General features: G+C 69.2%; 49 protein-coding genes (1 of these 49 running past the window's edge). 23 read left to right on the top strand and 26 right to left on the bottom strand.

What is annotated here, in order from left to right; genetic code table 11:
• From BQ8420_RS18115 to BQ8420_RS18090, 6 genes are all read right to left on the bottom strand, one after another.
• Positions 1–292, bottom strand: the 5' portion of a protein-coding gene (locus BQ8420_RS18115; protein WP_067601466.1) for an anti-sigma factor. It extends 134 nt beyond the left edge of the window; the window shows 292 of its 426 coding nt (coding positions 1–292); the start codon lies at positions 290–292; its stop codon lies off the left edge, out of view.
• A 125-nt stretch (positions 293–417) separates the two neighbouring features.
• The gene (locus BQ8420_RS18110; protein ID WP_087100317.1) at positions 418–909 is read right to left on the bottom strand and encodes a GNAT family N-acetyltransferase; all 492 of its coding nucleotides are present in this window, start codon (positions 907–909) and stop codon (positions 418–420) included.
• A gap of 114 nt (positions 910–1,023) precedes the next feature.
• Positions 1,024–1,614, bottom strand: coding sequence for a class I SAM-dependent methyltransferase (locus BQ8420_RS18105; RefSeq protein ID WP_087100316.1), 591 nt, complete (start codon positions 1,612–1,614; stop codon positions 1,024–1,026).
• 269 nt (positions 1,615–1,883) lie between these two features.
• Complete coding sequence (locus tag BQ8420_RS18100) at positions 1,884–2,708, bottom strand: amino acid ABC transporter ATP-binding protein (protein WP_087100315.1); 825 nt, start codon at positions 2,706–2,708, stop codon at positions 1,884–1,886.
• On the bottom strand, positions 2,708–3,667 hold the full coding sequence (locus BQ8420_RS18095) for an amino acid ABC transporter permease (protein ID WP_087100314.1): 960 nt from the start codon (positions 3,665–3,667) through the stop codon (positions 2,708–2,710). The genes BQ8420_RS18100 and BQ8420_RS18095 overlap by 1 nt, the downstream gene beginning before the upstream one ends.
• A gap of 147 nt (positions 3,668–3,814) precedes the next feature.
• Positions 3,815–4,729, bottom strand: coding sequence for an ABC transporter substrate-binding protein (locus BQ8420_RS18090; RefSeq protein WP_087100313.1), 915 nt, complete (start codon positions 4,727–4,729; stop codon positions 3,815–3,817).
• 377 nt (positions 4,730–5,106) lie between these two features.
• Between BQ8420_RS18090 and BQ8420_RS18085 the strand changes: the two genes are divergently transcribed.
• Positions 5,107–6,300, top strand: coding sequence for an NADP-dependent malic enzyme (locus tag BQ8420_RS18085; protein WP_087100312.1), 1,194 nt, complete (start codon positions 5,107–5,109; stop codon positions 6,298–6,300).
• 205 nt (positions 6,301–6,505) lie between these two features.
• Positions 6,506–8,044 carry a serine hydrolase gene (locus tag BQ8420_RS18080; RefSeq protein WP_087100311.1) on the top strand — a complete coding sequence of 513 codons (1,539 nt, stop codon included), beginning with the start codon at positions 6,506–6,508 and terminating at the stop codon, positions 8,042–8,044.
• A 21-nt stretch (positions 8,045–8,065) separates the two neighbouring features.
• Here BQ8420_RS18080 and BQ8420_RS18075 read toward each other — a convergent pair whose 3' ends face one another.
• The 5 genes from BQ8420_RS18075 to BQ8420_RS18055 all read right to left on the bottom strand — a co-directional run bounded on the left by BQ8420_RS18075 (position 8,066) and on the right by BQ8420_RS18055 (position 14,189).
• Entirely contained in the window at positions 8,066–8,245 is a 180-nt protein-coding gene (locus BQ8420_RS18075) for a hypothetical protein (RefSeq protein WP_087100310.1), read from the bottom strand.
• Between the two features lie 89 nt (positions 8,246–8,334).
• Positions 8,335–9,303, bottom strand: coding sequence for a PadR family transcriptional regulator (locus tag BQ8420_RS18070; protein ID WP_087100309.1), 969 nt, complete (start codon positions 9,301–9,303; stop codon positions 8,335–8,337).
• Positions 9,303–10,154 (bottom strand): DUF4097 family beta strand repeat-containing protein, encoded by an 852-nt coding sequence (locus BQ8420_RS18065; RefSeq protein WP_087100308.1) that lies wholly within the window; start codon positions 10,152–10,154, stop codon positions 9,303–9,305. The genes BQ8420_RS18070 and BQ8420_RS18065 overlap by 1 nt, the downstream gene beginning before the upstream one ends.
• A gap of 211 nt (positions 10,155–10,365) precedes the next feature.
• Positions 10,366–10,545 (bottom strand): DUF6104 family protein, encoded by a 180-nt coding sequence (locus BQ8420_RS18060; RefSeq protein ID WP_087100307.1) that lies wholly within the window; start codon positions 10,543–10,545, stop codon positions 10,366–10,368.
• Between the two features lie 14 nt (positions 10,546–10,559).
• Positions 10,560–14,189, bottom strand: a complete 3,630-nt coding sequence (locus BQ8420_RS18055; protein WP_087100306.1) for a multifunctional oxoglutarate decarboxylase/oxoglutarate dehydrogenase thiamine pyrophosphate-binding subunit/dihydrolipoyllysine-residue succinyltransferase subunit — start codon at positions 14,187–14,189, stop codon at positions 10,560–10,562.
• Between the two features lie 534 nt (positions 14,190–14,723).
• Here BQ8420_RS18055 and BQ8420_RS18050 point away from each other — a divergent pair.
• Complete coding sequence (locus BQ8420_RS18050) at positions 14,724–15,125, top strand: BlaI/MecI/CopY family transcriptional regulator (RefSeq protein WP_087100305.1); 402 nt, start codon at positions 14,724–14,726, stop codon at positions 15,123–15,125.
• Here the strand turns inward: BQ8420_RS18050 and BQ8420_RS18045 are convergent.
• Positions 15,108–16,346: an MFS transporter gene (locus BQ8420_RS18045; RefSeq protein WP_087100304.1), complete on the bottom strand. Its 1,239-nt coding sequence runs from the start codon at positions 16,344–16,346 to the stop codon at positions 15,108–15,110. The two genes, BQ8420_RS18050 and BQ8420_RS18045, sit on opposite strands and share 18 nt — an antisense overlap.
• Before the next feature lie 98 nt (positions 16,347–16,444).
• A complete protein-coding gene (locus BQ8420_RS18040; RefSeq protein WP_087100303.1) occupies positions 16,445–17,530 on the bottom strand; it encodes a suppressor of fused domain protein in 1,086 nt (361 codons plus the stop codon).
• A gap of 222 nt (positions 17,531–17,752) precedes the next feature.
• Between BQ8420_RS18040 and rlmN the strand changes: the two genes are divergently transcribed.
• Together rlmN and BQ8420_RS18030 are read left to right on the top strand one after the other, a co-directional pair.
• Positions 17,753–18,850 carry a 23S rRNA (adenine(2503)-C(2))-methyltransferase RlmN gene (rlmN, locus tag BQ8420_RS18035; RefSeq protein WP_087100302.1) on the top strand — a complete coding sequence of 366 codons (1,098 nt, stop codon included), beginning with the start codon at positions 17,753–17,755 and terminating at the stop codon, positions 18,848–18,850.
• 7 nt (positions 18,851–18,857) lie between these two features.
• Positions 18,858–19,331, top strand: a complete 474-nt coding sequence (locus BQ8420_RS18030) for a hypothetical protein (RefSeq protein ID WP_087100301.1) — start codon at positions 18,858–18,860, stop codon at positions 19,329–19,331.
• Between the two features lie 19 nt (positions 19,332–19,350).
• On the opposite strand, the gene BQ8420_RS18025 is transcribed toward BQ8420_RS18030, so the two are convergent.
• Positions 19,351–20,151 (bottom strand): alpha/beta hydrolase, encoded by an 801-nt coding sequence (locus BQ8420_RS18025; RefSeq protein ID WP_235006344.1) that lies wholly within the window; start codon positions 20,149–20,151, stop codon positions 19,351–19,353.
• 197 nt (positions 20,152–20,348) lie between these two features.
• On the opposite strand from BQ8420_RS18025, the gene BQ8420_RS18020 reads away from it, so the two are divergent.
• Positions 20,349–20,972 carry a hypothetical protein gene (locus BQ8420_RS18020; protein ID WP_087100300.1) on the top strand — a complete coding sequence of 208 codons (624 nt, stop codon included), beginning with the start codon at positions 20,349–20,351 and terminating at the stop codon, positions 20,970–20,972.
• A 2-nt stretch (positions 20,973–20,974) separates the two neighbouring features.
• Positions 20,975–21,301, top strand: coding sequence for a transcriptional regulator (locus tag BQ8420_RS18015; RefSeq protein WP_087100299.1), 327 nt, complete (start codon positions 20,975–20,977; stop codon positions 21,299–21,301).
• A 29-nt stretch (positions 21,302–21,330) separates the two neighbouring features.
• Here BQ8420_RS18015 and BQ8420_RS18010 read toward each other — a convergent pair whose 3' ends face one another.
• From BQ8420_RS18010 to BQ8420_RS18000, 3 genes are read right to left on the bottom strand one after another with little or no spacing between them, the layout of a single operon-like run.
• Positions 21,331–22,929 carry an ABC transporter permease gene (locus BQ8420_RS18010; protein WP_087100298.1) on the bottom strand — a complete coding sequence of 533 codons (1,599 nt, stop codon included), beginning with the start codon at positions 22,927–22,929 and terminating at the stop codon, positions 21,331–21,333.
• On the bottom strand, positions 22,926–23,858 hold the full coding sequence (locus BQ8420_RS18005; RefSeq protein ID WP_087100297.1) for an ABC transporter ATP-binding protein: 933 nt from the start codon (positions 23,856–23,858) through the stop codon (positions 22,926–22,928). The genes BQ8420_RS18010 and BQ8420_RS18005 overlap by 4 nt, the downstream gene beginning before the upstream one ends.
• 32 nt (positions 23,859–23,890) lie before the next feature.
• On the bottom strand, positions 23,891–24,580 hold the full coding sequence (locus tag BQ8420_RS18000) for a TetR/AcrR family transcriptional regulator (RefSeq protein ID WP_087100296.1): 690 nt from the start codon (positions 24,578–24,580) through the stop codon (positions 23,891–23,893).
• Between the two features lie 123 nt (positions 24,581–24,703).
• Between BQ8420_RS18000 and BQ8420_RS17995 the strand changes: the two genes are divergently transcribed.
• On the top strand, positions 24,704–25,516 hold the full coding sequence (locus BQ8420_RS17995; protein WP_087100295.1) for a carbon-nitrogen hydrolase family protein: 813 nt from the start codon (positions 24,704–24,706) through the stop codon (positions 25,514–25,516).
• 239 nt (positions 25,517–25,755) lie between these two features.
• Positions 25,756–25,998 carry a hypothetical protein gene (locus tag BQ8420_RS17990; protein ID WP_087100294.1) on the top strand — a complete coding sequence of 81 codons (243 nt, stop codon included), beginning with the start codon at positions 25,756–25,758 and terminating at the stop codon, positions 25,996–25,998.
• 259 nt (positions 25,999–26,257) lie between these two features.
• On the opposite strand, the gene BQ8420_RS17985 is transcribed toward BQ8420_RS17990, so the two are convergent.
• The gene (locus BQ8420_RS17985) at positions 26,258–27,766 is read right to left on the bottom strand and encodes a CoA-acylating methylmalonate-semialdehyde dehydrogenase (RefSeq protein WP_087100293.1); all 1,509 of its coding nucleotides are present in this window, start codon (positions 27,764–27,766) and stop codon (positions 26,258–26,260) included.
• A 24-nt stretch (positions 27,767–27,790) separates the two neighbouring features.
• Positions 27,791–29,077 carry an aspartate aminotransferase family protein gene (locus BQ8420_RS17980; protein ID WP_087100292.1) on the bottom strand — a complete coding sequence of 429 codons (1,287 nt, stop codon included), beginning with the start codon at positions 29,075–29,077 and terminating at the stop codon, positions 27,791–27,793.
• Between the two features lie 118 nt (positions 29,078–29,195).
• Here BQ8420_RS17980 and BQ8420_RS17975 point away from each other — a divergent pair, with 118 nt between their 5' ends.
• On the top strand, positions 29,196–30,800 hold the full coding sequence (locus tag BQ8420_RS17975; RefSeq protein ID WP_087100291.1) for a PucR family transcriptional regulator: 1,605 nt from the start codon (positions 29,196–29,198) through the stop codon (positions 30,798–30,800).
• Positions 30,801–30,960: 160 nt separating this feature from the next.
• Positions 30,961–31,449 carry an Lrp/AsnC family transcriptional regulator gene (locus BQ8420_RS17970; protein WP_087100344.1) on the top strand — a complete coding sequence of 163 codons (489 nt, stop codon included), beginning with the start codon at positions 30,961–30,963 and terminating at the stop codon, positions 31,447–31,449.
• A gap of 46 nt (positions 31,450–31,495) precedes the next feature.
• On the opposite strand, the gene gabT is transcribed toward BQ8420_RS17970, so the two are convergent.
• Positions 31,496–32,830, bottom strand: coding sequence for a 4-aminobutyrate--2-oxoglutarate transaminase (gabT, locus tag BQ8420_RS17965; RefSeq protein WP_087100290.1), 1,335 nt, complete (start codon positions 32,828–32,830; stop codon positions 31,496–31,498).
• Between the two features lie 172 nt (positions 32,831–33,002).
• Here gabT and BQ8420_RS17960 point away from each other — a divergent pair, with 172 nt between their 5' ends.
• The 11 genes from BQ8420_RS17960 (at position 33,003) to BQ8420_RS17910 (ending at position 48,844) form a co-directional block, all read left to right on the top strand.
• On the top strand, positions 33,003–34,487 hold the full coding sequence (locus BQ8420_RS17960; protein WP_087100289.1) for a PucR family transcriptional regulator: 1,485 nt from the start codon (positions 33,003–33,005) through the stop codon (positions 34,485–34,487).
• A gap of 143 nt (positions 34,488–34,630) precedes the next feature.
• A complete protein-coding gene (locus BQ8420_RS17955) occupies positions 34,631–37,768 on the top strand; it encodes a DNA helicase (RefSeq protein ID WP_087100288.1) in 3,138 nt (1,045 codons plus the stop codon).
• A 137-nt stretch (positions 37,769–37,905) separates the two neighbouring features.
• A complete protein-coding gene (locus tag BQ8420_RS17950; RefSeq protein WP_087100287.1) occupies positions 37,906–38,784 on the top strand; it encodes an Fpg/Nei family DNA glycosylase in 879 nt (292 codons plus the stop codon).
• A 151-nt stretch (positions 38,785–38,935) separates the two neighbouring features.
• Complete coding sequence (locus tag BQ8420_RS17945) at positions 38,936–39,955, top strand: LacI family DNA-binding transcriptional regulator (RefSeq protein ID WP_087100286.1); 1,020 nt, start codon at positions 38,936–38,938, stop codon at positions 39,953–39,955.
• A 264-nt stretch (positions 39,956–40,219) separates the two neighbouring features.
• Complete coding sequence (locus BQ8420_RS17940) at positions 40,220–41,920, top strand: ABC transporter substrate-binding protein (RefSeq protein ID WP_087100285.1); 1,701 nt, start codon at positions 40,220–40,222, stop codon at positions 41,918–41,920.
• Positions 41,921–42,033: 113 nt separating this feature from the next.
• Complete coding sequence (locus tag BQ8420_RS17935) at positions 42,034–43,029, top strand: ABC transporter permease (protein WP_087100284.1); 996 nt, start codon at positions 42,034–42,036, stop codon at positions 43,027–43,029.
• A complete protein-coding gene (locus BQ8420_RS17930) occupies positions 43,026–43,937 on the top strand; it encodes an ABC transporter permease (protein ID WP_087100283.1) in 912 nt (303 codons plus the stop codon). Before BQ8420_RS17935 ends, BQ8420_RS17930 begins: the two co-directional genes overlap by 4 nt.
• Positions 43,937–44,890 (top strand): ABC transporter ATP-binding protein, encoded by a 954-nt coding sequence (locus BQ8420_RS17925; protein WP_087100282.1) that lies wholly within the window; start codon positions 43,937–43,939, stop codon positions 44,888–44,890. Before BQ8420_RS17930 ends, BQ8420_RS17925 begins: the two co-directional genes overlap by 1 nt.
• Before the next feature lie 4 nt (positions 44,891–44,894).
• Positions 44,895–45,806: an ABC transporter ATP-binding protein gene (locus tag BQ8420_RS17920; protein WP_087100281.1), complete on the top strand. Its 912-nt coding sequence runs from the start codon at positions 44,895–44,897 to the stop codon at positions 45,804–45,806.
• Between the two features lie 45 nt (positions 45,807–45,851).
• Positions 45,852–48,362: a glycoside hydrolase family 2 protein gene (locus BQ8420_RS17915; RefSeq protein ID WP_087100280.1), complete on the top strand. Its 2,511-nt coding sequence runs from the start codon at positions 45,852–45,854 to the stop codon at positions 48,360–48,362.
• A 278-nt stretch (positions 48,363–48,640) separates the two neighbouring features.
• A complete protein-coding gene (locus BQ8420_RS17910; protein WP_067601566.1) occupies positions 48,641–48,844 on the top strand; it encodes a cold-shock protein in 204 nt (67 codons plus the stop codon).
• 205 nt (positions 48,845–49,049) lie between these two features.
• Here the strand turns inward: BQ8420_RS17910 and BQ8420_RS17905 are convergent, their stop codons facing one another.
• Positions 49,050–50,615, bottom strand: coding sequence for a glycerol-3-phosphate dehydrogenase/oxidase (locus tag BQ8420_RS17905; RefSeq protein WP_087100279.1), 1,566 nt, complete (start codon positions 50,613–50,615; stop codon positions 49,050–49,052).
• A 424-nt stretch (positions 50,616–51,039) separates the two neighbouring features.
• Between BQ8420_RS17905 and BQ8420_RS17900 the strand changes: the two genes are divergently transcribed.
• On the top strand, positions 51,040–51,894 hold the full coding sequence (locus tag BQ8420_RS17900) for a helix-turn-helix transcriptional regulator (RefSeq protein WP_087100278.1): 855 nt from the start codon (positions 51,040–51,042) through the stop codon (positions 51,892–51,894).
• Between the two features lie 65 nt (positions 51,895–51,959).
• On the opposite strand, the gene BQ8420_RS17895 is transcribed toward BQ8420_RS17900, so the two are convergent.
• The 5 genes from BQ8420_RS17895 to BQ8420_RS17875 all read right to left on the bottom strand — a co-directional run bounded on the left by BQ8420_RS17895 (position 51,960) and on the right by BQ8420_RS17875 (position 57,440).
• Positions 51,960–52,715, bottom strand: coding sequence for an MIP/aquaporin family protein (locus tag BQ8420_RS17895; RefSeq protein WP_087100277.1), 756 nt, complete (start codon positions 52,713–52,715; stop codon positions 51,960–51,962).
• Between the two features lie 240 nt (positions 52,716–52,955).
• A complete protein-coding gene (gene glpK / locus BQ8420_RS17890; RefSeq protein ID WP_087100276.1) occupies positions 52,956–54,452 on the bottom strand; it encodes a glycerol kinase GlpK in 1,497 nt (498 codons plus the stop codon).
• Between the two features lie 291 nt (positions 54,453–54,743).
• A complete protein-coding gene (locus BQ8420_RS17885; RefSeq protein ID WP_087100275.1) occupies positions 54,744–55,532 on the bottom strand; it encodes an IclR family transcriptional regulator in 789 nt (262 codons plus the stop codon).
• A 160-nt stretch (positions 55,533–55,692) separates the two neighbouring features.
• Complete coding sequence (locus BQ8420_RS17880) at positions 55,693–56,697, bottom strand: low specificity L-threonine aldolase (protein ID WP_087100274.1); 1,005 nt, start codon at positions 56,695–56,697, stop codon at positions 55,693–55,695.
• Between the two features lie 107 nt (positions 56,698–56,804).
• Positions 56,805–57,440: a DJ-1/PfpI family protein gene (locus tag BQ8420_RS17875; protein WP_087100273.1), complete on the bottom strand. Its 636-nt coding sequence runs from the start codon at positions 57,438–57,440 to the stop codon at positions 56,805–56,807.
• Positions 57,441–57,671: the final 231 nt, after the last annotated feature.

Genomic DNA, 57,671 nt, shown 5'->3' with positions numbered 1-57,671 from the left:
GCCCGTCCGCGGTCAGCACCGAGACGGAGATGCGCATTCCATCGGGGGTGAGTTCGAATTCCGTGGTCAGTTCTGTGCCGGGCAGCGCCTGGGAGAGGAGCATCGCGCAGGCCTCGTCGACACCGATCCTCAGATCCTCGATCTCGTCGAGGGTGAAGTCGAGTCGCGCGGCCAAGCCGGCCGTGGCCGTCCGCAGCACCGACAGATATGCACTGTCGGCGGGCATGTTGACGGTAACGGCGTCGCGTACACCGGTGGCGTCGGCCGTGGGCACAGCGGTTTCTTCGGTCACGTCCCTCCTTCGGGGGGCGAGGTTGCCGCTTGAATGCAATGTATCTCGTTTCACCCTGCCACTGACGCAGGGAAGTGAGATCGTGTCCGGCCGATGGTGGCCGAACCCGAGACGGATGGCCGGGCTCAGGCCTGTGCGGAACCCACTGCGACCAGCGAGTCGCCGTCCAGACGACGGACCGTCCACTCGTCCATGGGTGTGGAGCCCAACGACTCGTAGAACCCGATCGCGGGCGCGTTCCAGTTCAACACGGACCACTCCAGGCGGGTGTAGCCACGTTCCACGCAGATTCCCGCGAGGTTGCGCAGCAGGGCCCCGCCGTACCCGTGTCCGCGCATCTCGGGCCGAACGTACAGGTCTTCCAGGTAGATCCCGTACTTCCCGGTCCAGGTGGAGTAGTTGCGAAACCACAGCGCGAACCCCGCGGGGACGAGGGCACCATCGGTGTCCACGTGCTCCGCGACGTGCGCGTACACCGCCGCGTCAGATCCGAAGAGCGCCTGGTGAAGGTCGTCCTCGGTGGCCAGCACCGCGTCGGGTTCCTTCTCGTACTCGGCGAGTTCCCCGATCATCCGGTGGAGGAGGGGGACGTCGTCGGGACGGGCGGGACGGATCATCGGACCACCTCGGGTCAGGGTCGGTAGCGGCGGATGATCCCAGGGTATGCGCCTGACCGGTGAGGAAAGCGGGGCCCGTGGGCGGTGTGTGGTGATGGGTCGCTCACCTGGTGCTCAGTGTGGTCGGTGCGCCACCACGCGTTCCACCATTCCGAAGAACAGCCGGTCGTGGTGGCCCACCTCGAAACCGACCTCTCGGGCGACTTCCCGGGGAAGTCTGCGCGGGTGTTCGCGCCGGCGCTCCCGTAACCGCAGCGGCAGGCGCGTGTACTCGATGTGGTCGACCAGAAGAAGTCGGCCGCCGGGCACCAGGACGCGGTGCATCTCGCGCAGGGCCCGTTCCTGGTCGGGGATGGTGCACAGGGAGAGCGTGCACACCACGGTCTCGAAGGAACCGTCGGCGAAGGTCAGGCTCTGCGCGTCGCCCTCCACCAGCGTGATCGATCGTCCCAGTTCCTCGGCCTTCTCTCGGGCCTTGGCGAGCATCGCGGGGCTCAGGTCCAGACCGGTGAGTTCCACCTGGGGCGGGTAGTACCGCAGGTTCCGACCGGTCCCCACGGCCACCTCCAGGGTGCGTCCGCGGGCACCGGAGCACAGGAGCTCCCTGGTATCGCGGATGGCCACGTGCTCACAGTGGCCTCCGAGGTCGTATCGGCCCGCACGGTGCTCCCAGAGCCGCCGTGCCTTTTCCGTACGCGAGTCCATGCTTCTCCCCGGGACAGGATCGGGGTGCCCCTGGGCAATGACTCTGGGACCGGGAGGTCGGCTGGTCAAGGGGCGAGACCGGGTGTTTCACGATCACCCGGCGCCCACGTGGGGTTTCGGGCGGGTACGGTCCGGTTCCGGCCATGGCCACACGCGGCCGTATCGAGGGGCCCACGTCGCGGGGCCCGCACACCACCTTGGGTTTCAACGGTGGTGTACGGGCCCCGCCGAGTGGGTTCCGTCTCGTGGACCACGGGGGTCGGGCGTGGTCAGATCACCTTGGACAGGAACGCCCGGGTGCGTTCGTGCCGTGGGTTCGACAGCACCTCGGAGGGCGCCCCCGTCTCCACCACGACACCGTCGTCCATGAAGATCAGGGAGTCGCCCACCTCACGGGCGAACCCCATCTCGTGCGTGACGACCACCATGGTCATGCCGCCCCGGGCCAGATCGCGCATGACGTCCAGGACCTCGCCGACCAGCTCCGGGTCCAGCGCGCTGGTGGGCTCGTCGAAGAGCATCAGTGACGGTTCCATGGCCAGCGCGCGGGCGATCGCCACACGCTGCTGCTGACCGCCGGAGAGCTGTTCGGGGTAGGCGTTCGCCTTGTCCGGCAGACCCACCCGCTCCAGCAGCTCCATGGCGAGCTCGGTGGCCTTGGCCTTCGGGACGCGCTTGACCTGGAGCGGCGCCTCGATGACGTTGCCGAGCACGGTCAGGTGCGGGAACAGGTTGAACTGCTGGAACACCATCCCGATGTCGCTGCGTTGGGCCGAGATCTCGCTGTCCCGCAGTTCGTAGAGGCGTCCGCGCTTTTGCCGGTATCCCATCAGCTCGCCGTTGACCCACAAGCGGCCGGCGGTGAGCTTCTCCAGGTGGTTGATGCAGCGCAGGAAGGTGGACTTGCCCGACCCGGAGGGGCCGACGACGCACATGACCTCGCCGCGCCGGACCTCCAGGTCGATGCCCTTGAGGACCTCCAGGCGACCGAAGTTCTTGCGCACGTCCTCGGCGACGACGAGCGCGTCGGTGGGCGGCGCGTCGGCGGTCTCGACGGCTCCCTCACCAACGGGGATGTGGTTCTCCTCGGTCATCAGTGCCTCCCTCCGACGATGCGGTCCTTGACCCCGCGCTCACTACGGCTGAACCTGCGCTCGATGAAGTACTGGCCGACCATGAGGACGCTGGTGATCGCCAGGTACCAAAGGCAGGCCGCCACCAGCATCGGGAAGATCTGGTACGTGCGGGTGCCGATGGCCTGGAGCTGGTAGAAGAGCTCGATGGTCACCGGCACGTACGCCAACAACGCGGTGTCCTTGAGCATGGCGATGGTCTCGTTGCCCGTGGGCGGAATGACCACGCGCATCGCCTGCGGCAGGGTGATGCGCCGCATGATCTTGCCGCGGCTCATACCGAGCGCCTGGGCGGCCTCGGATTGCCCCTTGTTCACCGACTGAAGGCCCGCACGGATGATCTCGGCCATGTAGGCGCCCTCGGACAGTGCCAGAGCGAGCAGACCGGCCATGTAACCGCTCAGGAGCGTGCGGACGTCGATCTCGAAGAAGCGGGCGTCACCCTCCAGGCCCAGCATGGGCATCCAGTAGTTGTCGAACGGGAGCCCGATCTGGATCGTGGCGTACAGGATGGCGATGTTGCCGAAGAGCACCGCCAACACCAGTCGGGGCACACCACGGAAGAACCAGGTGTACAGCCAGGCGACCGACACCAGCACCGGGTTCCCGGACAGGCGCATCACCGCGAGGATGACGCCCAACACGATGCCGATGATCATGGACAGGACCGTGGCGCTGAGGGTCACCCAGACACCGTTCACGACCGGGTCCGAGAACATGTGCTCGAACATGAAGGGCCAGTTGAACGCGGGGTTCGTGATCAGCATGTTCACGAACATCGCGGCGAGGACCAGCACGACCCCCGCGGCGACCCAGCGTTCCGGGTAGCGGACGGGGACTGCGGCGATCGGGTCGGCCGGTCGGTCCGAGGTCGGTTCCTTCGACCCCGGACCGTCCGCCGATGCATGCGGTGACGTCACGGATCAGACTTTCGCTAGTGGCGGGCGAACAGGACGGGCGGTCGTGGTGACCGGAACGGACGCCCGGACACGTCCGGATGAAACGGCCGCACGCCGGCCCTGGTGAGCGCGGCGTGCGGTGATGCGACGCGGTGGGACCCGGTGGGTCTACTCGTCGACGGAGGGGTTGACCTCGGAGGTCTCGATGGCGCCGACCTCGATCTCCCATTCCTCCAGGACGCCCCCGTAGGTGTCGTCCTCGATGATGGCGTTGAACCCGGCGGCCAGGGCGTCGGCCAACTCGGTGTCCTCCTGGTGGGTGATGACTCCGTACGGCGCGGCGGAGTACTGGTCACCGATGAATTCGAGCTGGTCGCCGGTCTCCTGAAGGGCGAACAGCGAGGTGGGCAGGTCGGCCAGGGAGGCGTCGTTGAGCCCGGAGACCACGCTGGAGGTGGCCAGCGGCTGGTTCTGGAACTTCTCGATGGTGATGGCCTCTTCACCGGCCTCGACACAGGCGTCGCTGCGAGCCTCGATGTCGGTGTCGTGCGTGGTGCCGGTTTGCACGGCGATACGCAGGCCGCAGGCGTTGTCGGGGTCGACCTCTTCGGGGTTCCCTGCCGGGGCGATCCACTGTGTTCCGGAGGAGAAGTAGCTCACCATGTTGACGGCCTCCATGCGCTCCTCGGTGATGGTGAAGGAGGAGGCGCCGAGGTCGTAGTTACCGCTGTCGACGCCGATGATGATGGAGTCGAAGTTGGCGGGGACCCACTCGGCTTCGAGGCCGAGCTTGTTCAGGGCGGCCGTGACCAGGTCCACGTTGAAGCCGAGGACGGTCTCACCGTCATCGTCCAGGTACTCACCGGGCGCGTATTCGGCCTCGACGCCGATGCTGATGACGCCGGCCTCGCGGATGTCCTCGGGGACCATCGCGGCGAGTTCCTCGTCGACGGAGACCTCCGGTGCCTCGGGGGCGGCGGCGTCGTCCTCGGCGCTGTCACCGCTGCCACACGCGGAAAGGGTCAGGACACCCACTGCGGCGAGCGCGGTGAAGTAGGGGAGGGGCTTCTTGCGCAGAGGCATGTGAGGTCTCCTTCTAGGGCACGGATAGTGCCTGTTCGGAGGCGGGTTCGCGGGTCCACGCCGCCGACCTGGAACGACATTAGGGACATTATGCTGCATAGTGCTTTAAGTCGGTAACGCTCCATCGTGACGCCCCGCGATTTTCCCGCGGTCACCGTTGTGAGAGGATTGCGTAACGGGTCATCCCCGTGAGATGCGGACGCGCTGTGCTCGTATACGAGCCCGGCGAAGACTGTCCCTTCCGGCGACACCACCGGTCATGGCCGATCGGCGCCGGAGGGTTCCCCTAGCACCCTTACGTCTTCGCGCGCGCTCCGTCGACCATCGTCCTCGTCATGGCCGACGCGGACGTAGAAGCAGACCGAGGGGTTTGAGCAGTGACCACCTTTACTTCGCGTACCCAGGACACGTCCGAGCTGGACAAGGATCCGGCCTTCGCCCTGCACCGTGGTGGCAAGCTTCACGTCACCTCCTCCGTGGACGTCACCGATCACGCGGCTCTCTCCCTGGCCTACACGCCGGGTGTCGCCCGTGTCTGCGACGCGATCGCCGAGAACGCCGAGCTGGTCGAGACCTACACCTGGAAGAGCAACCTGGTCGCCGTCGTCACCGATGGCACCGCCGTCCTGGGCCTGGGCAACATCGGGCCGGAGGCCTCCCTGCCCGTCATGGAGGGCAAGTCGCTGCTGTTCAAGCAGTTCGGCGACGTCGACTCCGTGCCGATCGCCCTCAACTGCAACGAGGTCGACGAGATCGTCGAGACGGTCGTGCGGATGTCGCCCTCCTTCGGCGGCATCAACCTGGAGGACATCGCCGCTCCGCGCTGCTTCGAGATCGAGAAGAAGCTGCGTGAGCGCCTGAACATCCCGGTCTTCCACGACGACCAGCACGGCACCGCCATCGTGGCCTTCGCCGCGCTGCGCAACGCGGCCCGCCTCACCGGGCGGACCCTGGCCGACCTGCGGGTCGTGGTCTCCGGTGCGGGTGCCGCCGGCGTCGCCGTCACCAAGATGCTCGTCGACGGAGGCATCGGCGACATCGCCGTCGCCGACTCCAAGGGCATGATCTACGAGGGCCGGGAGGGTCTGACCCCGGTCAAGCGGGAACTGGCCGGCATCAGCAACAAGGCCGGCCTGAAGGGCTCCATCGAGAGCGCGTTGGAGGGCGCCGACGTGTTCGTCGGCCTGTCCGCTGGTGAGGTCCCCGAGGAGGTCGTGTCCACCATGGCCGAGGACGCCATCATCTTCGCCATGGCCAACCCCAACCCGGAGGTCCACCCGAACGTCGCCCGCAAGTACGCGAGCGTCGTCGCCACCGGGCGCAGCGACTTCCCGAACCAGATCAACAACGTCTTGGCCTTCCCGGGCGTGTTCCGGGGTGCCCTCGATGTCCAGGCCTCCGACATCACCGAGAACATGAAGCTGGCCGCCGCCAAGGCCATCGCCGACCTGGTCGGTGACGACCTGAGCGCCGACTACGTCATCCCGAGCACGTTCGACGAGCGCGTGGTCCCGGCGGTCTCCGCCGCGGTCGCCGCTCAGGCCCGCGAGGACGGCGTCGCCCGCCGTTAGGTTCGACTCCGGGGCCCGCGTGATCGACACGATCGCGCGGGCCCCTTTTCGTGCCGGGGTGGGGCCGGGGCCACCATCGATGGTGGGAGAACGCGTACGCGGGTTCGGGGGACGGGCGTAGTGCGCCGTGATGAGGTGCACTCGTAGGTTTTCCAGGGTTGGAATCACGCCGTTCGAACGGCCTCAACCCCCTGGGACGCCCCTCATGGAACCGACCTCCCCGACCGCGCACGAGACCCGAGGAACCGGTGGACGGATCGCGATGGCCCTGGCCGTCGTGGTAACCGCCGTCGGAGTGGTGACCCTGATCCCGAGGCCCTACGAACTCGACGACCGGGTCGAGGGCGACCACGGGGTCGCGGCGTCGGTACGGGAGGGGATCGGCGACACCACCGGCTACCACGGACTGTCCGTGGCCCTCGTCGAGCCCGATCCCGAGGGCGGGTACCGCGTCCGCTCGGCGGGCCTCGGCTCGGTCGGCGACGAGGGAGAGCGGGTGGACGAGGACACCCCCTTCGGGTCCGCGTCGGTGGCCAAGGTGCTGCCCGGGATGCTGCTCGCCGACATGGTCGATCGGGGCGAGCTCGCTCTGGACACAAGGGTGGGTGAACTGCTGCCGGAATTGGACCCCGCCGATCCCGCCATCGCCGACCTCACCGTCGAGGAACTGGCCACCCACACCTCGGGACTGTCCCGGGAGGAGACGACCCTGCCCCAGACCCTCTGGCAGTTCGTCGCCAAACGCCACCCCGACCCCACGGAATCGGTCGACGACTTCCTTGGAGAGGTGGCCGCACAGGCTCGTGTCGACCCCGAACTACGAGGGGCCAACGTCTACTCCAACACCGGCTTCGGCCTGCTCGGGCACGCGCTGGCGGCCGGAGCCGGGGTCGACTACGCCGACCTGGTCCGCGAACGCCTCCTGGAGCCGCTGGGCATGGAGCACACCCGCGTGTGGTCCGACCAGGGCGGGGCCGACCCCGTCGTGCACGACGCGGACCGGGGCCGGGCCATCGACCTGGACCGTACGGTCGCGTCCGGGCCCTCGGGCGGAGTGACCACGACGGCGAGCGACCTCGGCCTGCTCCTCGCGGCGATGATGGACGGCTCCGCGCCCGGAGCCGGCGCGGCCGAACCCGTGGCGGCGGGCGACGTCGCCCGCCGCGAACAGGGACTGGGCTGGTACGTGGAGATCCTCGGTGGCCGGCGGATCACCGCGCACGGTGGGAACGCCACCACCAATGGCCACACCGCCTGGATCGGCTACTCCGGGGACCGTGGCGCCGTGGTCCTGTCGAACACGCACCGGTACAGCGAGGACATCGGCATCCGTCTGCTCGGGATCGATGAACCCAGCCCGGACAACGTGGCGGGGGAGCGGTTGTACGCCACCGCGACCGTGGTCCTGGCACTGCTACCGGGGGTCCTGTTCCTCGGCTTCGCCGCCCGGCGTCGCCCCTGGAGTACGCTGCGCCGTCCCACGGACCGGGCCGGTCTGGTCGCCTATGGGACGCTCACGGTCGCGCTGCTCTGGTACGTCCACCTCGCCGGTTTCTGGCACCTGGTCTCCCCGTGGGTGTGGGCGGTCGGGGTGTTCTCGACCGTGGCCGCGGCCGTGGTCGGGGCCCGCCGATGGTCGGACCTGCCCGCCACCAGAGGTGACCTGTCCTGGCTCAGATGGATACCGACCGGCCTCATGGCCTTCGTCGGTCTGGCGCTCCTGGTGGGCCTGGCCGCGCTCTGACCTCGTGCGACGCCGGGAGCATCACATCAACTCCACGGACGAGCCGAACTCCTCCTTCAGGAGATCGAACGCCCGGCGCAGGTCGGCCAGGGCGGCGTCGGGGGTGTCCCCCTCCCCACGCGCGGTCGCCCCCGAAGACAGGCGCGCGTGAGCGCACCACACCCCGCCCTCGTCCTGCTCGATCGTGTACGGGACCAACACCGGTTCTTCCTTCTAGGTCGGATGGTGAGACGAGGGACCCGGGAGACCACGCCCCCGTGTGGTCTCCCGGGCCCCTTATGGGCGCGAAATCAGCCGCGCGGTTCCCGGTCCTCGCCGGTGGCGGTGGACCAGGGGTCGTCGCCCGTGGGCGGCATCGGTCGGGCCTTCGGTTCCTCGGTGGAACCCTCGTCCTCGGGCTCGGTGCCCTTGTCGCCCTCGTCCGCGGCCGGTTCGGCTCCGCCGCGTTCCCTATCGGCCGGCCCCCACCGGCCCATGTCGCGACGGATCACCTCGACCGTGTCGTCGAGGATGCGGCGCAGGTCGTGGGCGGCGGACCCGCCGACCTGACCGGCGCCCCGGACCATGTCGCGCACGCGAACCGAGAAGTCCTTCAGGGCCTGTTCGAACTCGGGCCCCTCGCGCCCGGCTTCTTCGCGCCGGGTCTTCTCGTCGGTGCCCTCGCCCTCGCCCGTGCTTTCGCCTCGGGGCTCGGAATCGGTGCGGCCCCAAGCGGCACCGAACGAGCCGAAGCCCTGGGCGAACCGCTCCCACTCACGGGCCCAGACGCCGCTGTCCCCGCAGTCCCGGGCACGGTCCTTCTCACGGCGGCTCCGGTCCTCCTCGTCGCCCTCGGAGGCCTCGCCCCTTTCGGCGCGCTCGGTCCCCTCACGGCGGGCCCCGCCCGCGGTGAACTTCAGCTCGTCGCGCAGGGAGCTGATGGTGGCGCGCACGTCCTGCTTGACCGCCCGGGCGATGTCGCGCACCGAGTCGGTGATCTCCCGCTCCAGGTCGTCCAGGTCGCTCTCGCGGGCGCGCAGCTCCTCACGTCCCTTGTCGGTGAGGCTGTACACCTTGCGGCCACCCTCCTCGGTGTGGGTGACCAGCCCCTCTTCCTCCAGCCGGGCGAGCCGGGGGTAGATGGTGCCGGGGGAGGGCGAGTAGACGCCCAGGAAGCGGTCGCGCAGCAGGCTGATGATCTCGTAGCCGTGGCGTGGGCTCTCGTCGAGCATTTTGAGCAGGTACAGGCGCAGTCTGCCGTGGCCGAAGATGGTGCTCATCAGGCCCCCTCAGGGATCGCGGCCGGAACCTCGGGCGCACGGCGCAGCAGCGCCGTCCGGCCGGACACGCTGTTGACACTGATGGAGGCGGGTTCCACGCCCATGCCGATCTTGCCGCTCAGGGTGTTGCGGGCCGGGGCGTTGTTGCGGTCCAACCCGAAGTCGGAGTCCAGCCCGCCGGTCACGGCGCGCAGCTCGACCTTGGCGGAGCTCTCCGCGGGCACCCGCAGGGCCACCTCACCGGACACGGTGGTCACCCGGACACGGGCCGAGGCCGACAGGTCCGTGTCCACCAGGACCGAACCGGAGACGGTCTTGGCCCGCAGCTCCGACAGGCGGCCACCGGCCACGGCGAGTTGTCCGGTGGCGCTGTTGAAGCCCAGGGTGCCGCCCGGTCCGCGCACCGAGGCGCTGCCGTCGGCGGTGTTCAGGTCGGTCTCGCCCGAGACCTCGTCCAGGGTGACCTCGCCGGTGGCGGTCCTGATCCTGGTGCGGGCGGTGAGCCCGGCCGCCACCACGGGCGCGGTGGCCGTGGTCACCTCGACCGGACAGTCCCGGGGGACCCTCAGGTTCACGGTGGCCCGGCGGGAGCGCATGTTCTTGTAGGCGGTCAGCTGGAGGGGCTTGAGCCGGTCGAGGAATCCCTGACCGGTCAGGTCCCGATAGTGGATGGTGAGGATCCCGGCCTCCTGAGTGACCTCCAGGGGCTCGCCTTCGATGTCGCTGATCTCGAAGGTCACCGGGTCGTCGGTGGGAATGATGTTGACCTGTCCGCCGACGATCCGCACCTTGAGGGCGACAATGCCGTCCAAGGTGTGCGTCATCGGACTGTCGATGGTCCAACTTGCCATCGTGAACCCTTCCGCTCGCTCTCGATGCCTTCACGATATATCGCGTCTGCGGCGAACTCAAGATATGTCGCGGATTTCGGGGTCGAATCGGGGGATCCTCGGGGGAGACCCCGAGGCCGGCCACGACCCCGGACACGCACGAGGGGCCCGGGTCCACGTGGACCCGGGCCCCTCGGCCGGCGCACCGCGCGCTCAGCGCGACGCGGTGTTACTACTCTTCGTCCTCATCGTCCATCCGGGCCAACCAGGTGGCCAGCCGTTCGACGGGCGTCTCGAACTCGGGGTTGATGTCGGTGAACACCCGCAGCTGCTCGGCGAGCCAGGCGAAGCTGACCTCCTCCTCGCCACGGCGGTTCTCCAACTCCTCGATTCCGCGATCGGTGAAGTACATCGGATCTTCCGTCGCTACTCGGCGGGCGGGAACACCGTGTCCACCAGGGCACGCTGCTCGGCCTCGTGGCGCTTGGCCGAACCGGCCGCGGGCGCGGAGGAGGCCGGACGCGAGATCCGGGTGAACGGACGGTCCAGCTGCTCGGAGAAGACCAGCGCGACGAAGGGCCACGGACCCATGTTCGCCGGCTCCTCCTGGACCCACAGGACCTCGCCCGAGTTCGGGTAGGCCTTGAGCTGCTCGCGGATCTCCTCGATCGGCAGCGGGTACAGCCGCTCCGCGCGGATGATCGCGGTGTGCTTGTCCCCGCTCTTGCGACGAGCCGCGTCCAGGTCGTAGTAGATCTTGCCCGAGCAGATAACCACACGACGGACCTTCTCCGGCGCGATCGAGTCGTCCCCGATCAGCGGCTGGAAGGAGCCCGACGTGAAGTCCTCGGCGGCCGAGGTCGCGGACTTCAGACGCAGCAGCGACTTGGGCGTGGCCACCACGAGCGGGCGCTCCAACGGCGACTTGGCCTGCCAACGCAGCAGGTGGAAGTAGCTCGCCGGGGTGCTCGGCATCGCGACGGTCATGTTCTCCTGCGCGCACGACTGGAGGAACCGCTCGATGCGGGCCGAGGAGTGGTCCGGGCCCTGACCCTCGTAGCCGTGTGGCAGCAGCATGGTGACGCTGGAGCGCTGGCCCCACTTCTGCTCACCCGCGCTGATGTACTCGTCGATGATGGTCTGGGCGCCGTTGACGAAGTCACCGAACTGCGCCTCCCACATCACCAGGGAGTCCGGACGGGTCAGCGAGTAGCCGTACTCGAAGCCCAGCGCCGCGTACTCGCTCAGCAGCGAGTCGTAGGCGAGGAACTTCGTGGTGCCGTTGTCGAAGCTCTTCAACGGCGTGTGGGTCTCGCCGGTGTCGCGGTCCATCAACGTGGCGTGGCGCTGACCGAAGGTGCCGCGGCGCGTGTCCTGACCGACCAGACGGACCGGGTGGTCGTCCAACAGCAGCGACCCGAAGGCCAACAGCTCACCGGTGGCCCAGTCGATCACGTCGTTCTCGACCATGGTCGCGCGACGGGTCAGCTGCGGGGCCAGACGCGGGTGCGGCGTGAAGCCGTCGGGCAGGTTCACCTGGGTGTCGATGACCCGCTTGACGGTCTCGGAGGAGATCGCCGTCTCCACCTTGGAGTGGTCCAGGCGGGACTCGGTGAACACCTCGGGCTTGACCACGGAGCCCGGCTCGATCGGCTTCTTCTCGACCTCACGGGTCTCGGTGAAGGCCCGTTCGAGCTCACTCTGGTAGTCGCGCAGCGCCGACTCCGCCTCTTCCACCGTGATGTCACCGCGCCCGATCAGGGACTCGGTGAACAGCTTGCGGGTGGAACGCTTGGCGTCGATGACGTCGTACATCAGCGGCTGGGTGAACGCGGGGTTGTCGCCCTCGTTGTGCCCACGACGCCGGTAGCAGACCAGGTCGATCACGACGTCCTTGTTGAACGCCTGACGGTAGGCGAAGGCCAGGTTCGCGACCCGGACCACGGCCTCGGGGTCGTCCCCGTTGACGTGGAAGATCGGCGCCTGCACCATGCGCGCGACGTCGGTGGCGTACACGCTGGAGCGGCTGTCGGACGGCGAGGTGGTGAAGCCCACCTGGTTGTTCACGATGACGTGCACCGTGCCGCCGGTCCGGTAACCGCGCAGCTGGGACAGGTTGAGGGTCTCGGCGACCACACCCTGCCCGGCGAACGCCGCGTCACCGTGGATGAGGATGGGCAGCACGGTGAAACCGTGCGGGCCCTTGTCGAGCACGTCCTGCTTGGCGCGGACGATGCCTTCGGCGACCGGGTTGACCGTCTCCAGGTGGGACGGGTTGGCGGCCAGCGTGATCTGGATCTTGTCGCCCTCGCGGGTCTCGAAGACTCCCTCGGTGCCCAGGTGGTACTTGACGTCACCGGAGCCGTGCGCGCTGCGCGGGTCGAGGTTGCCCTCGAACTCACCGAAGATCTGCCCGTAGGACTTGCCACAGATGTTGGCCAGTACGTTCAGACGACCACGGTGGGCCATACCGACGACGGCCTCGTCCAGCTCGGCCTTGGCGGCCTTGGAGATCACACCGTCCAGCAGCGGGATCAGCGACTCTCCACCCTCCAGGGAGAAGCGCTTCTGACCCACGTACTTGGTCTGAAGGAAGGTCTCGAAGGCCTCCGCGCTGTTGAGCCGGTGCAGGATGTGCAGCTGCTCGTCACGGTCGAGCTTCTCGTGCTCGCGCTCGACGTGCGACTGGATCCATTCCCGCTCCTCCGGGCTCTGGATGTGCATGTACTCGATACCCACCGTGCGGCAGTAGGTGTCGCGCAGCACGCCCAGAACGTCGCGAAGCTTCATGACCTGCTTGCCGCCGAAGCCCCCGGTGGGGAACTCGCGGTCCAGGTCCCAGAGGGTCAGGCCGTGTTCGAGCACGTCCAGGTCCGGGTGCTTGCGCTGCTCATGGGTGAGCGGGTTGGTGTCGGCCATGAGGTGGCCGCGCACACGGTAGGCGTGGATCAGCTCCTGGACCCGGGTGGTCTTGTCGAGCTGGGTGGCCGGGTTGACGTGGATGTCCTGGACCCAGCGGACCGGCTCGTAAGGGATCCGCAGAGCGTTGAAGATCTCGTCGTAGAAACCGTCCTCGCCCAGCAGGAGCTGGTGGATGCGTCGCAGGAACTCGCCCGACTGGGCGCCCTGGATGACCCGGTGGTCATAGGTCGACGTGATCGTCATGACCTTGCTGATGCCCAGCTCGCTCAGGGTGTCCTGGGAAGCGCCCTGGAACTCGGCCGGGTACTCCATGGCACCGACCGCGAGGATGGTGCCCTGGCCGGGCATCAGGCGCGGCACGGAGTGCACCGTGCCGATGCCGCCCGGGTTGGTCAGGCTGATCGTGGTGCCCTGGAAGTCCGGCACGCCCAGCTTGTTGTTGCGGGCCTTGCGGACCAGGTCCTCGTAGCCGCTCCAGAACTCGTCGAAGCCCATCTCGTCGGACTTCTTGATGGAGGGCACGACCAGCTGACGGGAGCCGTCGGGCTTGGGGAGGTCGATCGCCAGACCGAAGTTCACGTGTTCGGGCTTGGCGACGCCGGGCTTACCGTTGACCTCCGTGTAGGAGTGGTTCATCTCCGGCATCGACTCGAGAGCCTTGACCATGGCGTAGCCGATGAGGTGGGTGAAGGAGATCTTCCCACCGCGGCTGCGTCGGAGATGGTTGTTGATGACGATGCGGTTGTCGAACAGCAGCTTGACCGGCACCGCGCGCACGCTCGTCGCGGTGGGCAGGGTCAGGCTGGAGTCCATGTTGGTCGCGGTACGGGCGGCCGCGCCACGCAGCCGCTCCTCCTTGACCTGGAGTCCATCGTCGTTGTTCTTGGGTGCAGAGGCCGGAGCGGCCTTCTTCTTCGGCGCGGGAGCGGAAGGGGCCTTCTCGGTCTGCGCCTTAGCGGTCGCAGTGGCCCCACCCTTCCCGCCGGCCGAGTCCGCGGGCTTGTAGTCCGCGAAGAAGTTCCACCAAGCCTTGTCAACCGAATTCGGGTCGGTGAGGTACTTCTGGTAAAGCTCCTCGACCAACCACTCGTTCGGGCCGAAATCTGTCAGGGGTTGAGACGCCTCAGACGACACGGCGGAGATCGCCCACTTCCGCTGCTCGCTTGTGAATGTTCAGGAAAGACGGGTGGCTGCCGGCTTGGCGGGCTCGAAGAAGCATGGAGTCGCTCCCCGTGTGAGGAGTATCTGACCAGGCCGGCACTCGTCGGGTACAAGGCTACTTGTACGGACCTCCCTGACGGGAACGCGACGGTTGTTGAAACTGGGAGATACCTAACAATCTTTCACACGAACCTCCCTGTTTCGTGTGCACGCCTGCGCACTGGGTAGTCGACGCGCCTCGTTCGTCCCTGTTTGAGGGGATTTTCGGATCGCGGCGTTGTGACCACCTTCGGTCGACCGGGATGTGACGCGACACACGTTTCCGGCGACTCGTGTCGGGGGAGCCCCGAGCCGACGGTGCGATCCGCGCTCTCAGCCGTGAAACGCCGGTGTTCGTCGCCATGGATGTACGGATCTGCGTGCTCTCCTCGATTTCCCCTCGGCGCCGCCACCGCCCCGCCTACGATTCGCCTATGAACGGCCGGAACGTCGGGGCGAGGGAGAACCATGAGGGGCCTGGGGGAGCTGGAGGCGGCCATCATGTGCGCCCTGTGGCGCGCGGAGGGGCCGCTGCCGGTCCGCGACATCCGCGAGAACATGGTCTACGACCGTGATCTCGCCTACACGACCGTCATGACCGTCGCCAACATCCTCCATCAGAAGGGGCTGCTGGAGCGCGAGAAGACCGGGCGGGCTTGGACCTACTGGCCCAGGGAGACACACGCCGAGTACACGGCGCGCGTCATGGGCGAGGTCCTGCGCACTGGCCCCGACCCCGGAGCCACCCTGCTCCGTTTCGTCGAACGCTTCAGCGACGAGGACATGGTCCGACTGCACCACGTGTTCCGGCAGGTCCGCGATCGACGCACGGGCTCCGCGCCCGCGCGTCGGTCACCGGCGGTGCAGTGAGCGCACGCTCGGCGCGGCGACGGCCAGCAGCGTCGCCGCGATCGTCGACCCGGCGACGATCAACAGGGACCGGTCCGGGCCGATCGACTCGGCGAGCGGCCCGATCGCGATCTGACCCATCGGCATGGCCACGAACGACCCCAACGCGTCGTAGGAGTACACCCGCGAGAGCCGTTCCGGCGGGATGTTCTCCTGTACCGACACCTCCCAGGCCACGGTGAACTGCTCGACCGCGACCCCGCCCACGAACATCGCGGCGAACAGCAGCGGCACCACCGGCGAGGGGTCGGCCAGCACGAAGAACGGCAGGGTCTGCACGGTGACCAGCGCGGTGCCGTAGAAGAGCGCCCGCCGTGGCTGCCAGCGTGCCGCCAGGACCCCGCCCACCAGCAGCCCCACGCTGTTGGCCGCCATCACCAGCCCCCACATGGTCCGCCCGAACGTCTCGTCGGCGATCCCGGGACCCAGCACCGCGGTGGTCGCCGACCAGCCGGCGTTGACCACCATGAACTGCAACACGATGATCCACACCCACGGCCTGGCCACGAACTCGCTCCAGCCCTCCACCAGGTCGCGCAGCACGTTGCTCCGCTCCGGCGCCGCCGTCGACGGCACCCGGAGGAACAGGAAGGCCACCCCGGCGGCGGCGAACATCACGGCGTCCGCGCCGATCGCCCACCCCGGACCCAGCAGACCCACGGCCACGCCGCCCATCGACATCCCCGCGAACAGACCCAGCTGCTTGGCGATCCCGACCAGCGCGTTGGCCTGACGCAGCAGCGTGTGCGGCACGGTCTGCGGGGTGAGCGCGGCGGCCGCGGGCAGGTTGGCGGCGGCCGCCGCCCCGTTGAGCACGCTCAACAACACCATCAGCGGCAACGTGGCGACCCCGGTGAGCAGGGCCAAGGCCAGGAACCCCTGGGTGAGCGCGGCGAGCGCACAGGCGCCTTGCATCACCAGGGCACGCGGTAGCCGGTCGGCGAGGACCCCGCCCAACAACAGCAGGGACACGTTCGCGACCGACCGGGCGCCCACCACCAGACCCACCTGGGTGAGCGACCCGGTCACGTCCAGCACGGCGAAGGCCAACGCCACGTTCGCCATACCGTTGCCGAACAACATCAGGACCCGGCCCAGCGCCAACGCGCGGAAGTTCGGATGCCGGAGCGGTGCCGTGAGCCCCATCCTCGACCCCGCGCCGACCTTCTCCACCCGGCCCATGCCGCACACCCGTTCCCGCCTCGAACCGCCCCGACCGGAGAATGCTCGTGGAACGGGAAGGGAGGGTCAACCGGTTTTCCGGCGCGAGGGAGAGGTCCTCAGTCCAGGACCCAGCTGCGGCCCTCCGCCGCGAGCTTCTCCACCAGGGTGGCGCTGTCGTGCTCCTTGGCGAACAGGTGCTCGGGGCGGGTGATCGGCACGATCCACAGCCACTTCACCGGGTCGCCCTGGAAGGACAGCCCGGAGGTGTCCGGTGGCAGGCGGTCGGGATCGGTGACCAGGGGGGCCGGGTCCTCCAGCAGCAGCACCGCGCCCGCGCCCCGGCGCATCGTCCGGTCCTCGGGGTTGTCCAGCCACTTGACCGTGTGGCCGGTGCCGAACCAGGTGACCGCACGCCAGGGGAAGGCGCCGATCCACCGGAAGATCCGCGCCGCGTGATGCGCGGGCAACGTCGTGGCCAGCGCCAACTCCACCCGGGCGTGGTGGGAGGTGTCGGCCATGTACCGGTCCAGGGTCGGCATCCGCTGCCCGCACATGCCGACCGTCGACAGGATCGTGAACGGTCGTTCCTTCGTCGGCGGACGCTCCGACAGCCGTAGCAACGGCGGATGCCCGTCGGACACGTCCCAGTAGTGGCCGGCCTCGCCCACCCGACGGTTCAGGTGGCCGAGCACCGTGCGCTGCACGCTCCGCCAGGCACCCGAGGCCCGACGCCAGTCCCAGTAGGCCTCGGCGTGCACGACCCGAGGCCACAGCCGGCGCTTGACCGAGTCCAACTCCCACGCGTAGGCGCTGCGGCCGATCGCCTCACGCGCGTACCCGGGCAGCCCGCTGTCGGCGTCCGCCCAACCGGGAATGACCGCGAGCAGCCCCTCCTCGTCGAGCAGGGCCACGCCGTCGCCTTCCTCGAACCAGACCGCGCGCAACGAGTCCGGGTCGAAGCGGGGCCGTCCCTGGGGATGTTTGGTGTAGGCCTCCGGCATCAGCGGGGCCCGGCCTTGATACAGGTCACCGGGCTGCACCTCGGTCGGTGCGCTCTCGTGGTTGGCCAGCCACACCGGGACGCGGATGCGCTCGCGGGCGTCCAACAGGTAGGCGGCGGTGGTGTGGGAGTCGCATTCGACGACGACGCGGCGGCTCTGGTAGGGGCTGATCTCATCGAGCAGGACGTCGATCTCGGTCACCGGCTCTCCCACGTGTGTGTCGACCCAGGGGGTAGTCGTGTTGTGGTGGTCACCGTAGGGGCCTGCACCCGTCCGGGCTGTCCACACTGCGCGTAGACTCGACGGTAGTGCCCTGACAGGCGGAGCAATGCCGCAGCCGCGTATAAGTCGTATAACGACCCGCGGCGCCACACCTTTTCCGCGCCGGGCGCAGTCCACCGACTCCACTCGTTACGGATACTTATGCCCGCCGAGCTCACTTTCGTCGCACCCCGCCGCGCCAAGCCGCCCCGGCACCTGGCCGACCTGTCCCTGGAGGAACGCCAGGACGTCGTCAAGGAGCTGGGCGAGAAGCCCTTCCGGGCCAAACAGATCGCCAAGCACTACTACGGCGCCCTGGAGTCGGACACCGCCAACATGACCGACCTACCGGAGGACTCCCGGGAGAAGCTCGGTGAGGCGCTGCTGCCCACGCTGCTCACTCCGGTCCGACACTTGACCGCGGACAAGGGGATGACCCGCAAGACCCTCTGGAAGGCCTTTGACGGGGTCATGTTCGAGTCGGTCATGATGCGCTACCCGGACCGCGTCACCCTGTGCATCTCCTCCCAGGCCGGCTGCGGCATGAACTGCCCGTTCTGCGCCACCGGCCAGGCGGGCCTGACCCGCAACCTGTCCACCGGCGAGATCGTCGAACAGGTGATCGCGAGCGGCCGTGACCTGGCCCGTGGTGAGGTCGCCGGCGGTCCGGGGCGGATCAGCAACATCGTGTTCATGGGCATGGGCGAGCCCATGGCCAACTACAAGCGGGTGCTCCAGTCCGTCCGCCAGATCACCGACCCGGTCCCGAACGGCATGGGCATCTCCCAGCGCGGCGTGACCGTCTCCACCGTCGGGTTGGTCCCCGCCATCAACAAGCTCATCGACGAGAAGATGCAGGTACGCCTCGCGATCTCCCTGCACGCCCCCGACGACGAGCTGCGCGACGAACTCGTGCCGATCAACACCCGCTGGAAGGTCGGCGAGGTCCTCGACGCCGCCTGGCGCTACGCCGGCACCACCGGCCGCCGCGTGTCCATCGAGTACGCGCTGATCAAGGACATCAACGACCAGGCCTGGCGGGCCGACCTGCTCGGCAAGCTCCTCAAGGGGCACTTGGTGCACGTCAACCTCATCCCGCTCAACCCCACCCCGGGGTCCAAGTGGACCGCTTCGCGCCCTGAGGACGAGCGCGAGTTCGTGCGGCGCCTGGAGTCGCACGGGGTGTCCGTCACCGTCCGCGACACCCGTGGCCAGGAGATCGACGGCGCCTGCGGACAGCTCGCCGCCGCCGAGAAGTAACGCCGACATGGGCGAGACCCTCCTGGCCTTCGTGGTCGCCACGGCGGGCGGGTTGGTCCCGATCCTCAACATCGAGGTGTACCTGCTGGGCGCCGTCGCCACCTTGGACGACGGCGCCCTCGTCGCGATGGCGGTGGCCGCCGCGGTGGGGCAGACCCTCGGCAAGATCCCCTACTACTACGTGGGCAAGGGGACGATCACCGCGCCCTGGCTCAAACGCAAGGCCGCCACCCCGGGCAAATGGGCGACGCGGATGGCCGGCTGGCGGACCAAGGCCGAGGACCGCCCGGTCTGGGGCGCCGGGCTGCTGGCCTTGAGCTCCTTCGCGAGCGTCCCGCCGTTCATGGTGGTCTCGGTGCTCGCCGGGGTGGTCCGGATGAACCTCGTCCTGTTCTGCGTGGTCACCTTCGTCACCCGCCTGGCCCGCTTCCTCATCGTGGTCCTGGCCCCCGCCTGGGCCCTGAGCCACCTGCCGGGCTGACCCGCCGGCCCGGGGCCGGTCAGAGCGCGTGGTCGGCGAGGCGGACGAACGCCTCGATCACCCGAGGGCCGTGGATCAGCTCGGCGTCGTTGTGGCCGGCCCTGGACAGGACCTCCTCCTCGAACAGGTTCGCGCTCGCCTCCGCCACCGCGTGGCTCTGTTCGGCCGGAACGATCGCGTCGACGTCCCCGATCATCACACTCGTGGGGACCTCCATCCGCGCCACCTGCTCCGCCACCGGATAGCGGTCCCACAACATCAGTCGCACCGGCAGGAACGGGTAGAGGTGGGCGCCCAGATCGGCCAGGGAACTGAACGGCGAGCGTAGGAACAGCGCCGCGGGCGGGCGTTCGACCGCCAGGCCGGTGGCCACGGCCGCGCCCAGGCTCTCCCCGAAGTAGAGCGTGCGGTCGGCGGCGAACCCTCGTTCGGCCAGGTGGTCGGCGGCGGCCCGGGCGTCGGCGAGCAACCCTTCCTCGGAGGGGGAGCCCTCGTTGCCGCCGTAGCCGCGGTAGTCGAACAGCAGCACCGAGAACCCTTCCGCCGACAGTGCCCGGGCCAGGGGCGCCCGGCTCTCGCGGTTGCCCGCGTTGCCGTTGGTCACCAGCACGGCGGCCTCGCGATCCTCACCTCGGGGCGGGACGAACCAGCCGCCGAGTTCGAGGCCGTCCTCGGTGTCGAGCCGCACGTCCTCGGCGCCCTCGATCACCTCCGAAGCGGCCGGGGGTTCGCCGATGAGGGGCACGTAGATCACCGATCGCTGCATCACCCACATGAGGCCCACCAGAACCACGAGTACGAGGGCCACCACGGCGACCACGATCAAGAGGCGTCTCCTTCGAGGTGCGGGAGATGGGGCGTCGGTGCCGGTCACGGCGGTTCCTTCCGGGGAAGTGCGGGGTCCTCGTCGTGCGGGATACCCGTTGCCCGGCGGAACATCCCTGAGGTTTGCGTTGCAAACCGAACCTTCTCCGCGTACGGTCGAAGAAAGGTTTGCGGTACAAACCGGAGGTTCGAATGAACACCCCTCACGACATCGATCGCCTGGAGAGGATCCGCGCGGTCACCTCTGACTTCAGCGGTTACCAAGGGCTGTACACGGCTCTTCTGGGCCTGTTGGGGCTCTGGGCGGCCTTCGTTCCGCTCTCGGGGAGCGGCCCGTGGGCGGAGCTGTTCCCGGTCGGGATGCTCCTGATCGCCGGCCTGTTCATCGTCACCCAGCGCTACTACCGGCGTCGGTTCGGGAAGGTGCGCCCCCGCTGGACCACGAAGCGCGTCCTGTGGGTCGTGCTGCTGCCGATCGCGCTGGTCTGCGGCTATATCGCTCTGATGAGCGTGACCAACGTGCTGGGCGTCCAGGGCGGGTGGGTCTTCGGCGTCTTCGTCGGCGTCTGCCTGGTCGCGGTCGGTTGCTCCTACCCGCGCGACCGTTGGCACTACCTGGCCGGCGCCGTACTCGTGCTGGCTTTCAGCCTGCTCCCGCTGGGGGCGATCACGCCTTCGGGTGTCCATCCGGTCGAGTGGGAGTACCCGGTGATGGTTCCCTTGGTGGCCGGGCTCGTCTTCGTGGTGAACGGGCTGCTGGACCACCGTACGCTGGTGCGGACCCTCACTCCGGTGAGCGAGAACGGGACGGACTGACCATGGGCACGCCCTTCGAGGACATGGCGGAGATCGACCGCCTGGTGCACGAACCCTCGCGCCTGGCGATCACCAGCGCGCTGCTGTCCTGTGAGTACGCGGACTTCCTCTTCCTCCAGCGCATCACCGGACTGTCCAAGGGCAACCTCTCCAGCCACCTGTCCAAGCTGGAGAGGGGCGGCATCGTCACCGTCACCAAGAGCACCGGTGGCCGCCCCCGCACCACCATCGGTCTCACCCCCATGGGGCGGGACACCGTCGCCCAGCACTGGGAGCGGCTGACCCGGCTGCGCGACGCCGCGCGCGAGTGGACCGCCCCCGGGGAGTGAACCCCGAAGGCGGTCCGGCCCGGGGCCCGTCAGGCGGTGACCAGGTCGCGGTCGCGGAACCCGGACAGGGACAGCGCGCCGGCCAGCAGCACCGCGCCCAGGTAGAGCAGGAACGGCGCCGTCTCGAACGCCTCCATCGGCGGCCTGGCGAGGATCTCGAAGGCGCTCAGGTTCATGAACTCCTCGGGGAACTCGAACAGTCCGCCCAGCATCGTGGCCACCAGGCTGTACCCGAACCACAGCCAGATCAGCGGCAGCAGTCGTGGCGCGATCCCCAACAGCAGCGCGGCCAGTGCTCCGAACACCAACGCGGCGGGCAACTGCGAGAGCGATGACTCCACCGTCCGCCACGTCCACCCGGCGTCTTCCAATGCCACCGAGGCGCCCAGACCCAGCCCCAGCCCGCCGGACACCAGGATGAGCGCCGTGGCCAGTGCCGCCACGGCCAGGGCCGAACCGAACCAGTGCACCCGGCCCACCGCGGTGGACAGCAGTAGCTCCGCGCGGCCGGCGTTCTCCTCCGACCACGCCCGCAGCACCGACAGCGTCCCGTACGCCGAGGCGGCCATGACGACGTAGGTGGTCAGTACCGCGAGGAACCCGTCGACCAGGTCGTCGGCGTCGCCGCCCAGGATCGCCGCCAGTTCGGGCGCGGAATCCAGCATCTCCGCGACCTCGGTGGTCAGGGAACCGAAGGCGTACCCGAAGGCGAGCACCGCCACCGCCCACGCGACGATCGCGCCACGCTGTTGGTTCAGGTGCAGGGTGAACACCCCGCGCAGCAGCCTTCCGGCGCCGGCCGGTCCGGGCCGGGCGGCGACCAGACCGGCGCCCACGTCGCGGCGGCGCGCCAGCGCGTAGGTCACCACGAACAGCACCAGGACGCACACCCCGTACAGGGCGAGCGGCTCCCACCGAAGGTCGTCGAAGGGTCGGGCCTGCTGTAGCCACGCGAACGGCGACAGCCAGGACCAGACGTTGCCGCCCTGCTCGGCGATGTCGCCCACCACTCGGAACATGAACAGCAGGCCGATGACCAGGAAGGCGAGCCCGGCGGCGGAGCGGCCGTGTTCGGACACCTGTGCGCACACCGCCGCGATCGCCCCGAAGGAGATCCCGGCCAGGGCGAGCCCGAGCCCGTAGGCGATCGAGTCCGGCACCGGCAGGTCGAAGGCCACCATGGAGGCCGCGATCAGCCCTCCGATGAGCAGGTGGGCCAGTGCCAGGGTGATCAGGGCCGCCGCGGTCTGCGCGCTCGCCCCCAACACTCCGGCGCGCAGCAGCTCGGCGCGGCCGCTCTCCTCCTCGGCCCGGGTGTGCCGGACCATGTGCAGGACGCTCATCACCGCCATCGCCATGAGCAGGCTCATGGTCATCTCGTTGACCAGCATCGGGCCGAGCGTGTAGTCGTCGAGGCCGTACCCGGGGCCGCCGAACACGATCCCGGTGGGAGAGTCCATCAGCGCGGCCCGCGCCTGGCGTTCGGCCGGATCGGAGAACATCTCGTCGAGGGTGGGGACGCTGACGGCGGTCAGCCCGGCCAGGACCACGACCCAGATCGCCAGACGCAGTCGGTCACGGAACAGGGCGAACCGGATCAGCGTGCCGGTTCCGGTGAATGCGCTCATGACCGCTTCCCCTTGTTCCCGGCACCGTCGACGGTGGTGAGTTCGTCGCCGTAGTGGCGCAGGAACAGCTCCTCCAGGGACGGCGGGTTGCTCACCAGGGAACGCACGCCCAGCGCGGTGAGCTCGTGCAGCACCGTGCCCATGTGGTCGTGTTCCACCGCGAAGGTCACCGTGGCGCCGTCGATGGTCAGGTCGTGCACACCGGCCAGGTCCTTGAGCGCGGTCGCGTCCGCGTCCACTTCGGCCCGCACCGTCGAACGGGTCAGGTGGCGCAGGTCGGACAGGGTCCCCGATTCCACGGTTCGGCCGCCGCGGATGATGGTGACCGTGTCGCAGAGCTTCTCCACCTCGGAGAGGATGTGGCTGGACAGCAGGACCGTGCGACCGGCCTCCTTGACCTCTCGCACGCAGTCGGTGAACACCGCCTCCATGAGCGGGTCCAGGCCCGAGGTGGGCTCGTCCAGGATCAGGAGCTCCGCCGTGGAGGCCAGCGCCGCCACCAGCGCCACCTTCTGCCGGTTGCCCTTGGAGTAGGTGCGCGCCTTCTTCGTGGGGTCCAGTTCGAAGCGTTCCAGGAACTCCCGTCGGCGTCGGGCGTCGAGTCCGCCGCGCAGCCGCCCCAGCAGGTCGATGGCCTGGCCGCCGGTGAGGTCGGGCCACAGCGACACGTCACCGGGAACGTAGGCCAGACGCCGGTGCAGGGTGACGGCCTCCTTCCACGGGTCGCCGCCGAGCAGGCGCACGCTGCCGGAGTCGGCGCGCAGCAGCCCGAGCAGGACACGGATGGTGGTGGACTTGCCGGACCCGTTGGGGCCGAGGAACCCGGTGACCTCTCCGGTGCGGACGGTCAGGTCCAGTTCGTCGAGGGCCTTGAATCGGCCGAAGGACTTGTCGAGGCCGCTGACCTCGATGGCGTTCCGTGGTGACATGGGCTGCTCCGATCCGGTTCGGTGCTCGGTTCTCAGTGCTCGGTGTCCGGCGGCGGTTGCGGGGTCCGCTCCGCCGGTTCTTCGGACGGGTCGTCGCGGTGGGCGACGAGGGCGTCCAGGAAGGTGCTGTTCAGCAGCAGCCCTTCGGTGTACAGCTCCAGGGCCGGGAGCATGTAGGCGTCGATCCACTCGTGCAGGACGGTGGACGGCTCGGGGTCGGAGCCCGGAGGGCGCATCGTCGTGTGCAGCATCAGGGAACCCAGCGCCATGGAGACGGCGTAGCGGGCCCGGGCCGCCGGGTCGCGGCTGGGCTTGATCGTGCCCGCGCGTTCGCCGTCGGCCAAGTAGACCTCCACGTCCTGGACCATGCGCTCGAACAGGGACGAGGCGACCTGCCCACCCGACTGGAGTGAGCGCATCAGGTAACCGAAGATCTCCGAGTAGCCGTCCACTTCGGCCAACTGTTCGAGGAAGGTGGCCGCCGACATCCGCTTGATGCTTTCGCTCTTGGTGTTCGCGGTGAGTCGGAGGACGTGCTCGTCGCAGGCCGCGCGCAGTTTCTCCTTGCTGCCGAAGTGGTGGATGACCAGACCGGGGGAGACCCCCGCCTCCTCGGCGATGGCGCGTACGGAGACACCGAAGCCGTCCCGGCCGAAGCGGGTCAGGGCCGCGTCGCGGATGCGGGCTCGGGCGGTGAGGTCGTCTCGCTGTGCTGAACTCATGTTCAATACATTAAACGCTTGTTCAGTCTGCCGGCAAGGGGGTCTCCCGCTCCGGGCGTACACTCGGGGCACGTTCGGGGCGGCCGACCGGGCCGTGCCTCTAAGGCAGAAGGGGGAGGTCCGATGGTCCAGGTCGCGGTCGCCCAGTTCGCACCGGGTCGGGACAAGGCCGAGAACCGGCGTTCGGTGGCGGAGCTGGCCGCGCGCGCCGCCGTCGCCGGAGCGCGGGTCGTCCTGTTGCCCGAGTACACGATGTTCACCGCGTCGCGCACCGACCATCGTTACGTCGAGGCCGCCGAACCGTTGGACGGCCCCTTCCTCTCCGCCGCGGCGAACACCGCCCGCCGCGAGGACGTGTACCTGGTGCTGGGGGTCAACGAGTCCCACGGTGAGGGCGCCTCGCACTTCACCAACACCCTGGTGGCGCTCTCGCCGGAGGGCGAGCGAGTGGCGCTCTACCGCAAGATCCACCTGTACGACGCGTTCGGGGTCAAGGAATCCGAGGTGGTCGCCCCCGGGCCGATCGAGGCTCCGGAGACCTTCGCCGTGGACGGCGTCGTCTTCGGCCTTCAGACCTGCTACGACCTGCGCTTCCCGGAGGTGACGCGGCGGATCGCCGATGCCGGGGCGCACGTGGTGCTGCTGGCGGCGCAGTGGGTTCCGGGGCCGCTCAAAGAGGACCACTGGCGCACCCTGGCGCGCGCCCGGGCCATCGAGAACACCGTCTACGTCGCCGCCTCGGGGCAGTCCGCGCCCACGGGCGCGGGCAACAGCATGGTGATCGACCCGATGGGGACCGCGCTGGCTTCACTGGGGGAGCAGGCCTTCGAGGTCGCCACCGCCCGGGTTTCGGCCGAGCGCGTGGAATCGGTCCGTGTCACCAATCCGGCGCTGGCGATGCGCCGATTCTCGGTGTCTGCGCGCGAGCAGGCCTAAGAAGCCCATCGAGCTGAACCGTACATTCCGGGCAGAGTGTATGAATATACAGCTCTCGCCCGAGGGCTTCACAGGGTTAGTCACTTAGGGTTATGATTTACCTGCACGGAGTGATTTAGATCGGTCCGGGCCCTTCCGGGCACCGCGAGCTTCTGATTCAATTAAGAGCCGGTAACTATCGGCCCGCCAGACTGTCCTAAACCACGGGGGGAGCAAGGACATTGCGCGGAACGAGCACGATGTGCGAACCAGTCATGCAGACCGCCACCGCACCCGAGAGCTACCTTTACGACCCGAACCGGCTGAGTACGGCGCAGTGCATGGGGGATGCCTGCGTCGTCTGCCACACCAAGTGGCCCCGGCCCCGTCGGGCGCTCGGGGAGCTGCCGGACGGGGCCCACGTGTACGGCTGTGACGAGTGCGCGGGGATCATCGGGTACCAACCCGTCCCCGCGGGTAAGCCACTGATCGCCGCACGCTGATCGGTGTCCCGCCCCTCGGGGCGGTGGATGACGGTCGCGCTCCGGGTCCAAGGGGAGAGATAGGACCCGGAGCGCGTCCATCGACGCGCCCGCTTCCATGGGGAGGAGGGGAATTGAACGCGCCTTCTCCAGGATGGTTCTCGTGACATACGTGGCCGCGGGCCACGTCCCGTGTAGGGCGTCGGGGCCAACGATACTCCGTGTTGCCCATCACCGACGGTCAGTGAGAGACATCCATGCCGTATTTCGGTGAACTTCCTCAGCCGTTGGTGGGGAAGCCCAGGTCGACGCCTCCTTCGGGCCTTCGGCTCGGATCGGTCCAACGAGCGGTGACCGCCTTCGTTCGCGTGTAGAAGTGCACACCCTCCGTGCCGTGGGCGTGCGAATCACCGAAGAGCGACTGCTTCCAGCCCCCGAACGAGTAGTACGCCATGGGCACCGGGATGGGCACGTTGATGCCCACCATGCCGACCTCGATCTCGTTCTGGAAGCGCCGCGCGGCGCCGCCGTCGTTGGTGAAGATCGCCGTCCCGTTCCCGTACGGGTTGCCGTTGACGAGCTCGACGGCCTCGTCGTAGTCGGCCACGCGCACGATGCTCAGCACCGGTCCGAAGATCTCCTCGCGGTAGCAGGACATCCGCGGTCCCACGTGGTCCAGCACGGACGGCCCCAGCCAGAAGCCGTTCTCGTCACCGTCCGGAACCGGGTGCGCCCGACCGTCGATCGCCAGGGTCGCACCCTCGCGCACCCCCGACTCCAGGTACGAGGCGACCTTGTCCCGGTGTTCGCGGGTCACCAACGGGCCCATCTCACTGCGCTCGTCGTCGCCGGGACCCACCCGCAGCCGGGCCACACGCTCCCCGATCCGTTCCAGCAGGTCGTCGGCGACCGAGTCCACCACCGCGACCGCGGAGATGGCCATGCACCGTTCGCCCGCCGAACCGAACCCGGCGGAGACCGCCGAGTCCGCCGCCAGGTCCAGGTCGGCGTCGGGCAGCACCACCATGTGGTTCTTCGCCCCGCCCAACGCCTGTACGCGCTTGCCGTGCTCGGCGGCGGTCCGGTAGATGTACCGCGCGATCGGGGTGGAACCCACGAAGCTGACCGCTGCCACGTCCGGGTGCTCCAGGATCGCGTCGACCGCGACCTTGTCACCGTGCACCACGTTGAACACCCCGTCGGGCAGTCCGGCCTCCTTCCACAGCCGGGCGAGGAAACCGGCCGCGGACGGGTCCTTCTCGCTGGGCTTGAGCACGAAGGTGTTGCCACAGGCGATCGCCACCGGGAACATCCACATCGGCACCATGGCGGGGAAGTTGAACGGGGTGATGCCGCTGACCACGCCCAGGGGTTGCAGGATCGAGTAGGAGTCCACCCCCGTGGACACGTTCTCGGAGTAGCCGCCCTTGAGCAGGTGGGGGATGCCGCAGGCGAAGTCCACGACCTCCAGGCCGCGCGCCACCTCGCCCCGGGCGTCGGAGAACACCTTGCCGTGCTCGGAGCTCACCAGCCGCGCCAGCTCGTCGGCGCCGGCGCTCAACAGTTCGCGGAACCGGAACAGGACCTGGACGCGCTTGGACAGGGAGGTGTCCCGCCAGCCGGGGAACGCCTCCTTGGCGGCCGCGACCGCCGCGTCGACCTCCTCGGGCCCGGCGAAGTCGACGGTGCCGGAGACCCGCCCGGACGCCGGGTCGTAGATGTCCCCGGTCCGCTTCGTGGGACCCTCGTGGGCACCCCCGCCGATCCAGTGGGTGACGTGATCGCTCATGCTTCCTCTTCCTCGTGGGGTGTGTCAGGCCTGGTCGGCGACCGCGCGGACGGCGTCCAGCAGGATGTCGCGTCCCTCGGCGGCCTCCTCGGTGGACAGGTTCATCGGCGGGGCCATCCGCAGCACGTTGCCGTGCACGCCGCCCTTGCCCACCAGTAGCCCGCGCTCACGGGTGGCCTCCAGCACCCGCCCGGCCAGGGCGGAGGAGGGCGCGTCGGTGGCCGGGTCGACCATCTCGATGGCGAACATCAGCCCCTTGCCGCGCACGTCCTTCACGCAGTCGAGTTCGCGCAGGGCCCGCAACCCGTCGATGATGGTGCCGCCCTGCCGCAGCGCGTTGCCCTGGAGGTCGTGTTCGAGCACGTGGTCGAGGGTGGCGCCGGCCGCGGCCATGGACACCGGGTTACCGCCGAAGGTCGCCACGCCCAGTGCCTTGAGCCCGTCCATGAGGTCGCCGCGGGCGACCACGCCGCCCACCGTGAACCCGTTGCCCAGGCCCTTGGCGAACGTCATGGCGTCCGGGGTCATCCCGTGGTTGCCGATCCCGAAGAAGCTCGTGCCGGTCCGCCCCCATCCGGTCTGCACCTCGTCGGAGACGAACAGGATGCCGTGCTCGTCCAGGACCTCCTTGTACGCCGCGTACAGGCCGTCCGGCGGCATCGCGAAACCGCCCACGCCCTGCACGGGTTCGGCGATCAGGCAGGCCACGTTGGGCGCCGTGGTGTCGAGGACCTCGCGCAGGTCCGCCACGCACACGTCGATGTACTCCCGTTCCGACAGGTGTCGGAAGGCGGGGGAGGCGTGGTCGGTGCCGTGCAGGTAGTGCACGTTCAGCGGGGACAGCGAGGAGTTCTTCCACGCCTTGTTGCCGGTGACCGCCACCGTGCCGAAGGAACGGCCGTGGTAGCTGCCGCGCAGGGCCAGGACCTCGTCGCTGCCGCGGGCGTGGGTGGCCAGCAGCAGGGCCGTCTCGTTGGCCTCGGTGCCGGAGTTGGTGAAGAACACCTTGGCGTCGGGGATGCCGGACAGCCGGGCGATCTTCTCGGCCAACTCCACCTGGGATCGGATGAGGTACAGCGTGGACGTGTGCACGACGCCCTTGGCGATCTGGCGTTCGACCGCCTCGCGGACCTCGGGGACGTCGTAGCCGAGCATGTTCGTCACGATGCCGGTGAAGAAGTCCAGGTAGGTACGGCCTTCGGCGTCCGTGACACGGGCGCCCTTACCTCCGACGATCTCCATCGGGGTCTCGTAGTACAGGGGCAACCAGGAGGGCATGACCGCGCGGTGTCGCGCAAGGAGTTCCGACATGCCCTCAGTCTTCCCAGTGCCCGCGGGCTTGACCAGGATCAGCATGTTGACAACATGCTGGTCGGCTTTACATGTTGTAAATCACCCCGGGTGGGACACGACGCCCTAGACTGACCACGTGCTCCCCACCCTCGCCGAAGTACTGAGGCTTCCGGCCTTGCAGCGCGCACGCCCCCGTGTGGTCGCCGGCTCCGAGCACCTGAACGTGCCGGTGCGCTGGGTCCACATCGCCGAGGTCACCGACCTGGCCCACCTGCTGCGCGGCGGCGAGCTCGTACTCAGCACGGGTATCGCCATGCCCGACGACCCAGCCGCGCTGCGCCGCTACATCGAGGACCTCGCCGACGCCGGGGTGAGCGGTATCGCCGTCGAACTCGGCCGCAAATACCACGCCGAACTCCCCAAGGCCTTCATCGACGCCGCGGAGGACGCCCGCATCCCCGTGGTCCTGCTCGACCGGGAGGCGCGGTTCGTCGAGATCACCGAGGCCGTGCACATCCGGGTGGTCAACGAACAGGTGGAGGAGCTGCGCGAGTCCGAGAAACTCCACTCGGTCTTCACCCGTCTGTCCGTCGAGGGCGCCGACGCCGTCCAGATCCTGCGTGAGGTCGGCCGGCTCTCCGGTTGCCCGGTCGTCCTGGAGAACCTCACCCACCAGGTCCTGGCCTGCGACCTCAACGGCGAGGAACCCGGCACCCTGCTCACCTCCTGGGAGAGGCGCTCACGGTCGATCCGCTCGGGCGACCGCACCGTGCACGCGCCCATCACCGGCTGGCTGGTCACCACCGTCGGCGCGCGCGGGCAGGACTGGGGGCGGTTGATCCTCATCGTCGGCGCCACCCCCACCGCCCGTCAGACCATGCTCATCGAACGGGCCGCCACCACCCTGGCCCTGGGACGGCTGCTGGAACGCCAACAGGAGAGCCTGGAACGGCAGACCCATCGCACGATCATCGCGGGCATCATCGACCGTTCCTACTCCGACCCCGAGGAGGCCCTGGTGCGCGCCCGCGCCGTGGGTGTTCCGCTCAACGGGCGTGAACTGGTGGGGCTGGTGTTGCGTCTGCACGAGGGCGGGACCGGGTTGGCCGCGCAGGCCCGCCTGTCCGAGACCGCCGAAGGCGCCGCCCGGGCCTGCCGGGAACTGCGGCTGCCCGCGCTGGTGGGGTCCCTGGACGACCTGCGGGTGGGGATCCTCTTGGCCCTGCCCTCCGGGCAACGGCTGGACACCACCCTGAGCCGGCTGGCCGACCGGGTGCACGCCAGACTGGGCGACGCCGCGGTGCTGGCGGTGGGGTCGGAGACCGACGACATCCGTGCCGTGCGCCGGTCCTTCCTGGAGGCCCGTCAGGTCGGTGACGTGGCCCTCAAACAGAGCGAACGGCGCCCCTACCACCGGCTGCCCGACCTGCACCTGCGCGGGCTGCTGCACCTGTTCCGCGACGACGAGCGCCTACAGACCTACGTGGAACGTGAGCTGGGTGCGTTGCTGGACCACGACGCCCGCCGCGGCGGCGATCTGACCGACATGCTCCGCCACTACCTCGGAGCGGGCCGCAACAAGGCGTTGGCGGCGAGCCGGGCACACCTGTCCCGACCGGCGTTCTACGAGCGGTTGCGGCGGATCTCCTCGGTGTTGGACATCGACCTGGAGTCGGTGGAGACGTGTCTGTCGTTGCACGTGGCCCTGCTGTCCCTGGACTCGGTCCGAGACCAGGCCTGACCGGCCCCGAATTCGGCGGTGCGCGGATGTGCGCCCCGTGCGCGTGCAGTACCTTGGAATCCGTTGTTTCGCCCCGATGGAAATGTCTTTTTCCATGGTCGAACCGATGGGAAACCGTGGTAACCGCACCCGGTTCCGTGGAGAGTACGTGGAGGACCCTGTGACCGAACAAGCCGAACCCGGCCCCGTCCGGCGAGTCAACGGGGTGGCGTTGGACGAGACCGCCAAGCGCATCATCGAGGTCCTGCAAGAGGATGGGCGCTTGTCCTACGCCGCCATCGGCAAGACCGTCGGCCTGTCCGAGGCCGCCGTGCGCCAACGCGTCCAACGGCTACTGGAGGCGGGCGTGGTCCAGGTCGTCGGCGTCACCGACCCCATGACGCTGGGCTTCAACCGGCAGGCGATGATCGGGGTGCGCACCACCGGCGAACTCAACGCGGCGGCCGACGCCGTCTCCGACCTGCCCGGAGTGGAGTACGTGGTGATCACCGCGGGTTCCTTCGACCTCCTGGTCGAGGTGGTGGCCGAGGACGACGACAAGCTGCTGGCGATCCTCGCCGACATTCGCGCCATCGACTCGGTGGAGACCACCGAGACCTTCCTCTACCTCAAACTGCGCAAGCAGACCTACGCCTGGGGCACCCGCTGACGGGCGACCACCGGGCGCAGGTCCGCGAACCCGGGACGCCGAGCGCCTACAGAGCGGCGAGGGCCTCCTCCAGCAGGTCCAGGCCCTCGTGGAGCAGGTCGTCACCGATGACCAGGGGCGGCAGCATCCGGATCACGTTGCCGTAGGTGCCGGCGCTCAGCAGCACCAGGCCACGGGCGTGGCAGTGCTTCAGCACCCGCGCCACCGCCTCCGGGTTCGGCTCCTTGCCGTCCTTGACCAGCTCGACCGCGATCATCGCGCCGCGCCCGCGCACGTCGCCCACCACGTCGAACTTCTGCGCGAGGGTGTTCAGCCGGCCCAGCATCAGCTCACCGATCTCACGAGCGCGCCCCACCAGGTCACCGGACTCGATCGCGTCCAAGGAGGCGAGGGCGGCCGCGCACGCCGCGGGGTTGCCGCCGTAGGTGCCGCCCAGGCCGCCGCCGTGCACGGCGTCCATCAGCTCGGCGCGGCCGGTCACCGCGGCCAGCGGCAGCCCGCCCGCGATGCCCTTGGCGGTCGCGATCAGGTCCGGGACGATCCCCTCGTGCTCAGAGGCGAACATGTGCCCGGTGCGCGCGAAACCGGTCTGCACCTCGTCGGCCACGAACACGATCCCGTTGGCGCGGCAGTACTCCACCAACGCCGGCAGGAATCCGGGCGCCGGCTCGATGAACCCGCCCTCGCCCTGGATCGGCTCGATGACCATGGCGGCCACGTTCTCGGCACCGATCTGCTTGCTGATCTGGTCGATCGTCGCGGCGGCCGCCTCGGGGCCGCAGTTCTCCGGGCCCGTCGGCCAACGGTAGGCGTACGCCATGGGCATCCGGTGGATCTCGCCGGCGAACGGGCCGAACCCGTGCTTGTACGGCATGTTCTTGGCGGTCAGGCCCATGGTGAGGTTGGTGCGACCGTGGTAGGCGTGGTCGAACACCACGACGGCCTGCCGTCCGGTGGCGCTGCGCGCGACCTTCACGGCGTTCTCCACCGCCTCGGCGCCCGAGTTCAGCAGTAGTGACCGCTTCTCGTGGTCGCCCGGGGTGACCCGGTTGAGGGCCTCGCACACGTCCACGTAGGCCTCGTAGGGGTTGACCATGAAGCAGGTGTGGGTGAACCGGCTCATCTGTTCCGCGGCCCGCTCGACCACGCGCGGGTCCGCGTTGCCGACGTTGGTCACGGCGATGCCCGAACCGAAGTCGATGAGCGCGTTGCCGTCGACGTCCTCGACGATCCCACCGCCCGCGCGCTTCACGTACACGGGCAGCACGCTGCCCACGCCCTGCGCGACGGCGGCACTGCGACGCTCCTGGATGGCGCGGGACTCGGGGCCGGGGATCTCGGTGACGATCCGGCGGGACTGGACGACCTCGGTCGTGGCCATACGGCTGCCTCCTTGCGGGGGTCGGTTCTACGGGGTGGGCCCCCGGTGACTCGCCTGACATTAGGCCGCGTGGAACCCGACACACATGGACACAGTGGATAATCGAAGCAGCGCCCTGTGCCATTGCGGCGGGGTGCGGACCGACGGGGCGGTCGAACGAGGGGAAGGGCCGATGCCACCGACGCTGGGTGCTCTGCTGCGCACACCCAAACTGCGACTGCGCCTGCTCACCGGGCAGGAGGAACTGCACCGCCGAGTGGAGTGGGTCGCGGTCAGCGAACTCACCGACCCCACCCCGTATCTGGCCGGGGGCGAGTTGGTGCTCACCACCGGGGTGCGCTGGGCCGAGGACCCACCGGACCTGCGCGCCTACGTGCGCCGTCTGGCCGAGCGCGACATCGCCGGGCTGGGGTTCGGCGCCGCCGTCGTCTTCGATCGCACCCCCGACGAACTGCGCGCGGCCGCCGAGGAGTTCGGGGTGAACCTGGTGGAGGTGGACCGAGAGACCCCCTTCATCGCGGTGGGCAAGGAGGTCTCGCGGCTGTTGGCCCAGGAGCAGTACGAAGGGCTGACCCGGGCCTTCTCCGCCCAGCGTGAACTCACCCGGGCCGTGCTGCGCGGCGCGGGCGCCGTCGTCGACCGGTTGGCCCGCGAACTCGACGGGTGGGTGCTGTTGCTGGAACCCGACGGTACGGTCCGCCACGCGGCCCCCGCCGAAGCCGCCGAGCACGCCCACCGGCTGGCCGCCGAGTTGCCCCGACTGCGCGGGGCCGGACCACGGGCCGGTGCCTCGATGGTCTCCGGTGACGAGCACGTGGCCTTGCAGTCCCTGGCGATCGGCCGCCGAGTACGCGGTTTCCTCGCCGTGGGCGCCCGGAAGGGGTTCGGTTCCCACGACCGCACCCTGGTCAACGCCGCGGTATCGCTGTTGTCCCTTGAGTTGGAGCGCCCGACCGCCGAGGGCGGGTCCGGGATCGCGCCCGGGGTGTTGGCGGCGCTGTTCGACGGGGCCCTGTCTCCGGACCATCCGGGCGCGGCGGCCCTGCGCCGAGCCCTGCCCACCGAACCGGTGGTGGTGGCCGCCGTGTCGGGGCCGGTACCGGAGGGCCCGCTCCCGGACGGGTGGCTGGCCACCGACGCCGCCGACGTGCCCTCCGCCGGGCCGGCCGGAACACTGCTGCTGACCTCGGCCGACCGTGTCGACCGGTCGCCCGAGGTGTTCGACGAGCTCTTCGAGGGGGCCGTGGGGCTGAGCGAACCGGTGGGTCACACCGAGTTGGCCGTGGCCCGAGCCCAGGCGGAGCGGGCCCTGACGGTGGCGATGGACGAGGGACGCGGGTCGGTGCGGTCGGGGGACCTTCCCGGCGGTCTCCTGGGGCTGCTGGAGACCCCCGTCGGGGCCCGACTGGCCGACGAGCTCCTGGCCCCCATCGACCGGCAGCGCAACGCCGCCGAACTGCTCGCCTCGCTCCGTGCCTACCTGGCCGCTTCGGGCCGCTGGGACGCGGCGGCCGAACGTCTGGGGGTGCACCGGCACACCCTGCGTTACCGGATGAAACGCATCCGGGAACTGCTCCCGGGCGACCTCGACGACCCCGATCACCGCACGGAACTGTGGATCTCCCTCCGCGTTCGCGAAGGGCGCGACCACCCCTGAGCGCCCCGCGCGTCACCCTGGGTGAAAGTCGAGGCGGGTTCGATCATTCCGTGGGTGGACGCGCGCGGAATGCACCACAATGGGATCTGATAGCGGGGAGTAATCATCTGATCACTAATTGATCGGATGGTCAGGGGGACGCTGTGAGATCACTGCGAGACGAGGCACGGAGCGGGCAGGCCGGTGCCCACACCGCCGTGGGCGGGACGGTCGGCGACGCGGGTAGTGAGAGCGTCGGGGTCGGAACGGCCTCGCTGCGTTGGAAGCCCCCCGTCGACCAGGGCGAGGTCCGCTCGTTCCTGGCCTACCTGCGTTCCTGTCTGCACCGTGAGGCCGTCCACGGCCACATCGTGTACGCCGAACACCTGGAATCCGACACCTGCTCCTGCCTGCCGGCCGGGCCGGAACTGCTCTTCAGCGGGGCGAGGGACACCCTGCCCCTGCACGACGAGAGCGCCCGCGTCATGCGGCTCGCCGGCCGCTACGGTCAGGCCCTGCGCTATGGCTATCCCCTCGTGGTCCTGCCCGGCGAACCCGAGGACGAGGCCGACACACGGGTGACGTTGCCGCTGCTCACCGTGGACGTCCGGGTCGTCGACGAGTACGAGTCCAGGGGAGCGGGGGAGCGGATCGGGGTCGGCGACGCGCCCCTGGTCCGGGCGATCGGCCCACCCGACGTCAACATCGCCTTGCTGGCCCGCCTGGGCATCACCGACCCCGAGGACCTCTTCGAGCTGCGCACCAGGTTGCGCGCCGGGGCGCCCGACGAGGTCCACCGGCCGGCCGCCGTCGCCGACCTGGCCGCGAAGGTACGCACCCTGCTCACCCGCCTGGAGATCGAGCGTGTCGACGACATCGCCCCGCTCGGAACCCGCGGCCTGCCCCGTGCCCTGAACGTCGGCGCGCACAACACCGCGGTGCTCTTCCGTGCCGGACCCGGCGGACGACCCGAGACCGAGGAACCCGAACCCGGCAGTGTCGAGGGCCTCCTGGCCGACCTCGACCCCACCGACCGGGACGGCCTGGACCCCGACGCCATCGGCGGCACCGCCCTGGAGTCCCTCCTCGGCGCCCGTCCCCTGGGCGGGGACACCACCCGTCAGCAGGGAGCGGAATCGGGCCGGCCGGCCCGGAGCCGACGGCGCCGCGCCGGTGGACGGCGTGCCCACGGCACCATGGAGGCCGCCCCTTCCACCATGCCCGTCCCGGTCTCGGCCACCGCCCTGTCCCAGCCCCAGTACGAGGTGCTGCGGTCGGCCATGCGGGAACAACTCACCGTGGTCGCCGCCCCACCCGGCGGTGGCGCGCACGACCTCGTGGACGCCATGGTCCGTACCGCCGTCACCGCGGGACAGCGCGTCCTGGTGTGCGCACGCACCGAGGCGGACGTCGAGACGATCCTGCGCCGGGCCGACACCGACCCCGGCCACCCCGTCGTCCGGGCGGGCGACCCCGGCCGCCGCACCGCCGAGGTGCGCCTGCTCACTCGCGTCCTGGGACAGCACACCGGGGCCATCCCCGTCACCATGACCCCCGATGATGACGACCCGGACCGCTCCGACGACCTCACCGACGCCTGGGCCCGGGTCCGCCGGGTGTGGGAGGCCATGGACACCATGGCCTCCGGAGGCCATGCCCTCGCCCACCTGGCCGAGGAACGCGGTCGCAGCATCGCCCGCGGCTGGGACCCCGACACCCTCTTCACCCCTGAACGCGGCGGCCCCGAGTACTGGCTGCACCGCGCCCAACGCGCGGCCGCCGGTGGCCTGGGCGGCCTGTCCCACCGCGCCGCCGTCCGCCGCGAACTCGGCGTGACCACCGACCCCGACAGCCTGGCCAGACTGTGCGCCGTGGCTCGTCTGGAGAGCGACTGGCGTGAGGCCGTGGACCGCCGCACCCGCAGCGCACCCCTGGCCGAACTCACCGATGACCTGCTCCGCGCCCTCGACGACCACCGGCGCGCCGGGGCGCAGCGCCTCACCACGGTCACCGAACCCCGACTCTGGCGCGGCCGCGCCGCCATCGAGAACCGTTTGGAGACCCTCAACTGGCAGCACGGCGGCGGCCGGACCGGACTCACCGGGCTCCTCGACACCCTGCCCGCCTGGGTCTGCCGCACCGACCAGGTCCGCGCCCTGCCCCCGCACGCCGGACTGTTCGACCTGGTGGTCGTGGTGGGCGCCGAACGAACCCGGGTCGGCGAACTCCTGCCCGTCCTCTACCGTGCCGACCGCGCCCTCGTGGTCGGTGACCCAGCGCACCCCGGGCCGCTCACCGTCCTGGAACCCGAGGAGGAACGTCGCGCCCTGGCCACGGCCGGACTCGTTCCCGACCTCCTCGACGACCGTGCCCTGCGCCATGGTGCGGGCTCGGCCCTGCGCGCCGCCTACAAGGCGGCCCCGCCCATGCTCTGGCTGGACGAGCACCGGGGCGCCCCCGAGCCCCTGGCCACCGCGGCCTCCCGGTACTGCTACGGCGGGCGGGTCTCGGTGACCACCGAACCCGACCCGGCGAGCGGCCCCCTCTTCGACTGGCGTGACGTCGGCGGCGAGTGCGAGGCCGCGCCGGGATCCTCCTACATCAATCGCGACGAGGCCTACCGGGTCGCGGTGGTGGTGGACGAACTCGACCAGGAACTCCCCGAGGGGCACACCCTGGCGGTGGTCGCGCCCCTGCAACCCCAGGTGGCGTTGGTCCGCCGACTGCTGCGCCAACGCGTCCTGCTCCACCGGGTGCGGGTCGGTGGCCCGGACCTGCTCACCGAGGACGCCGGGACGACCGACGTCACCGTGCTCTCCCCGATGCTCTCCACGGGGGCGCCCGCCATCGCCGAACGGCGGGTGCGCCGGATGAGCCACCTGTGGGCGACGGTCCTCACCCGGACCCGGCGTCGGCTCGTGGTGGTGGGCGACCGATCCCATTGGGCCGAGGGCGACGGTCCCCTCGCCGACCTGATCACCGGGTCCGCGGCCACCGACACCGTCGCCACCCCGGCGGACCCGGCCGGCAGCGCCTTGGTGGACGCCCTGCGCGCCGTCGGCACCGACGTCACCGTCGGACCGCGCATGCACGGTCGGACCGCCGACCTGCTCGTCCGGTACGGGGCTCGCCGGGTCGTGCTCCTGCTCGACCGCGAACCCGACGGGCCCGCCCTGCGCCGACTCCTGTCCCGCGGTGAGGCCCTCAACCGGGCCACCGACGACCTCGTCGTGGTCGTCCCGGCCTGGCGCTGCCTGGCCGACCCGCGCGCCCTGGTCGAGGAGATCCTCTCCGCCTGCTGACCCCGCTCTCCGCCGACCCGACCCCGGTCGGCCCCGACCTCCGGGCCGCCTATTCTGAGAGGCCACGCGCATGCCCGGAACACCCTGGTTCGCCTGACAGACCAGGCGGTGCCGCGGGCGAGGAAGGGGAGGCTCGGGTGCCCGAGGGACACACACTGCACCGGTTGGCGACGCACTTCGACAAGACCTTCGGTGGTGGCGCCGTGCACGCCACCAGCCCCCAGGGTCGGTTCGCGGGCGGGGCCGCCCGCATCGACGGACGGGTCCTGGTCGAGGGCGAGGCCCACGGCAAGCACCTCTTCCTGGGCTTCGATTCCGGGGAATGGCTCCGCGTCCACCTGGGCCTGTACGGCGCCTGGACCTTCGGTGACGTCGATGGCGAACGTCACCTGGGCGCGCCCCGGGCCCCCGGCGCCGAACGGATCGAATTGGAGCGCGACCCCGACGGCTTCGTCGTTCCCCCCGCGCCGGTGGGCGCCGTCCGCGCCCGCCTCGTCAACACCGGCGGCTGGGCCGACCTGCGCGGGCCCTCGGCGTGCGAGGTCATCACCACCGACGAGAAGCACGCCGTCCAGAACCGGCTGGGTCCGGACCCGCTGCGTCCCGACGCCGACCCCGACCTCGCCTGGCACATGGTCTCCCGCTCTCGCACGACCATCGCCGCGCTGTTGATGCGCCAGGACGTCATTGCGGGCGTCGGCAACATCTACCGCGCCGAATCCCTCTTCCGGGCCGGGATCGACCCCCTGACCCCCGGTCGCGACCTGGGGCGGCAGCGGTGGGAGGCCCTGTGGGACGACCTGTCCGTTCTGCTGCGCGACGGGGTGCGGGACGGCTACATCATCACGACCCGGCCCGAGGACCGACCCGACCCCGATGCGCGTCCCGTGCCCCGACCGGACACCCTCTACGTCTGTTACCGGCCCGGCGAACCCTGCCGGGTGTGCTCCTCTCCGATCGCCGCCTCCGAACTGGCCGGGCGCACCCTGTACTGGTGCCCCGGATGCCAGGCCTGAGCCCTCTTCGCCCCCTCCGTCACACCCGTCACACCCGTCACGCTTGGAAAACTCTCTGGACCACGCAGCGTGGTCGTGGGTTACAATCCCCTGTCGGTGACTGAACCGGTTCAGTATCGTGAAACTATGGGGAGGCGGCTTGGGGTCTGTGATGAGGCGCCCGACGATCATGGACATCGCGAAGGCGGCGGGCGTGTCCAAAGGGGCGGTTTCCTACGCCCTCAACGGCCGACCAGGGGTATCCGAGACCACGCGGGAACGGATCCTCTCGATCGCCAGTGACCTTGGTTGGGCCCCCAGCAACCCCGCTCGCGCGCTCGCCCCGGGAGGGCGGGTCGGCGCGATCGGCATGGTGGTGGATCGTCCCGCCCGATCCCTCGGGATCGAACCGTTCTTCATGCAGCTGGTCTCGGGAGTGGAGACCGAACTCGCGGCCGCCGGGATAGACCTGATGCTCCAGGTGGCCGAGAACATCGACTCCGAGCTGGAGGTCTACCGCCGTTGGGCCGCGGAGCGCCGCGTCGACGGCGTCATCATCGTGGACCTGCGGGTGGATGATCCCCGTCCAGAGGCCATGGGCGTCCTGCCGTTGCCCGCGGTGGTCCTGGGCGGGCCGGGCGGTACCGGCGGGCTGCCGTGCCTGTACACCGACGACGGCGCCTCGGTGCGCGAGGTTGTGCACTACCTGGCCGCTCTGGGCCATCGCCGGATCGTTCGGGTGGCCGGCCCCGAGGACTTCGTGCACACCAGAGACCGCACCGCCGGGTTCCAGGAGGCCGCCCGGCACGCCGGCCTGGCGGAGGCGCGCACGGTGCACGCCGACTACACCGGGGAGGCGGGAGGGCGCACCACGCGGCGTCTGCTCGCCGCCGCCGAGCCGCCCACCGCGCTGGTCTACGACAACGACCTGATGGCGTTGGCGGGCCTGGGCGTGGCCTCGGAGATGGGGGTGGACGTGCCCTCACAACTGTCCATCGTGGCCTGGGACGACTCCGCGCTGTGTCGCCTGGTGCGCCCCTCGCTCACCGCCATAAGCCGTGACGTGTTCGGTCACGGTCGCATAGTGGCCGGGATGCTCAACCGCCTCTTGGCGGGGGAGCGCGTCGAGGATCGGGAGACCCCGTTGGGCGAGCTCCAACCCCGGGGGAGCACGGGCCCCTTGACGTCCTGAACCAGCAGGGCGGCCCGACGGCGCGCGCGGAACCGGTTCAGTACCGGTCTCCTCAACGTGTCCTCGGGCCGACATGCCTGTTACAAGCGGATAACACCGAAGTGACAGGGATTGACGGGCTTCGTCCGGGCATGCTGTTGTGGACCTCACTTACCCGGTTCAGTAACGGCCCTTCGCTCTCCCTACTGGGAGCGCTCCCAGCCTTCCTCTCAGGAATCGGCTTCCCCCCTGAAAAGGGCCGACCGGGTCGAAGGAGGAGTCGAGATGAAATCTCTGAGACTTCCCGCCGCCCTTGCGGCCGTGGCGCTCATCGCCACCGGTTGCTCGGACGAAGGCGGGTCGGCGGACGGTGGCAGCTATCCCCGGGAGGAGACCCTGTACACCACGGGTACCGCCTGGGGTCCGCCGACCAGCTGGAACCCCATGATGCGCGGCGGCTACGCCGTCGGAACGATCGGCATGGTCTACGAGTCGCTCTTCCACTACGACCCCGAGTCCGGGGAGTACGTCCCCTGGCTCGCCGAGGGCGACGAGTGGCCCGACGAGCAGACCCACGTCATCAACCTGCGCGAGGGCGTCACCTGGAACGACGGTGAGCCGCTGGTCGCCCAAGACGTCGTCACCACCCTCGAACTGGGCAAGGTGGAGGGCGTCCCCTACAGCACGGTCTGGGACTACGTCGAGTCCGTCGAGGCCACCGACGAGCAGACCGTCACGGTGAGCTTCTCCGAGCCCCGCGCTCAGGAGTGGATGAACTGGGCCTACTCCAACCCGATCGTCCCGGACCACATCTGGGCCGACATGGAGGAGACCCAGATCGCCGAGGGCGCCAACGAGGAGCCGGTCGGCACCGGACCCTACGGCTACGAGTCGCACGACGACGAGCGCATGATCTGGGAGCGCAACGACGACTGGTGGGGCATCGACGCGCTCGACCTCACCATGGACGCCCGCTACGTCGTCGACATCGTCAACGCCTCCAACGACGTCACCCTGGGCATGCTCACCCAGGGCGAGGTCGACGTGTCCAACAACTTCCTGCCCGGCATCGACCAGGTGTTGGAGAGCAACGAGCTGATCACCAGCTACTACGACGGTCCGCCCTACATGCGCAGCGCCAACACCGCGTGGTTGATCCCCAACCACGACGTCGCCCCGCTGGACGACGTGGACTTCCGTCAGGCGCTGGCCCACGCGATCGACATGGACAAGATCATCGACGGCCCCTACTCCAACCTGGTCGAGGCCGCCAGCCCCACCGGTCTGCTCCCCGAGTGGGACGACTACATCGACCACGAACTGGTCGAGGAGGAGGGCTACAGCCACGACAAGGACGAGTCCGTGGCCTTCCTGGAGGACGCCGGCTACCTGGACGAGGACGGTGACGGCTTCGTCGAGACCCCCGACGGTGAGCCCATCGCCCTGACCCTGCAGGTCCCCTCCGGCTGGACCGACTGGATGGAGGCCGCGCGCCTCATCGCCCAGGACGCCCAGGCGGTCGGCATCAACATCGAGGCCGAGTTCCCCGACCCCGACCTGGTGGACCAGAACCGCAACAGCGGCGAGTTCGACCTGGTCATCAACAACGCCCGGCAGCTGAGCAACACGCCGTGGACCTACTACGACTACCTCTTCCAGATGCCCGTCCGTGACGAGCAGACGACGGTGAACTTCCACCGTTACGAGAACGAGGAGGCGTGGGACCTCACCCAGCAGCTCGCCGCCGTCCCCGCGGACGACACCGAGGGCATGGCCGAGATGACCTCGCAGATCCAGGAGATCTACCTGGAGGAACTCCCCACCATCCCGCTTTGGTACAACGGCCAGTGGGCGCAGGTCAGCAACGCGAACTGGACCAACTGGCCCAGTGAGGACGGCGACCTGGCCACCCCCGCGGTCCTCTGGGACGGCTGGTACGAGATGGGCTTCATCGAGACCCTCGCGGCGATCGAACCCGCCGAGTAGGCCCCTGGGAGCGCTTCCGCCTTGGGAACGCTCCGTGAACCCGCCCCCGTCGCGGTGCCCCGGCACCCCGACGGGGGTACTCGACCGCCCATCGCCATCACCAGGAGGAACGTGTGTGGCGCTACATCGGACGTAAGTCCTTCGTCTACCTGCTGACGTTCATCGTCGCGGTCACCATCAACTGGATGATCCCCCGCTTCATGCCCGGCGACCCCGTCCGGAGCATGCTCACCCGCGCGGCGATCGACGACCCCGACGCGCTCGCCCGCATGACCGATTACTACAACGAGGTCTTCGGCCTCGACAAGCCCCTGTACGAGCAGTACTTCGCCTTCTGGGCCGGACTCTTCCGGGGTGACCTCGGCGTCAGCGTGATGCTGTACCCGCAGGAGGTCACCGACATCATCCTGCGCGCGGTGCCCTACACGCTCGCGCTGCTGCTCCCCGCCATCCTCCTCAGCTGGATCATCGGCAACCGCTTCGGGGCCTTCGCCGCCCGTAGCAAGATCCTGGACAACACGCTCCTGCCGGTCGGTTACATCCTGACCGCGACCCCGTACATGTGGCTCGCGCTGCTGCTCGCCTGGAGCCTGGGCATCGTCGCCGGGGTCTTCCCCACCTCCGGCGGCTACAGCTTCTCCCTGCGCCCGGAGTTCAGCTGGCTGTTCATCTCCAGCCTGATCACCCACTGGGTGCTGCCGTTCCTGTCCATGTTCATCGTGGCGCTGGGCGGCTGGGCCATCGGTATGCGCAACCTCATCATCTACGAGCTGGAAGCGGACTACTCCAACTACCTCAAGTCCCTGGGCGCGCCCCGGAAACTGATCCGCCGCTACGCGTTCCGCAACGCGATGCTCCCGCAGATCACCGGTCTGGCCGTGCAGCTGGGCACGGTCATCGCCGGTGCCCTGCTCACCGAGATCGTCTTCAACTACCCCGGCCTCGGCAGCCTGATCCTCGATTCCCTGAACAGCCGCGACTTCTTCCTGCTCCAGGGGGTCTTCCTGTTCGTGGTCGTGGGCGTGCTGATCGCCAACTTCATCATCGACATCATCTACGTCCTGGTCGACCCGCGTACGCGCGTGCAGATGACGGGAGGCGCGTCATGACCAACGTTTCCGGAGCGCCGGGGGCGGCCGATTCCGGCACCGCTCCCGAACCGGTCGCCGAGCGCAAGGTCTCCGAGACCCTGCACTTCGCCCGGCGCAACCCCAAGCTCCTCATCGGGCTGAGCATCGTGCTCGGCTTCCTGGTACTCGGCCTCGTCGGGCCCCTGTTCATCGACCACGACCCCAACGAGTACGTCGGTCCGCAGACGCAGTCGCCCAACGGCGAGTACTGGTTCGGCACCACCACGTTCGGTCAGGACGTGTGGGCCCAGTTCGTCTACGGCGTGCGTTCGACCTTCATCATCGGCTTCCTCGGCGGTGGCATCGCCTTCATCCTGGGCACCACGGTCGGATTCGTCGCCGGGTACAAGGGCGGGATCATCGACGAGATCCTCAACATGATCACCAACGTCGTGCTGGTGCTGCCCGCCCTGGTCGTGCTGATCGTGGCCGTGGCCTACCTGGACGTCAAGGGTCTCTTCGTGCAGGGCCTGTTCATCGGCCTGACCTCCTGGCCCTGGGCCGCGCGAGCGGTCCGCTCCCAGGCCCTGACCCTGGCCAACCGCGACTACGTGGACCTGGCCCGGCTCAGCGGACGGCGCACCTGGCGGATCATCACCTCCGAGATGGCGCCCAACATGAGCTCCTACCTGGTGATGTCGTTCATCCTCATGTTCGGTGGGGCCGTCCTCATCGCCGCCGGACTCGACTTCATCGGCCTGGGCCCCTCCAACGGGGTCTCCCTCGGCATGATGCTGGAGAGCGCCATGCAGTGGAGCGCCCTACAGCTCGGCATGTGGTGGTGGTTCCTCCCGCCGGGTGCCGGGATCACCGCGATCGTCGGTTCGATGTACATCCTCAACGTCGGGTTGGACGAGGTCTTCAACCCCAAGCTGCGGGAGCTGTGATGACACTCCGCGTCAACGACCTGAAGGTCTACTACCAAACCCTGCGCGGGGACGTCCACGCCCTCGACGGGGTGAGCTTCGACCTCGCCGACGGGGAGATCATGGGCCTGGCCGGTGAGTCCGGCTGTGGCAAGACCACCCTCGGCAAGAGCCTGATCCGGCTGGACAACCGGATGCGGCACATCGACGGCACCGTCGAGCTGGACGGCGAGAAGCTGCCCATCTCCGACGACGACGCCATGAACCGCTACCGGTACCACGAGATCTCGCTCATCCCGCAGTACGCGATGAGCGCCCTCAACCCCACCCGCAAGATCGGGCGGATGATCAACGAACTCCTGAAGGCCCGAGGGGTGAAGCCGGCCACGATCGCCGACGAGCTGCGTCGCCGCCTCGAACTGGTGGGTCTGGACCCCGAGGTCCTCGACCGGTTCCCCATCGAGCTGTCCGGCGGCATGAAGCAGCGCGTGGTCATGGTGATGTCCACCCTGCTCGACCCGTCCCTGCTCATCGCCGACGAGGCCACCTCGGCCCTGGACGTGTCCACCCAGCGTTCGGTGGTGGAGTCCATGGTGGAGTTCCGTGACCGGGGCTTCATCAAGAGCATGATCTTCGTGACCCACGACATCTCGCTCGTCTACCAGATGGCCGACACGGTCATGGTGATGTACGCGGGACGGGTCGCGGAGAAGGCTCCGGCCGCCACGATCATCAACGACCCGCAGCACCCGTACACCAAGATGCTCATCGGCGCCCTGCCGGAGGTGGGTTCCACCACCGACGAGGGCCGTTTGGAGGGCATCCCGGGCACCCCGCCCGGCCTGCTCAATCCGCCCACCGGCTGTCGGTTCAAGGCCCGGTGCCCCATCGCCTCGGAGGAGTGCTCCGAGACCCCGCCGCTGGTGGAGATCGAACCCGGCCACTGGGCCGCCTGCTGGAAGACGGGGAGGTAGCGCCGTGCTGGAACTGAGCCATGTGCACAAGGTGTACCGGGTGGGCGCGTTCGGCGGCGCCAAGCTGCGCGCGGTGCGCGACGTGAACCTGGTGGTGGAACCGGGTGAGGTGGTGTCGCTGATCGGTGAGTCCGGCAGCGGCAAGAGCACCATCGGCAAGATGGTGCTCGGCCTCACCAAGCCCAGCCAGGGCAGCATCACCTTCGAGGGCAAGGACGTCACGAGCCTGCGGGGGTTCGGTGAGAAGAAGGAGTACTACCGCTACGTGCAGGGCGTCTTCCAGGACCCCTTCAGCTCCTTCAACCCCATCTTCAAGGCCGACCGGGTCTTCGAGCTGATCCGTTCCTCCTACTTCCCGGGCGTCGCCGACGCCGACTGGCGGAAGAAGGTCCTGGACGTCATGGACACGGTCCGCCTGGACCCCGACAACGTCCTGAACAAGTACCCGCACCAGCTCAGCGGCGGGCAGTTGCAGCGACTGCTCATCGCGCGGGCACTGTTGTTGGACATCCGTCTGCTGGTGGCCGACGAGATCATCAGCATGCTGGACGCCTCGACCCGGATCGACGTGCTCAACCTGCTGGCCGACCTCAAGGAACGCGGCCTGGGGATCCTCTTCGTCACCCACGACCTGTCGCTCGGCAACTACGTCAGCGACCGGTCGGTGATCCTGCACAAGGGCGCCATCGCCGAGATGGGTCCGACGAAGCGGGTGTTCGACAACCCGCTGCACCCCTACAGCCGGCACCTGCTCTCGTGCGTGCCCCAGCTGCACCGCACCTGGGCCGAGGTGGACGCCGAACTGGCCGCCGACCCGCCCGAGGACGTCGAACTGCCCGTGGTCGCCGAAGGCGACGACTCCGCCCCGCTGGTGGAGGCGGAACAGGGGCACTTCGTCGGGATCGATCAGAGCTGACCCTCCCCTCGGGGATGGCGGCACACAGAGGGAAGAGGAGCACGCATGACCGCGTGGTTCGACCTGCACGACGGCTGGACGCTGGCCGCGACGCCCCATGAGGGCGCGCTCGCCGAACCGGCCGCCGCGCTCCACGGGGCCGGGGGGCTCACCGCGACCGTGCCGGGCTGTGTCCACACTGACCTGCTCGACCACGGCCTGATCGAGGACCCCTACCTCGATGACAACGAGACCCGTCTGGGTTGGATCGGCCGCACCGACTGGAACTACACCCGATCCCTGTCGGCCGAGGTCGACGCCCTGGCCGGCGGTACGCCGACCGAACGCGTCGACCTGGTGTGCGAGGGGTTGGACACCTTCGCCACCGTCCTGGTCGGCGACCGCGAGGTGGGGCGCACCGCGAACATGCACCGGTCGTACCGGTTCGACGTCACCGAGGCGCTGGGCGAGGCCGGGGCACGCCCCGACCTGGAGGTGCGTTTCGACGCCCCCTACCGACGAGCCGAGGCCGAACGTGACCGGCTCGGCCCGGTGCCCGCCGCCTACGACGAGCCCTACCAGTACGTCCGCAAGATGGCCTGCAACTTCGGCTGGGACTGGGGGCCGACCGTGGTCACCTCCGGAATCTGGCGGCCGATCCGTCTGCACGCCTGGTCGACGGCGCGTCTGGCGTCGGTGCGGCCGCTGGTATCGGTCTCCGGGGACGGCTCCCGAGGGTGGGTCTCCCTGCGACTGAGCGTGGAGCGCACCGACCCGGGACGCGACACCGAGCTGACGGTGACCGCGTCGGTCGCCGGGGTGGCCGGTACCGTCACGGTCCCGGCGGGGGAGGACGAGGTCGCCCTCGACCTGGAGGTGAACGACCCCGAGCTGTGGTGGCCGCGTGGCCACGGCGGCCAACCCCTGTACGACCTGTCGGTGGAGCTGTCCGCGCCCGGTGTCGTCCTGGACACCTGGGAACGCCGGATCGGGTTCCGCAACGTGGCGCTGCACAGCGCCCCCGACGAGCACGGGGCGGCCTTCGCCGTCCGTGTCAACGGTCGCGACATCCTGGTCAGGGGCGCCAACTGGATCCCCGACGACACCTTCCCCTCGCGGGTGGACCGGGATCGCTACGCGGAGGCGATCGATCAGGCCTGCGCGGCCGGGATGAACCTGCTGCGCGTGTGGGGCGGCGGGATCTACGAGGCCGACGACTTCTACGACGTGTGCTCCGAGCGCGGCGTCCTGGTCTGGCAGGACTTCCTGTTCGCCTGCGCCGCCTACCCGGAGGACGAACCCCTGTGGTCGGAGGTGGAGGCGGAGGCCCGAGACGCGGTCGTCCGTCTCGCCCCGCACGCCTCGCTCGCGGTGTGGTGCGGAAACAACGAGAACATCTGGGGCCACGAGGACTGGGGCTGGAAGGAGAAGTTGGCGGGGCGGTCCTGGGGGGCCGGGTACTACCTGGACCTGTTGCCTCGGGTGGTGGCCGAACTCGATCCCACCCGCCCCTATTGGCCGGGCAGCCCGTACTCCGAAGGCGAGGGTGTGCACCCCAACGACCCCGCCCACGGCACCATGCACCTGTGGGACGTGTGGAACGAACTGGACTACACGGTGTACCGGGACCGCAGGCCGCGGTTCGCCGCCGAGTTCGGCTACCAGGCGCCGGCCAACCACGCCACCCTGCGCGACGCGGTGTCGGACGAGCCGCTCACCCCCACCTCGCCGGGTGTGCTGCACCACCAGAAGGCGATCGACGGCAACGGCAAGCTCGCTCGCGGGCTCGCTCTGCACTTCGGCGACCGTGAGTGGTCCTACGACGACTGGCACTACCTCACCCAGGTGAACCAGGCCAGGGCGCTGACCGTGGGCATTGAGCACTTCCGTTCCACCTGGCCGTACTGCACCGGCACGGTGGTCTGGCAGATCAACGACTGTTGGCCGGTCACCTCTTGGGCGGCCGTCGACGGCGCGGGCAGGCGCAAACCCCTGTGGTACGCGTTGCGTCGCGTGTACGCCGACCGGGTCGTCACGGTCCAACCCGTCGACGACGGGCTGACCGTGGTGTTGGGCAACGACACCGACACCGAGTGGGTGACGGAGGTGGCGATGACGCGTCGTGACATCGCCACGGGGTCGGAACTGGCGGCCTCCTCGCATCCGGTGCGGGTCGCGCCGCGTGGCGCGCTGCGGGTCCCGGTGCCCGCGGAGGTGTCCCGGACCGACGACGCGGGCGGTGAGGTGATCACCGTCGACGGGGCGGGGGAGCGCGCGTGGTGGTTCTTCGCCCGTGATCGCGACATCGCCTACAGTAAACCGGAATTCGAAGTGAAAACCCGGGTCATTGGTTCCGATTTGCGGGTGAAGGTACGGGCCGGAGTGCTGTTGCGGGACCTGGTCCTGAACATCGACCGGATCGCCCCGGACGCCGTGGTGGACAGCGCCTTGGTGACCTTGTTGCCGGGGGAGGAGCACACGTTCACCGTTCGTGGCGGCGCCGACCTGGACCCGGAGAAGGTCACGGCACCACCGGTCCTGAGGTGCGTCAACGATGCGTTGGCAACCAGTTCGTGATCGATGTGTGACGCTCCGGTGACTGCCGCCTGAGTCGCACGAGTGCCCCCACGCGGCCCGCCGGTATTCCTCGGCGGGCCGTGTGTGTTGCCACACTCGAAACTCTCGCGTTCGGGTCCGACTGTGGTAAGTTCAAGGTGATTGTTAGTCGTTGAATTTCGCAGTTGGTTTCTTGCCCGCGGAGTTTGTGACCGGCGGGCGGTTTCTGATGGAGTCGGCTCGCGGCAATTATCGGGCGTGAGTATGCGTCCGTGTTACACCGAGCTGAAGGAGAGAACATGGCTCAGGGAACTGTGAAGTGGTTCAACGGCGAGAAGGGCTTCGGCTTCATCTCCCCCGACGGCGGCGGCCCCGACGCCTTCGTTCACTACAGCGCCATCCAGGGTTCGGGCTTCCGTAACCTGGAGGAGAACCAGCGCGTGGAGTTCGAGATCGTCGAGGGCACTCGTGGCCCGCAGGCCGAGAACGTCGTCGCCATCTAACGATCGCACAGACGTAGCGTCGTCGCCCCTCTTAACCGGGGCGTGAACGTCGCCGAACACCCCCGGACGGGTCCGCCCGCCCGGGGGTGTTTTTTGTGTCCGGACCTTCCGAACGCACGGCGTCGGAGGGCTGGAAGAGCCGGAGGACACGAACGCCCCGACCGTGGGGAAGACGGTCGGGGCGTTCGACGATTCGAGGAGGGGATCAGCCGGCCAGGATGCGCTCCGTGCGCTCGCGCACCTCGGGGGTGTCCAGACCGCGCACGGTCACCGTGGTGCGGCGACGCAGCGCGTCGTCGACGGTCACCGCCCACTCGTGATCGCGGGCGTAGACCACCTGCGCCCAAACGTCCGGGCCGTCCGGGTGGATGCGCTCGCCCAACTCCGGCTCGTCGCGCACCATCGCCGCGAGGTCCATGGCCAGGCTCCCGTAGTGGGTGGCCAGGTGCCGGGCGACGATCGGGTCCACGCGCGCACCCGGCTCACGGTCGATGATGAGCCGCTGGGTGACCGCGTCGGGGCTGGCCAAGCCGGGCAGCGGAACCGTCCGCAGCGGGTCGGCCATGTCCTCGCCCACCGGCACGGACGACACCTTGCGCAGTGCCTCCAGCACGGTCCGGCCGATGTGCCGGTAGGTGGTCCACTTGCCGCCGGCCACCGACAGCATCCCGCCGCGCCCTTGGGAGACCACGGTCTCCCGCTTGGCGGAACTAGTGTCGCCGGGGCCTCCCGGCAGCACACGCAGACCAGCGAACGAGTACGTCATCCGCTCACGGTCCAGGTAGGAGGAATCGATGCCCATCGACGCCTCGCTCAGGATCTGGTCCACGTCGGTGGGAACCACCCCCACGTCGGCCGGGTCGCCCTCGTAGGCCTCGTCCGTGGTCCCGAGCAGCAGGTGGCCCTCCCACGGGACCGCGAAGGACACCCGGTACTTGTCCACCGGGATGGTGAGCGCCGCGTGCCACGGGTCCGGGGTGTTCAGTACCAGGTGTGCGCCCTTGGACAGACGCACACTGGGCGCCGCGTCGGGGTTCTCCATGCGCCGCAGGTGGTCCACCCACGGACCGGTGGCGTTGAGTACCAGCCGCGCGTCCACGCCGAACTCTTCGCCGGCGACCCGGTCGCGCAGGTCGGCGCCGCTGACCCGTCCGTTCGTGGTCCGCAGCCCCAACACCTCGGCGTGGTTGAGCACCACGGCCCCGGCGTCCACGGCCGCGCGCACGGTCATGACGGCCATGCGGCTGTCGTTCATCTGGTGGTCGCTGTAGGCGGCCACCGACTTGAGGCCGTCGGTGCGCAGACCCGGGGCCAGGCGCTTGGCCTGCTTGGGGGAGAGCAACCGGCCCATGCCGTCGCCGAAGGCCGACAGCGCCGAGTACAGGAACACGCCCGCGCCCATCTTCGCGGCGCTGTGCGGGCCGTCGGAGTAGATGGGCACCAGGAAGGGGCGGTGGTTGACCAGGTGCGGGGCGACGTCGGAGGCCAGTGAGCGCCGCTCACGGTGGTTCTCGGCGACCAGGCGCACGTTGCCGGTCTGGAGGTAGCGCAGCCCGCCGTGCACGAGCTTGGAGGAGGCGCTGGAGGTGGCGCCGGCGAAGTCACCGGCGTCGACCATGGCCACGCGCAGTCCGGCCTGGGTGGCGGTCCAGGCCACGGAGGTGCCCAGGATGCCGCCGCCGATGACCAGGAGGTCGAAGGTGCCGCGGGTGAGCTCCTCGCGGGTGCGGGCCCGGAATGCGGGTGTGGCGCGGTGGGTGTCGGCCTTCATGGCTGGTGCTCCGTCCGTTGGGGAGGGGTGGCTGGTGCACGTACCTGAACGGACTCCGCGTTTCAGGCTGGTGTCGACTGCATAATACGACAATGCCGAACGATGCCCGGGGTTGACCACCCCTTGAGGCGGATTTATCGGCTTCGGCAGAGGTGGGGAGTGTGGGGCCAGTGGCTGATGTGACACGCGGGAGTGGGGGCGTCGCCAGTGGTGCACGGTATGCGACATTGTCGCACACTGTGTGCTCGTCATCGGGTCTGTGCGGCGCGGGTGCCTCGTGTGCGAGTTGACCGCGGAGTGCCCGAGGGTCGAAGTCTGGAATCCAGCCTCTGGGAAGGGGGCATCCCGGTTTTGGGAACGGAATCACGACCTGGATTCCGGGTTCCTCGAATTGCCCTACTGCGCGGGCGTTCCCGGTTCTACGATGAGCCCCATCATGGCCACTAGGTACTCTCCCACCATCCGGCGTCGCCGCCTGTCCGCCGAACTCCGCCGGGTTCGGCTCGCCGCACGCAAGACCGGCGAAGAGGTCGCCGCCGACGCCGGTCTGTCCAAGTCCACCTACTCCAACATCGAGTCGGGGGTGAAGAAGAGGCCCACGGTCGCGGAGGTCAAAGCGGTTCTGGAAGCCTGTGAGGTCCGCCCCGGGCGGGAGTTCGACGAGATCCTCGACCTGTGCCGCCAGTCCTTGGAACGCGGCTGGTGGACCCGCTACCGCGACGTCCTCGCCGCACGCTTCGTCGGCTTCGAGACCGAGGCCGCTGCCATCACCACCTGGCAGCCCACCATGATCCCCGGGCTCCTCCAGGTGCCCGAGTACATGAAGGTCAACGCCCAGGCCTGCCTGGCCGGCCCCCAGGAGATCAGACGGGCCATCGACGCCCGCATGACCCGTCAACGCATCCTGGAGGACCAGGACCCTCCCGAGCTGTGGGCGATCTTCGACGAGGGTTCCCTCCTGCGCTTGAAGGACCATCCGGAGACCAAGCGCGTCCAGGTCAAACACCTCCTGGAGATGGCGCAGCGCCCCAACGTCACCGTGCAGCTGACCCGGGCGGACCGGCTCAACCCCGGAAGCGGCGGCTCGTGCGTGGTGTTGGAGTTCCCCGACCCCATCGACCCCACCGTCGTCTTCCTGGAGACCACCACCGACGGCATCTACCTGGAGGAACCGGACGAGGTGACCCGCTACCAGAACCTGGTGGACCACCTTCGCCTGGTGGCCCTTCGCCCGTCGGAGACCCTGGACTACCTCCAGGACGTGCACCTGGACTCGTGAAGGCGGGGGCGCCCGACCGAGGTCGGACGCCCCCGTGGAGTCCCATGCGGGGTTCTCGGTGGGGATCAGCCGCCGAAGCCGGTCAACTTCCAGATCCAGGAGCCGATCACGGCACCGATGATGGGGCCGAGGATCGGGACCCAGGCGTAACCCCAGTCCGAGGAGCCCTTGCCCGGGATGGGCAGCAGGGCGTGCGCGATACGCGGGCCCAGGTCACGAGCCGGGTTGATGGCGTATCCGGTGGGACCACCGAGGGACATACCGATCGCGAACACCAACAGACCCACCATCAGCGGGGCCAGACCGTTGGCGAACAGGTCGGACAGCTGGACACCACCGGTCTCGGCCGACACGGCGTCGGCGTTGGCGCCGATGCCGAGGATGCCCAGGAGCAGCAGCGCGGTGCCGATGATCTCCGTGACCAGGTTGAGGAGCGGCTTGCGCACCGCCGGAGCGGTGGCGAAGACGCCCAGCTTGGCGTCCGGGTCCTCGGTGTGCTCCCAGTGCGGGAGGTAGGCCAGGTACACCAGGACGGCACCGACGAAGGCGCCCGCGATCTGGGCGGCGAGGTAACCGGGCACCAGCGCCCAGTCGAAGTCGCCGATGCTGGCCATGCCCAGCGTGACCGCCGGGTTGATGTGGGCGCCGCTGGTGGTGCCGACGACGTAGATGGCCATCGTGACCGCCATGCCCCAGCCGAACGTCACGACGATCCAGCCCGCGTTGAGGGCCTTGGATCGGGCTAGGGAGACACCCGCGACGACACCACAGCCGAGCAGGGTGAGGATCGCGGTTCCGATGAATTCTGCGAGATAGACCATGGGGATCTCCGCCCCCTTGGTGGGGGCAGCCGGGTCACGGGTGTCACCTGGCCGGTGTGGCGCGAACCGCAGCGGATTCGCGCCGACACGGGCATAATCGGACACACCCGTCACATGTGAATGGGGAGTGGACACCTGGCCGGTGTCCCGGATCCGTGCCCCAAGGGTTCCAGTTCGCTCTGTCCCCTTGGGGCACGGTCATACGTGTGGTGCGAGGCGGTGGGCGTCCGCCCCTACGCTTCAGGCGTTCTCGTGCTCGACCCAGCCCAGGGTGCGCTCCACGGCCTTGTTCCAGTTGTGGTACTCGCGCTCACGGGCCGACGAATCCATCTTCGGGTTCCATTCGGCGGCCTTGTGCCAGTTGGCGCGCAGCGTCTCGATGTCGGGCCAGTAGCCCACGGCCAGACCGGCCGCGTAGGCGGCGCCCAGACACGTGGTCTCGGCGACCATCGGGCGCACCACCTCGGCGTCGAGCACGTCGGACAGGATCTGCATGAGCAGGTTGTCCGCGGTCATGCCGCCGTCGACCTTCAGGGTGGTCAGGTCGATCTGCGAGTCGGCGTTCATGGCGTCGACGACCTCGCGGGTCTGCCAGGCGGAGGCCTCCAGGACGGCGCGCGCGATGTGGCCCTTGTTCACGTAACCGGTCAGGCCGGCGATGACGCCGCGGGCATCGCTGCGCCAGTGCGGGGCGAACAGGCCGGAGAAGGCCGGAACGATGTAGCAGCCGCCGTTGTCGTCCACGGTGCGGGCCAGGGTCTCGATCTCCGGGGCGGAGGAGATCAGACCGAGGCTGTCGCGCAGCCACTGCACCAGGGAGCCGGTGACCGCGATGGAGCCCTCCAGCGCGTACACCGCCGGGGCGTCCCCGATCTTGTAGCCGAGGGTGGTGAGCAGCCCGTTCTCGGACTTGATGGGCTCGGTGCCGGTGTTCATGACCAGGAACGTGCCGGTGCCGTAGGTGCCCTTGACGTCGCCCGGGTCGAAGCAGGTCTGACCGAACAGCGCGGCGTGCTGGTCGCCCAGCGCGCCGGCGACCGGGGTGCCGGCCAGGTAGCCGGTGGACTCGCCGTAGATCTCGGAGGAGGAGCGGATCTCCGGCAGCAGGCTTGCCGGGATGTCCATGGCCGCCAGGATCTCGTCGTCCCAGGCCAGGGTCTCCAAGTTCATCAGCATGGTGCGGCTGGCGTTGGTGACGTCGGTGACGTGCTTACCGGTCAGCTTCCAGATCAGCCAGGTGTCCATGGTGCCGAACAGCAGCTCACCGCGGTCGGCGCGCTCGCGGACACCCTCGACGTTGTCGAGCAGCCAGCGGATCTTGGGGCCGGAGAAGTAGGTGGCCAGCGGCAGACCGCACTTGGGGCGGAAACGGTCCTGGCCCTCGTCGCCGGCGAGCTCGCGCGCGATCTCGTCGGTGCGGGTGTCCTGCCAGACGATCGCGTTGTAGACCGGCTCACCGGTCTCCTTGTCCCACAGCAGCGTGGTCTCGCGCTGGTTGGTGATGCCGATGGCGGAGATCTGGTCCGGGGTGATGTCGCTCTTTTCCAGCGACTTCTGGACGACGGCCTCGACGTTGGTCCAGATTTCCAGGGCGTCGTGCTCCACCCAGCCCGGCTTGGGGAAGATCTGGCGGTGCTCGCGTTGGTCGACCGAGACGATGCGCCCGTCCTGGTCGAAGAGGATGCAGCGGCTCGACGTGGTGCCCTGGTCGATCGCGGCGATGTACTGCTGACTCATCGGTCTCGCCTTCAGGTGGACGTGGATGGGGACGGGGGGTGGGAACTTGTGTTAAAACGGCCATTCCCGCATGGCGTACGACAATGACGTATGATTACGCGTTAGTTTCGACTGTCCTTCCTTCCCATGTCAAGGGCGCGTGACGCAATCGTGTCGCGTGAGTCACACGGGCTCGACCCCACCATCTCAGGGGAGACGGGCACAAGAAGGTCACCACTCCGGAAAACGTGGCGAGTGGTGGTCGTGCGGCGAGGAGCCTCGGGCAGGCCTCGGGCGGGCCCTGGCCGGGTCTCAGTACGGGGTGACGCCGAGATCGCGGGAGACCGCGCGCGCCGCGTCACGTACGTAGGAAACCTGCTCCATGTCGGGCTTACCGGCCTCGTCGCGCAGGCGCTCCACCGCACCGCGCACCCCGATCGCGCCGACGGTCACCCCCCGTCGATCCCGGATGGGCGCGGCTATGGAGACCTCGCCGTCGACGAGTTCCTCCACCTCCCAGCCCCAACCCTGCTCGCGGATCTCGTCGAGCCCGGCCTCCAGATCGGCCATGGAGGTGACCGTGTGCCGGGTGAAGGCGGTGAGCTCCACGGGGGAGTCGATCTCCACCGCCGCCACCTCCTCCGGCGCCGCCAAGGGGTCGAAGGCCATCAGGACCTTGCCCAGGGCCGTGGCGTGCAACGGCAGCAACGTGCCCACGTCCAGGGTCTGGTGTGAGGCGTCGGGGCGGAAGACGTGGTGCACCACCAGCACCTGGTGCTTGTGCAGGGTGCCGATGCGCACGCTCTCCCCGCTCCGGGAAGCCAGGGTGTCCGCCCAGTTCAGAGCCCGGGTGCGCAGTTCGTTGCCGTCCAGGTAACGGGTGCCCAGGCTGAGCATGCCCCCGCCGAGGCGATAACGACTCGACTCGGGGTCCTGTTCGACGAACCCCACGTGTTGCAGGGTGCGCAGGATGCCCAGGGCCGTGCCCTTGGGCAGTTCGAGGGAACGGGAGATCTCCGCCAGGCTCAGTCCCCGGGCGCCACTGGCCAAGAGCCGAAGGATCGCGGCGGCGCGTTCGATGGACTGGATTCTTCCCGGCATTGCGGTGCTACCACTCTCTAGTACGACAATGTCATACGCTAGATGCTACTACGCGATGTGACGCTCGACACCTGCCGGCCCCCGGGTCCACGGCGGAGTCGGCCAAGTGTACCGATGCCCCACCCCGCTGACCTGCGGCCGGGCCCGATCAGAGCTCGGTTCAGAGTTCGGTGACGGCCCGCGCGACCGCCTTCGCCGCGTCCTCGACGTCGCTGTCGGTGACCTCCAGGCTCAGGACCATCCGGATGCGATCACCACCGCCCGTCGCGAGCACCCCCTGCGCGGCGAACGCCTCCACGTACCGGACGGCCGCACCCTCGGGGGTGGCCACCAACACCATGTTGGTCCGCGCCACCGCGTCCAGGCCCGACAGTTCGTTCAACAGCTCGGCGAGGCGAGCGGCCCGCACGTGATCCTCCACCATGCGCTCGCGGTGGTGGCGCAACGCGTAGAGGGCGCCCGCCGCGATGATGCCCGCCTGGCGCATGCCACCGCCCAGCAGCTTCCGGCCGCGCCGCGCCCGACGGATCGTGTCCGCGTCGCCGGCCACCGCCGAACCCACCGGGGCGCCCAGACCCTTGGAGAAGCACACCGATACCGAGTCGAAGCCCTCGGCGACCACGGCCGGCTCCACCTCCAGATGGGCGGCGGCGTTCCACAACCGGGCCCCGTCCAGGTGCGCCCTCAGACCGTGGGCGTGCGCGAAGTCGATCACGCGCCGCTGCTCGGCCAACGGGACGACCCGACCGGAGAAGGTGTTCTCCAGCCACAACAGGGCGGGGTCCGCGCGGTGCACGTCGCCCAGACCGGTGATCCACCCGTCGAGGAGTTCCTGCGCGGGGAACGGGTCACCCGAGTACAACCTCGGCAGGATCCGGGACAACACGACCGCGGCGCCCTGTTCGTCGCCGATGAGGTGGTGGTTCTCGTGCGCCCACACCTCCTCGCCGCTGCGGGTCGCCACCCACAGACCCAGCTGGTTGGCCATATGGCCGGAGGTGACGTAGAGGGCGGCCTCCTTACCGAGCAGGGCGGCCGTCTCCTCCTCCAGTTCGCGGACGGTGGGGTCCTCGCCCCACACGTCGTCGCCGACCTCCGCCTCGGCCATCGCCCGGCGCATCTCCTTGGTGGGGCGGGTGAAGGTGTCCGAGCGCAGGTCGATCATGAGGGTCCCCCGGGGTGGGTGAGGTGTGCGCGGCGACGCGGCTGAGGTGGGTGTGGCCATGACGATACTGGGCACCCCGTCGCGGTGGCCTACCCGCCCGGTGTGGGTCAGCCCTCATCCGCCAGGGACAAGGAGACATCGCCCTCGTGCAGGGCGTAGCGGCGATACCAGGAGTCCAGGGTCCGGGGGCCGGGGCCGTCCAGCCGGGCCAGGACCTCGCGGGCGAACTCGACCGGGGCCGTCGCGGTGGCGGTGACCAGGTCACCGTCGGTGACGGCCAGCCGGGCCAGGTAGCGGTGCCCGCCCGCGTAGCCGGTGGTCGTCACCAGGTCCTCCCGGTGGACCCCGGTGTGGTCCCGGTAGTCCAGGAGGCCTTCGCGGGCGAGCCCGACCGTGGCCGATCCGATCGCCCCGACCGGAACCCCGGCGTCCAAAAAGATGCCGGCGGCGGAGGCCAGGGGGGCCATGACATCGGGGGAGTGGTCCCATGCTTCCGAGCCGGGCAGCATCAGCATCGCGCTCGCCGACGGGATGAGCTGTGGCAACGCGATGTCGGGGAGGAGCGTGAGGCCACCGGCGGTGGTCACCGGCGCTCCGGTCAGGCTCACGGTGACGATTTCGCGGCTTCCGAGCCCGAGCGGACCCAACCCCGATCGCACGTGCGCGACCGCGTGGCCGTATTGCCAGTCGGCCATCTGGTCGTAAACAGCGAGGTGGAGGGAGGTGCGGAGCTCTGCGTTCATGGCAAGAGGTTGATGTCTCGGCGGGCGGGGTGTCAATTTACGGAAACGAGGGTTCCGGTGGTGAGTGTGCTCGGCTTCGGTTTTATTCGTGAGTGCGGTGAAAATACCGGTCTGGTGGTTCGGGTGGGAACTTGTCCAGATGACGGAGGGTGATGGGTGGGGGCGGTGATCGACGGCATGGGAAACGCCCGGCCGTGAGCGCGGGGGGAGCGGACACGACCGGGCGTGGGG

The sequence above is a fragment of the Nocardiopsis sp. JB363 genome (assembly GCF_900143625.1).
GTDB lineage: Bacteria > Actinomycetota > Actinomycetes > Streptosporangiales > Streptosporangiaceae > Nocardiopsis.
Note: the sequence above shows the minus strand (reverse complement) of the source record. Positions and strands in the feature narration are given on the sequence as shown.

What these genes read in the sequence shown, in the direction of transcription:
- BQ8420_RS18100 (WP_087100315.1), bottom strand. Translation starts at nt 2,708, where the DNA reads ATGACCGAGGAGAACCACATCCCCGTTGGTGAGGGAGCCGTCGAGACC.
- gabT (WP_087100290.1), bottom strand. Translation starts at nt 32,830, where the DNA reads ATGGCCACGACCGAGGTCGTCCAGTCCCGCCGGATCGTCACCGAGATC.
- BQ8420_RS18050 (WP_087100305.1), top strand. Translation starts at nt 14,724, where the DNA reads ATGAGGGGCCTGGGGGAGCTGGAGGCGGCCATCATGTGCGCCCTGTGG.
- BQ8420_RS18080 (WP_087100311.1), top strand. Translation starts at nt 6,506, where the DNA reads ATGGAACCGACCTCCCCGACCGCGCACGAGACCCGAGGAACCGGTGGA.
- BQ8420_RS17885 (WP_087100275.1), bottom strand. Translation starts at nt 55,532, where the DNA reads ATGCCGGGAAGAATCCAGTCCATCGAACGCGCCGCCGCGATCCTTCGG.
- BQ8420_RS17990 (WP_087100294.1), top strand. Translation starts at nt 25,756, where the DNA reads ATGTGCGAACCAGTCATGCAGACCGCCACCGCACCCGAGAGCTACCTT.
- BQ8420_RS17895 (WP_087100277.1), bottom strand. Translation starts at nt 52,715, where the DNA reads ATGGTCTATCTCGCAGAATTCATCGGAACCGCGATCCTCACCCTGCTC.
- BQ8420_RS18110 (WP_087100317.1), bottom strand. Translation starts at nt 909, where the DNA reads ATGATCCGTCCCGCCCGTCCCGACGACGTCCCCCTCCTCCACCGGATG.
- BQ8420_RS18005 (WP_087100297.1), bottom strand. Translation starts at nt 23,858, where the DNA reads ATGTCACCACGGAACGCCATCGAGGTCAGCGGCCTCGACAAGTCCTTC.
- BQ8420_RS17980 (WP_087100292.1), bottom strand. Translation starts at nt 29,077, where the DNA reads ATGTCGGAACTCCTTGCGCGACACCGCGCGGTCATGCCCTCCTGGTTG.
- BQ8420_RS17880 (WP_087100274.1), bottom strand. Translation starts at nt 56,697, where the DNA reads ATGATCGACCTGCGCTCGGACACCTTCACCCGCCCCACCAAGGAGATG.
- BQ8420_RS18030 (WP_087100301.1), top strand. Translation starts at nt 18,858, where the DNA reads ATGGGCGAGACCCTCCTGGCCTTCGTGGTCGCCACGGCGGGCGGGTTG.
- BQ8420_RS17910 (WP_067601566.1), top strand. Translation starts at nt 48,641, where the DNA reads ATGGCTCAGGGAACTGTGAAGTGGTTCAACGGCGAGAAGGGCTTCGGC.
- BQ8420_RS17915 (WP_087100280.1), top strand. Translation starts at nt 45,852, where the DNA reads ATGACCGCGTGGTTCGACCTGCACGACGGCTGGACGCTGGCCGCGACG.
- BQ8420_RS18020 (WP_087100300.1), top strand. Translation starts at nt 20,349, where the DNA reads ATGAACACCCCTCACGACATCGATCGCCTGGAGAGGATCCGCGCGGTC.
- BQ8420_RS18060 (WP_087100307.1), bottom strand. Translation starts at nt 10,545, where the DNA reads ATGTACTTCACCGATCGCGGAATCGAGGAGTTGGAGAACCGCCGTGGC.
- BQ8420_RS18045 (WP_087100304.1), bottom strand. Translation starts at nt 16,346, where the DNA reads ATGGGCCGGGTGGAGAAGGTCGGCGCGGGGTCGAGGATGGGGCTCACG.
- BQ8420_RS17940 (WP_087100285.1), top strand. Translation starts at nt 40,220, where the DNA reads ATGAAATCTCTGAGACTTCCCGCCGCCCTTGCGGCCGTGGCGCTCATC.
- BQ8420_RS18010 (WP_087100298.1), bottom strand. Translation starts at nt 22,929, where the DNA reads ATGAGCGCATTCACCGGAACCGGCACGCTGATCCGGTTCGCCCTGTTC.
- BQ8420_RS18070 (WP_087100309.1), bottom strand. Translation starts at nt 9,303, where the DNA reads ATGAGCACCATCTTCGGCCACGGCAGACTGCGCCTGTACCTGCTCAAA.
- BQ8420_RS17875 (WP_087100273.1), bottom strand. Translation starts at nt 57,440, where the DNA reads ATGAACGCAGAGCTCCGCACCTCCCTCCACCTCGCTGTTTACGACCAG.
- BQ8420_RS18015 (WP_087100299.1), top strand. Translation starts at nt 20,975, where the DNA reads ATGGGCACGCCCTTCGAGGACATGGCGGAGATCGACCGCCTGGTGCAC.
- BQ8420_RS17985 (WP_087100293.1), bottom strand. Translation starts at nt 27,766, where the DNA reads ATGAGCGATCACGTCACCCACTGGATCGGCGGGGGTGCCCACGAGGGT.
- BQ8420_RS18065 (WP_087100308.1), bottom strand. Translation starts at nt 10,154, where the DNA reads ATGGCAAGTTGGACCATCGACAGTCCGATGACGCACACCTTGGACGGC.
- rlmN (WP_087100302.1), top strand. Translation starts at nt 17,753, where the DNA reads ATGCCCGCCGAGCTCACTTTCGTCGCACCCCGCCGCGCCAAGCCGCCC.
- BQ8420_RS17930 (WP_087100283.1), top strand. Translation starts at nt 43,026, where the DNA reads ATGACCAACGTTTCCGGAGCGCCGGGGGCGGCCGATTCCGGCACCGCT.
- BQ8420_RS17900 (WP_087100278.1), top strand. Translation starts at nt 51,040, where the DNA reads ATGAGCCCCATCATGGCCACTAGGTACTCTCCCACCATCCGGCGTCGC.
- BQ8420_RS17995 (WP_087100295.1), top strand. Translation starts at nt 24,704, where the DNA reads ATGGTCCAGGTCGCGGTCGCCCAGTTCGCACCGGGTCGGGACAAGGCC.
- BQ8420_RS17925 (WP_087100282.1), top strand. Translation starts at nt 43,937, where the DNA reads ATGACACTCCGCGTCAACGACCTGAAGGTCTACTACCAAACCCTGCGC.
- BQ8420_RS18105 (WP_087100316.1), bottom strand. Translation starts at nt 1,614, where the DNA reads ATGGACTCGCGTACGGAAAAGGCACGGCGGCTCTGGGAGCACCGTGCG.
- BQ8420_RS17905 (WP_087100279.1), bottom strand. Translation starts at nt 50,615, where the DNA reads ATGAAGGCCGACACCCACCGCGCCACACCCGCATTCCGGGCCCGCACC.
- glpK (WP_087100276.1), bottom strand. Translation starts at nt 54,452, where the DNA reads ATGAGTCAGCAGTACATCGCCGCGATCGACCAGGGCACCACGTCGAGC.
- BQ8420_RS17960 (WP_087100289.1), top strand. Translation starts at nt 33,003, where the DNA reads ATGCCACCGACGCTGGGTGCTCTGCTGCGCACACCCAAACTGCGACTG.
- BQ8420_RS18090 (WP_087100313.1), bottom strand. Translation starts at nt 4,729, where the DNA reads ATGCCTCTGCGCAAGAAGCCCCTCCCCTACTTCACCGCGCTCGCCGCA.
- BQ8420_RS17945 (WP_087100286.1), top strand. Translation starts at nt 38,936, where the DNA reads ATGAGGCGCCCGACGATCATGGACATCGCGAAGGCGGCGGGCGTGTCC.
- BQ8420_RS18000 (WP_087100296.1), bottom strand. Translation starts at nt 24,580, where the DNA reads ATGAGTTCAGCACAGCGAGACGACCTCACCGCCCGAGCCCGCATCCGC.